Origin of the sequence: Novosphingobium silvae (assembly GCF_009856825.1) — a bacterium.
GTDB lineage: Bacteria > Pseudomonadota > Alphaproteobacteria > Sphingomonadales > Sphingomonadaceae > Novosphingobium > Novosphingobium silvae.
Map to the genome: position 1 here is coordinate 1 of NZ_WVTD01000023.1, position 40,669 is coordinate 40,669.

Consider the following 40,669-nt stretch of genomic DNA (forward strand, 5'->3'; position numbering starts at 1 on the left):
ACTCCTCAGCTGGTCCAGAGACCGCCGAGGTTCGCAATCAAAATAATGCGCAGCAACTTCGTGCCGCACCCCTGGAATCCCGCGCCTACGCCGCGTTCCTTCGCATTACCGCTTCCTCGCGATAAGCGATCATCCATCAGAACATGGAGGAAGCGCTGGAGCTCACCGGCGTGGTCGATGAAATCGGCGGCGCAACGCTCAACAGCGGCGCAAAAGCTGCGGCACGCAGCCGGTTTGAAAGCACCAAGCAGCGGTTCTTCAACCAGCTGCTGCTGTCGATGAAGCTGCCAACGCTGATCGCTGCCATCAATCATCATCTGGACCGGGACGAGGTGGTGGTGGTTCAGCTGGTCTCGACTGCCGAAAGCATCCTCGATCGCCGTCTCGACAGCCTTTCGCCAGAAGAGCGCGCGGAGCTCGACCTCGACCTCAGCCCGCTCGACGCTGTGATCGAGTACCTCGAACGCGCCTTCCCCACGCAACAGATGCAGGTATTCGTCGATGATACCGGCACCCAGCGCTCTGCACCGATGTTCGACGAGGAAGGCCGTCCCGTCCACAACCAGACTGCGATCGCCCGCCGCGGCGAGATGATCGAGCACCTGTGCGCCATGCCGCCGATCAAGCCAGCGCTGGACGGGATCATCGAGCACTATGGCCCGGAGAAAGTCGCCGAGGTGACCGGGCGCAGCAAGCGGCTCATAACCCAGAGCGACGGGCAGCAGCGGCTCGAGACCCGCTCGCCGCGGACGAACCAGTCCGAGACCGACCAGTTCATGGATGGCAGGAAGCCGATCCTGGTCTTCAGTGATGCGGGCGGCACCGGGCGGTCCTATCACGCCAGCCTCGATGCAACTTGCCAGAAGCGGCGCATCCACTTCCTGCTGGAGCCTGGATGGCGAGCCGACCGGGCCATCCAGGGGCTGGGCCGAACGCACCGGACGCATCAAGCCAACACGCCGCTGTTCCGGCCTGTGACCACGAACTGCAAGGGGGAACTGCGGTTCACCAGCACCATTGCGCGCAGGCTCGATAGCCTCGGCGCGCTTACTCGGGGCCAACGCCAGACGGGCGGGCAGAACCTGTTTGACCCTGCCGACAATCTCGAGAGCGAATATGCCAAGGCGGCCCTCTCGACATGGTTTGCCTTGCTGGCGGACGGCAAGCTCAAGAGCGCTACGCTGATCGATTTTCAGCGCCGCAGTGGGCTCAAGATCGTCTCCGACGATGGCGTGCTCGAAGAGGACCTTCCGCCGATCCAGCGCTGGCTCAATCGCATCCTCGCGCTGCCGATCGGGATGCAGAATGCGATCTTCGAGGAGTTTCTGGGGTTGGTCGAAGCGCGGGTGTCAGCAGCGCGCGAGGCCGGATCGCTCGATGTTGGCGTCGAAACCCTGCGGGTTGAACAGGCCGATATTGTCGAGGACATAGTCCTTCGGACCGATGAGCGAACCGGCGCCACGTCGCATTTGCTGCAGCTAGCCCTCAAGACCAGAGCACGGCCGATCTCGCTTGAGCGTGTCCTTGAGCGCCGCGACTATGCCGACGGCTGCATTCTGCTCCACAATATCAAGAGCGGGAAGGCGGCCTTGGCCGAACCTTCGCGGCACTTCATGACAGAACAGGGGGATTTGATCCGGCGGGTTATCCTCCACCGTCCGCTTCGCCGCGAATACCACCACTTCGATGACCTCGCCGAATCCGCATGGGAGGAAGTCCCGCGCAGGACCTTCGAGAAGCTGTGGCAAAGCGAGGTTGCGGAGCTTGCCGAACGGCTAACGACGGAGACCGTGTACCTTGCGACCGGACTTCTCCTGCCGATCTGGTCGAGCCTGCCTATCGACTATCTGGAGGTCCGGCGGATCGTGGACGAAGAGGGCAGAAGCTGGCTCGGCCGTATGGTCCACGAACTCGACGTGGCGAAGCTGCTCGAGAAATTCGACATTGCCTCCACCGTTGAACTCAGCCCGGAAATGATCATCAGGTCGCTCGGCGAAGGCCGGACAGTCCCGATCAATCAGCCCTTCGAGGCGACCTTGAAATGCTCCCGCGTGGCAGGCGAGCAGCGCTATGAAATCGTGGGGGTCCCGCCTGAACAGCTGCCTTGGCTCAAGAGCATCGGCTGCTTTACGGAAATCATTGCGTTTCGCACACGGGTGTTCATCCCGACAAAGGCAGCGCTGTCGGTCATAGGCGCGATGTTTCGAGCATGATGAAAAGCAATGCTGGGAACATCGATGCCGGAGCCCTGACGTCCCACGGTTTTCCTCTTGGTCTGCACTATCTGTGCAGCATGGAAGGCCACGAAGTGGGGCATTCCTGTCAGTGTCGGTGGCGTTTGCTAGCAACGGCTCGCGCCAGAATCAGATGTTTCCTGCTTGTTCGCAACGACGAGTGAGGCTGGCCGGTTGGGGAGGGCGACAGTGCTCGTAGCACCCTCGGCGCAGCCGAAGCCGATCAGCTTCGACAGTTCGGGTCAGTCGAGTGGATGGAGTCAGCGACGTGACCGCATCACCGACACCGCTGCCTACTTCTTTCTCAGCGTCAGGGTGTTCGGCCCCAAAGCCTTTGCAGGTACGGCAGGCGGTACCTGAACTGGCGTGGCCCCCGCCGCTACAGCGGTCTGCGCAGGTCCGAACGCAGCGCCCAGAACCTTTTGCACTACCGCGAAGATCGCGGTCAGATCGTGCGGCTCTACCTTGGGAAAGACAGCCTTCCCATTGTGGACCAATGGGCGGAGGCGGTTGATGTTGACCGTGTAGAGATGGTCGCAGACGACATAGGCGATCCGCCCTGCAGCCTGCCCTTTGGGATTGGGATTCCTGGAGAGCTGATGAAAGTTCGTCCCCGCTTTCTGCTGCGCGCTCGTAACGGGCAGGATAATGCAGGTGTCGTGTAGCGAATTGGCCGCGCGAATAACAATGCCAGGGTGCTCTTTCACGAACTCGGGCGCATAAGCGTCGTGCGGAAAATCGATCCAATACATTTGGCCCATGCGCGGTCGGCTTACGATACGCCGTTCGCGGCGGCTGATTGGCACATAGCCCGCTTTGATGATCTCATGATGCAACGGAAAAGGATGCCCGGCTTCCGTCAGTAAATGGGCCACGTCCGGCATGTTTGTGAAATCGATCGGCACATAGCCCTGTGCCAGCAACTCTTCGTCTGTCGGGATTGGCACATAGCCCGCTGCAAGCAGTTCGGCCTCGGTCGGGAACGGCACTTCCATAGTCGGCTGATCATCTGAATTGTCGTCATTCGGCATGGAGAGGCTGCTTTTTCCCGGCGGTTGGTTGTCTCATTGCGGCGTGCTGGTATTCATTGGTCGACTATATTCACCCCGTAGCGCATCGAGTGCTATTTGGGTGTAGCCAGCTTCGTAGATTTCGATCTGGGTTCGGCGCTTGTAATAGGAAAGCCGACGACCCGGCGTATCCGCCTCGATCCGCATACGCGCCACGCCCCGGATACCTGGCGCGCGACGATGCTGCGCGAGGGTCACTAACATGTCGATGCCATAGCGTTCGAGCAGGTTGCTGCGCTCTTCAGAAAGATTGGCCGCAGCGTCGAGCATCGTGCGGGTGAGCTGATAGACATCGTCACCCTCACCCTGATGATACAGGGCGCCGGGATCGACTGGAAACAGCGGCTCGGCATCCGATTCCTCGCTGTCGAAGATCCATGCTTCATACCAGACGGCCCCGATCTTCTCGAGCATCGCCACCCGCGCCCAGAAATCCCCCCAGGCTCCATCCTTGTTGCGGCTTTTCGAGCGATGATAACTCGCCCAATCACCTTTCGCAGACTTCGACCCACCGACGAGGCGAAGTGCCCAAACGGAATGGATGCCGATCTCAAAAACCTTTCGAGCAGGATAATCGTCGGGCGGGGTCTGGCTCAACGCGCCGATTGGCACACCGAATGTCGCATCGAGCTGGACCAAACCATAGAGGTCCACCAGCATTCGCAGTAAGAGCGCGTCGCCGGTCTCGCGGACACGGCGAAGCATTGAAGCCTCAGTTTCAATTCCCGTTACCAACGCGACCGGCAGAAAGATGGGGTCGCTGTCGAGAGGGATCGGCTGCAGGCGATATTGCGGATAGAGCTTCGTCGAGCGGTCGGTGTGCGCAACGAACCCATGCTGGATCAGCTCGTCGATCGCGACCTTGGCCCGTGGCTTGCCCATTCCTGCATGCTGTTCGCAAGCCTTGGTCGACCATTTGCTGAGCTGATGGTCGCTGCCGGTCCCGGCAAGCAGCACAATATATGCGGTGACGAGGTTCAGCCTGTTGTTAGTCTCAACCTCCCATAGGCGTTCCCATGCTGCGCGATCAATGGCAAGAAAGTTGCCGCCTCGCCCCTTCCCCCGAATGCGATCGGCACCGACTGATTCGGCTTCACGGGACGCCGAATCGTCCAAAGGCGCATTTTTCGATCGTTCCACGAGGGCGTGGTAACACGTCTTTCTGTCCCCATCAAGGTATTCAATGCAATCAAGGGTATCAAGGCAATCAAGAACAATGGAACATATCAAGGGAATCAAGGAAAATGGATCATGCCGTATAACGGCCTGGCTCGCAAGGAATGTCTGAAATCAGGGACTTAGGATTCAAACGCGAGTTGAATTTTAACGCCTTTGGCCTATATAGAACTCACAGCTCAGGCTGCTCGGCTTAACGGCCTTTTGGAATTACACCGCAAGGTGCTCGGGGAGAGCTTCGCAAGAGGCTCTCCCCTTTCCTCATCCAGATTCCTTTAGCATCAAGCGCTTTCCGATCACCGATCGCGCATTGTGCGTTCAGCTCTCGCCTTCAGGCAGGTGCTGTCGAGAAGCGATGAAAACTGCCTTTCAAAGCTCGACTAGCTAACGTCGCATTCTGGCTCAAAGCCGGTCTGGTTACGCCGCGAATGGTGGCCATCCCAGAATCGCGAGCTCCAACCCTTTCGGCATTTTGTTCTTTTATGAGTCGCTCCGTCCAGCTCAAGACCATGTTATGCTGTTCACCCTCAGGGGAGAAGATGGTCAACTCTTAGTCCTGCGTGAAACGCAGATCGGAAGGGGAGGGGGAGGGGATGTGTGCCCGGGTGATTGCCGGGTGCACATCAGGAGCGACCACGATGCTTATTCCCTTTTCCCGGCTCTATCTGAGCGATGCCAATGTGCGCAAAACGCGCAGCGAAGAAGACGATATCCAGCTTTCCGCCGACATCGAAGCGCGCGGCCTTTTGCAGAACCTGCTGGTCACCAGGAGCAAGAAGCGCGGCAAGTTTGCCGTGATCGCCGGTGGCCGGCGATTGCGGGCCATCGAGATGATCGTCACGCGCGGTGCCTGGGCCCCCGATACCGAGATCGAATGCAAGCTGCTCGAAGGCAGCGAAGAGGAAGCAGGCGAGGCCTCGCTTGCCGAGAACTTCCAGCGCGTCGGGATGTCACCGGCTGAGGAATGCCGGGCCTTCCAGCACTTTATCAAGGAAGGCAGCGACGTTGCCGCGGTCGCCAAACGCTTCGGCCTCACCCTGCGCTTCGTGGAAGGCCGCTTGCGGCTAGCGAACCTTGCCGAGCCGATTTTCGAGGCACTCGCCAAGCCGATGAGACGGCGCCAGTTCCGGCTTTTGCTTGAACTGCGCCACTACCGGCGCGAGGGCACGCGGGCGCTGCGCCAGATCGCAGCAGGGATCGGGCTCGAGCACGCCGATTATCGCATCAGCTATTACACCTCACAGGAACAGCTCGCGGGCGAGCATGTGCTGGAAGCCGACGGGATCTACGTCCGGATCAGCCCGGAAAGGTTCGGCGAGCCGGGTCTCGCCTGGCGCAACCCGTTCTGGAAACCGCCTGGCGCGGTGATGCGCAAAGCGCCGATCACCGCCCTTGCAGACATTCCCGCACTCACGGCGCGGATCGCGCGCGAATTGAAGATCGCACCTCCGGCGCAGCCGGGGCTCATCTGAAGGAGAACACGCATGGGCTGGCTTTACATGCACCGTGCCGGAATGGGGGGCTTCGACACTCCCAAGGCCTATCTTGACAATCAGCTCACATGGGAGCGCGAGAATGAAGAAACCGGCACCTTCGAAGGATGCCGGGTCATCAGAAGCGTGTCCACAACCGGTGCCTACTACGCGGCTGTCCAGCGCTATGGACCGAACAACCAGACCCACGCCATCTCCGCGGTGATCTGTCTGGTCCGCTGGAACCCCAAGGCAGCCGACGGCCTCCTGTTCGGCTACAAGGACATGGATGAAAATTCAGGACCGGTGGAGGCCGGGTGCCCCAGAAGTGTCCTGGAGGAGTTGGGGCCAACCAGTCATCCTTATGCCCTCGACTGGCGCAACCGGTGCTACCGCCAGCTCCGGCTCAAGGAACGCAAGATCGCCGATGGCGACATGATCCGGCTGCCTGAACCGATGAAGTTCACCGACGGCACCGAACACGCTGAATTCAGGGTGACAAAGCGCGGCGCGAAAATTGAACTCAGCACGCCCGATGGCCGAGGCCGGTTTCGCATCAGCAGATTGATGGAGCGCCGATTTGAAGTCGTGCCCCCAAAGCGCGCGGTGCGCACATTCTTCCCGGCGACGCCGTAACGCTCGGGAGGTGATCATGCTGCCTCAGAGCCTGGACCCCAGAAGGGCGATCCTGTGCGGGCGCGCCAATGCCGAGCGTGTCGCCATTCGGATGACCGCAAATTCCGGGCAGAGCCATGCCGTGGTGAGGACGGACAGCAAGCTCCAGCCCTTTTGCGTTCTGCCTGCAGAAGAGGGCCTTGCCGGCGCGATCGAATTGCAGGTCGTGGTTTTGTAAGAGCGGGTAACCTCTTCGGCAAAACGGGAACACCTGCTGGGTTTGACACCCAAACCTTGATTACCGCAGATATTGACGCTATATCGCGTCAGAATTCATGGGAAAGTGCAATGGCGATTCAAAACTACGCTGACAACGGCGCGTTTGCTCCGCGCAAGATCGTCGACGCGCTGCGGACGACCAGCGACGAACTCGCACGCTCGCTGGGCCTCGGCAAGGATGCGATCCAGCGCAAGGACCGGATCGCGTCCGACCGGACGCAGCGCCGCCTTCGCCAGATGGTCGAGGTGCTCAACAAGGTCGAGCCGCGCTTTGGTTCGGCGTTGTTGGCCTATGCCTGGTACCGCTCGGAACCACTGCCGGGTTTCTCGGGCCAGACTGCCATGCAGCTCGTGCAGAGCAACCGGGCCGATGACGTGCTGACCTATATCGACGCGGTCGACGCCGGCGTCCACGCCTAGTCCAATGCACTTTACCGGGCTGCTCTACCGCGCCCACAATCCGGTCTGGTCCCGTGAACCCCTCTCAGGGGAGGGGGCCGCCCGATTTGGCGGACGGTTCAATCGCATGGGGCGCACGGCGCTCTATACTTCCCTCGCCCCTGAGACCGCGCTGCGCGAGGCCAATCAGGCTGGCACGCTGCAGCCCACCACGCTGGTGGCCTATCAGGCCGACATCGGGCCGCTGCTCGATGGCCGGGACACGGCTGCATTGCATCCCTTCGGCATCACACCGGCTGAACTCGCCGACCCGTCATGGCGTGATCGGATGCTCTCCGGCAAGCCGGTCCCGACGCAGGACCTGGCGGAGGCCGCGATCGCGCAAGGCTATGCTGGCATCGTTGTCCCGAGCTACGCCCGCGGCGCCCCCGCAGACGCGCTCAATCTTGTCCTATGGGACTGGGACGGGCGCATCACGCTTGTTGATGACGACGACCGACTTGGCCTTCGCAATAACTGATGGCCTCTTATTCCTCGATCATCCCTCCGAGGCCGGGATCGAGATACCACGATGGGCCTTCGGTAAAGTCGGCGTTGCGGGCAGGAACAGGGCCATCAGGCTCTGACGAGACGTAAGGGTTGACCATCGGTGCCGGGTGCTGGCCCGAGCGCAGAATGTGGCCCGACATCTGGCACCGCGGCCCGAGGAGCTCGAAGAGCCATTCGAGATCGTCGAGCATCTGGACAACCCCGCGCCCTGCCAGTGCATAGTAGAGGCAGCGCTGATAGTCATCGCAATGGCAGGACAGGATCTGCGTCAGCCGAGCCTTGGCATTGGGCAGGCCCTGAAACACGCCCTGCAAGGTCTCATAGAGCTCGCGCGCTGAGTAATAGGCATCGAACGGCTCCACTCCGATCGAGGCATTGGCGAGCATACGCTTGGTTGGACGGCAATTGGGATCAAGTGCCGCGTCGCGCAGCGTGACATCGAGGTCGAACTTGCCGATATCAAAGACCTTGTTCATTATTCATGGGCTCCTGCAGATTATGAACATAACGTGAACAAACGACAGGGTCAAGGCGTCATCATGCATGTGGCTGGTAGGTAAGGACACCACAGGAAAGACCGGCAGGGTCGCCATCAGCGACGAGCTGAAGGCTGCGCTGGTGCGCTGGTATACAGGCCGGGGCAGCGAGGCCGACCACCGCGCTTGCGTCTCACTGGTCTCGACCGCGCGAGAGAACCACAAGTGGATCGCCTGCGATTGCCTTGGGGCAGAGCGGCCGCCGCCGCTGATGAGCGCGGCCTATCTCAGTTTTCAGGAAACCTATTACCTCCGGCGTCTTACCTCGCGGCCAGGCCACGAGCCGGGCTGCCCGTTTCATCTGCCGCAGGCGCCACCGCGCATCCGCGAGACCGTGAAGGATTCGCTCTATGCCATCGGCCTTCCAAAAGGCCTGTTCAGCGCACACCAGAAGGCGCCGGAGAAGCTTGCACAGAGGCCAGAGGACATAGAGCCCGACGACCGCTCACGCGGCGTCGCGATCCCGCGCCTCGGCAAGCTGCTCTGGTTGCTGCTCGAACGCGCAGGCTCGAATATCCTGCGCGAATTACCGCCCAGCGGCAGGCGCGCAGGCTCGATCAGCGAAGAAATGCGTCACCTCAAGCGCGCCGCTCAGGGCCTCGAAATCGCGCCGGGCATCCGGCTGTCGGATCATCTCTACACCAACGCGATCGATTACGAGAAACGGCGGGTCCATGCCCGATTGCGGGCTGCGGCCGAGACCTGGCCGCCCGAGTTTGCACCGCAAGCCTTTCTGCTTCTCGAAGCGAGCGAGGTCACATCGAGCGAGGTGGTGACGGGGCTCGGAACTGTCGAAATCCGCAACCGCATCCAGCACACCGGGATCATCCGCGCCGAGGTCGAGCCCCCATTTCTGGTGCTTGCTGTCGTCGGCGAGCACAGCCGGCGCGAAGGATACCTGGCGCTGCGGGCATATGCCCAGCCTGTGTTCAGCGGAAACCAGTTCGTGCCCGCCGAGCGCGACCACGATCGCGATGTGCTGCGCGCGCTCCAACAGGCCCAGTATGAACTGCGTCGCCTCGGCGTCAGGATGGCGGTCAAGAAGGTCCTTTTTGACATCACGCTGGGTGCTGGCTCGGCGAGGCCGGATTTCCTGGTGGCGCTGCTCGATGAGCATAGCGGGGAGGAATGCAAATTCGCGCTCCAGATCCTGCAGTCGGATGATGCCGACTATCTTGAGCTGTGCAGCATCGAGCGCGAGCGTCTCGCTCAGGCAGGGCATGTCGTATGCCTGTCGGTCAGCAGCGTGACGCCTCAGAAAATTATCAGCGAAGCCCGCCGCATTCTCGCGTGAAGGGGAGGGGGAGGATTTGAGCGAACCTGAAGAAGGAGAGTTCGCTCATGACATGCTTTGCTCCGTCGCCGCGCCCATCGACATCGATCTGGGGTGCTGTCCAACAGGCCGATCAGCTTGGCCCCGGGATTTGGTCGGTGATGACCGCCAGCCACGGCGGCATCATTCTGTCCGATCAGAGACAGGCCGCCATGCCGTCAGCGCTACAGATCGACGGAGGGTCCTACGAAGAAGACTGCGATTGGGCGCTCCCGATCCTTGCCTTTTCCAGCGAGCTTGATGGGCAGGGCTCCTGCTCTGCAGGCTTTCTGCAGCTTGCCCGCGATACCGCCAAATGTTGGCATCCGGACCGCTTCAGTGCCTTTACCGGCGAGGCTGTCGAGGAGAATGCCTCCACGATCCTGCGGACGCGTAAGGCCTACATCGCCGCCATCGGCGAGTTCTGCGTCACCAGCGCCTGGGGCGATTGGGCCGAATGGGTGCCGGAAGGCAAGGTTGGCGTGATTGCCCGGCAAGTCGAGCGCGTCGATCACATTGGCCGGCCAACCTATGGCGAGGCTGAGGTCTGCGCGCTGATCGCGAAGGACCTCTACGCCGCGCGCGGCGAGGTCACAGCGCTGCGGGATACGGCGCACGAGATCATTCCGATGCCCGAGGCCCTGCGACCGAAACGAGTGGGCTGAAGAGCAGGCCGAGGACCGCCCGGCTCTGGCCAGGCATCGATCCGCCGATCTGGAGGGAAGGGGGAGGGGAAGGGCGAACCAGTGCGATGAAGGACCCTTTGCCATGAACCCGACAGTCATCCGACCCAGCGTGAGCCCGAAGACTATCACCAAAGTCACGCGCCTCTTTAACGGCACCATCGGCGATATCCTCGGCGAGCTCCTCCAGAACAGTCGCCGCGCTGGCGCATCCCGGATCGATATCGCCTGCTGCGCCGATCAGGACGGAGCGCGATTGACCCTTGTCGATGATGGAACCGGGGTCGCCGATCCCCAGACCATGATTGCGCTGGGGGATTCGGGCTGGAGCCAGCACATCCATGAGGCCGAAGACCCGGCAGGCATGGGTGTCTTCAGCCTGGCGGGCAAGGACACCCGGATCAGCTCACGTCATGGCGGTGCCGACACCGGATGGTCGGTGCATGTCCCCGCGGATGGCTGGACCGGCGCGAAGGACATTGCCGTGGTGCCCCTTGCTCGCCCGGTTGGCACGACCATCACCTTCCTGATGCCCGGAGTGAGTGAGCAGACGACCGAGCGGATTCTGCGCGAGGTCGCGAAGTTCTATCCGCTGCCGGTCTTCTTCAATGGCGCGCAAGTGCCGCGCGAGGACTTTCTCGCCAAGGCGATCTACATCGCCGAATGGAACGGCAGCCAGATCGGGGTGTTCGAGGGGCGCGAATACAACCAGGATCCCACCACGAACTTCCATGGCATGGTGCTCACCCGCAAGCTTGCCAGCGTCTCGGAAAGCCTTGGCGGCAAGACCTACCATGCCCGGCTCGATATCGGGGCCACCCCGGGCCTTGCCCTTGTGCTGCCGGCGCGCAAGGAATTCGTCGAGAACGCCGCATTTGCGGCGCTGCAGACAGCGTGCAAGCGCACGATCTATGCCGCGCTGGCGCACAGAGGCCAGCACCGGCTTTCCTTCGAGAACTGGAAGGAAGCGCGCGATCTGGGGGTCGCCCTGCCGGAGGCCGACCCCTGCCTGCCCCGCTGGCATGCGGCCATCGCGGAGAGCGACAACGTCAATGTCGAGTATGAGGAAGTCGCAGCAGGTGCGGACACGATCCTTGTCGCGGATCTTGAGCCCGATATTGCACAGGGACTGGAGCGCGCGCTGCGCGAGCACCCCTTGCGAGCGCACCTCGTCGAGAACCATCCTGCCTACGCTGGCTATGGCTGGTATGACGCGCTGCATCAGCTCGGAAACGTGCGCTTCTATGTTGCTGCCGGGGAGCAGGGCCACGTCATCGCCGAGAACGGCAGCTTCCCGCCGCTCAATGACCATGTGCGTGCAGAGACGATCGAACTGAGGTTCTGTGTCTCCCACCGCGCCAGCGAAACGCAGCGCGAGGAACGGATCCCGGCAGATGTGGCCTTTGTCGTGGGCGAGGATGGCTGGTACAGCGGTGTCGATCAGATCCGCATCGCTTATGTGCTGGGTCCGGCGCTGACCCCCGAAACGCTGGTCGATCTGATCGAGAACGTCTGTTTCTGCGCGAGCGACGACAGCGAGGCCGACTCCTGGGACACCCAGCACGAGCACTTCTTGCGCGATGCGCGCGAACTCGCGGCCCGGGTGCTGCTCGGCGAGGACGAGGCCATCGCGGCGCGCATCCGCGACACGCTCGCCGGCATCCTGTGGGTCATTCCCAAGGATCGGCAGGTCGCCATTACCGTCGCCCCGGGGACCGCGATCGATGTTCAGCTATCCGCTTGTTGCCTCCTGGATCGGGACGAGACCTCCAATGCATGACACATCCGACATCTCTTGCGCACGGCAACGCACCGAGCACATCGCGCAGCTCAATGATGCAGCGCGTCAGGGCCGTGACCGCACGGCCCGCATCGTCATGACATCCGGGCTGCTTGCAGAACTCGGCGGCGACACCGCGGCAGACAGCATGATGGCCCAGGCTCGGTTGATGGCCGCTCTGCGCCATTGCACCTTCGCCCCGGATTCGCCCGAGCGAGACTTTGCAAGCATGGATGTCGATGGCATCAAGGTGCTGATGAAAGTCGATTATTACGACACCGAACTGGCGTTCGGGTCAGAGGATCCGGCCAATCCAGCGATGACACGGCGCGTCGTCACGCTGATGCGGCCTGCGGACTACTGATCATTGTGAGGGACAGGCATATCGCTGCGTCACCCGGCAGCCGCCCAAAACCTGATGGGGAGGTAAAAAGCGCATGAGCAGACACAAAGTACCGCTTCGTGACGGGGTTGCGGCGGCAAGTGCCTATGTTGGCTGGGACCGCCCCTTGCAGACATACTTTGCGCAGGTTCTGAGCGCGCCTGACGAGGACGGGGAGGAGACCGAACTCGTGTGGGTCGGCACTGCCTTCGGCGAGCTGCCCCGCGCGGTTGACGCAATCCGCGTACTCGAACCCTACTGCCAGATCGAGGCAAGTCTTGCCGCACAGCTAGAGATCGACAGGATGGCATGCCTCGCCACGCGCGACGGACCCAATCAGCTCGAAGCCAAGGCTTTCATGGCGCGTGTCAGCCAGATCAAGGACACCGAGCCGGAAGCTTAGGTCGGCACGGACCGCGCATGGCTCGAAGCAGGGCCGGTTCATCTCCAAACCACACATCGAGGCTCCTCAGCCCTCTGGGCTGGACAGGATGACGCGCGCCTGCGGTGGCTGGCGCACGGGCCGGGCCACGGGCCCGGAGGAGAGGGGGGATGGGAGAAGGTGTTCCGGACAAGGGGTTCGGACAGCATCAGGAGAATGTGACATGAACATCGGCACCCTCAAGGCCAACGCAGAAGGCGTTCACATCGGCCGCATCACCACCCTGACCTTCAGCGCAACGGTTGCTCTGCGGGCCTTCGAATCCAGCAATGAGCGCGCACCCAAGTTCGACCTTATGGCGCTCTCGGCGGACCGCCGCAGCTGGGTCAAGATCGGCGCGCTGTGGGAATACTCGTCGAACGAGACCGGTGAATGCTTCCTGTCGGGCCAGATCGACGATCCCAGCCTCTCGGCGCCGATCCCGGTCGCCATGTTCCAGCAGAACGACGGCAGCTTCAATGTCGCCTGGCGGCGTTCGAAGCCCAAGGCGTCGCTCGACGGCTTCGGCAGCGAGAGCGAAGGCGCCCTGCCGCCGCTCACCGCCACCGGCGACGAACCGGCCAGCGACCGCAGCGTTGACAGCGCCGCTGCCACCGGCGACGGTCTGGGCGAAAGCACCGCTCCGGCACCCAAGGGCAAGACGCGCGTGAGCGTCGACGCCTGACCGGGACAAGCCCCCCGTGACCGGTGCCGCGACCCGCGCCGGTCACATCGGGAAGGCCCGTCCGCGCATTTGTCGCGGGCGGGCCTTTTCTTTTGCCCGCTGCTGTCGGGCTTGGCAGAACTGCTGAAGGAACTCGGCCCACAAGAGGGAAGGGGGAGGTGCCGTTCGAGCAAAGGAGGCTTGAATGGCACAGACAAACTGGACTCTCGATCTTGGCGGGGCTCCGTGGAACGAAGACTGCGCGCAGATCGGCCACACCCTAAACTTCGACCTCGTGAATACTGCCGAAGCCATGCTCTACAGGGCTGCGCTGATCGCGGTAGCTGGCTTCCCGCCTGCCGGCATCACCTTGCGGATCAAGGCCAACGCCCATGACTTCGGAACCTACCGGACGGTCGAGGCGCGCATCGACGACGACCAGGACGATGGCAGCCATGCCAGCTATCTCGAGACCCTCGAGATCGGCATCGCCTTCTGGCATCAGGCCGGGTTCGCACCGCCTGAATTTAGCAAGCTGACGGCCAGCGATCAGCTTGTGAGTTTCGTCGTGGATGCCGTCGCAAGCGCGCTGCGGATCACACGGCCGAGCACCACCGGGGCATTCTTTCCAGAATCCTCCGGGCCGATCCATCGCAACCTCACCGCAGCCTTTCCGGAAGCGGCACAGCGCGCCTTTTCCGAAGGGGCCGTGCCATGCTGACCGACAGCGAGCGCTTCGCCTTCAGCGCCTGGCGAATCCATGCCTTCGCCTCGACGGGCAATGCCTACGACGCCGTGCAGACCGACGAGACTATTGCTGCTGGGGATACGCTGCTCATCCTCGATGAGAGGGTTGTCGGTGTCGCGATGACCTGGCCGTTTGCTATCACCGCAGAGCCGGGCAAGCTTCACGCGGTCTGTGAGCCATGCGCTGGTGAAACCCTTGGGCACATTGAAACGGCGCTAGATGTTCCAGACGGGTCAATCGCGCGAGCCTGCCGCCTCGCACGGACACTGGGCTTTGCGATTGATGCGGGCCTCGTCCCCTTGTTGCCTGAGCTGCTGGCGGCAGAGGTGGACGGCTAGCGCGGCAAGCGTCGCCACAGAAATCTTGCTATTTTGGCAATAATTGCTATTTTGGTGCCAAGAGGAGATACCACCATGCCAGCGACGGCGAATGAGCACCCCAGGATTCCCCTGACCCGGTTTCACAACAACACCGGCGAGTTCCTTGATCTCGCAACCAAACAGCCGGTCGTCCTCACCAGCCATGGGCGCGAGCGACATGTCATCGCAGATAGCGAATATTTCCGCCATCTTGAACAGGCAGCACGCGGTGTGATCGCCGGCCACATGAATATCGAAGCTGTCGCTTCGTCCGACATGACCGAAGCCGATCGCAAGGCTTTCGCTAATGCACGGCCTTCGGCCAGTGAACTCGCCAATGACCGCTGGGAAGACTGACCGCCCCGCCGCAGGCCATATCCTCCGATACGTCTATCTCTTCGAGGAAGAGCAGAGACGGGGCCGCGACGAAGGCGTCAAGGAACGCTTTGTCGTCGTCGTTGGTGTGGAAGGGTCACGCTACCTGGTCGCGGCGATCACGACCAAGGGCGAGGGGCGCAAGAACGCTGTCGCAATCCCCGATGAGATCGCACGCGCAGCCGGGCTCGCTCCGGGCAGCGCCATTGTCGTTTCGGAATTCAACCGGTTCACCTGGCCCGGGTTCGACATCAGACCCCTGATGAAGCAGCCCGGGTACATTGCCGGACGACTCCCACCGCGGTTCACGGCAAAGACCATCGATGCCATCGCAGCCTGGGGCGCCGCTGCCGTCGATCGCGATTGATTGCCGCAACGCAGAGACAGGCAGCCCCCTTGGAGCCATGTCTGACCCCGCATCAAGGCCAGTATGGCGGCAACTTCGGGGATCGGCACCCCAGGTAGCCAAAATCGGGTCTTCCGGACGACAGCCACAAAGAGTCTATTCGCTCCCTAAAATCGGTGAGGACGGGCGATCGATCCTGCGATCATCACCGTCGACAGCAAGCTCCTGCGAGCCGAGACGCGGCGAGGTCGATGTCCAGGCGTGCGATAAGCTCCTGTGCCAACAGCACGTCCGCCGCCCAGTGCCCCTGCCTCTCTGGTCGAGCTTAGGGCCAACCTGCAGAAATGCGAGCCGTGTTGCCCGGCAAGCCGGGCTGCCCGCACCATCTCGCTTTCTGAGGTTTCCCGCGCGCCGCAGCGCGCGGTGTCCCAGCTCTCTCGCCGAGGCTCGATAAGGGCACCGGCGGACGAGCCGTCGGCACCAAGGAGGCTCATGCAATGAACATCGTCAACCTCGTCGGCCGTCTCGCCAAGGATCCCGTTGCCCGCGACCGCAGCGACACCCGCATCACCGAACTGATCCTCGTGACCGAGCGTCCGGTCATCCGCGACGGCAAGGTCCAGAAGGATCCGGGAACCGGCTACCCGGTCAAGGATGCAGAATTCCACAAGGTCACCGTCTTCAATGGCCTCGGGCTCCCGCTGCGCCAGCACAAGGCCAAGGGTGACCAACTCGCCGTGACGGGCCGCATCCACTACTCGCGCTGGCAGGACGCCGAAGGCAATGACCGCTATGGCTGCGAGATCATCGCCGAGAACGTCGAGTTTCTCTGACCGGGAGGGGCGGCGCGCAGGCGTCGCCCGAGCCCTTTCAGGGGGGCGACAGCTGGACACCGGTGGCGTCCAGCTTGGTTCCCCGGTGACCGCAGCTGCAGCGCAAGTGCCGCGCGACGATCTCCAGCTTCATCGGGATGGATTTGGCAAAGCATCGGTCTCGCAGTTTGGCCGCCGGAACGATCACAACGCGGCGGCATGCGAGACATTCAACCTGTGCGTTGAGGCCATGGCGAACCAGATCGGCCACCGTATCGAGACGCTTGCTGCCCATAGCCACGGCAGAACATCATAAGAACATTAGTTGTCAAGCGTGCTGCGGGGTTGCGCAATCGGCCTGATCAGAAAGACCCGCAAACCGAATAACAAGACACTTTGCGCCGAAGCAAAAAAGCGCAATAATCCCGCACATTGCAGCTGAGGAGTATGACATCATGGCACTCTTTAGGGTAAATCTCGACGAACAGCTCGAGGAGCATCTGGATAACGCAGCCCAGTACCAGCGGCACGATCGATCCGAAATCGTCCGACAAGCGCTGACCGAGTATTTCAGTTCAGCTCAGAACCACGTCCACGACGACGAAGCCATCTGGGACGAATGGCGCGACTTCTCCCGAACCGTGCTCGACGCACAACAAAAGGCGATCATAGCCGCCATCCGAACCCTTCCCGATGAGGCATGGGCCTCGCGGAGCGAAACGCTCGATCGCCTAACCAAGGCCATCGAAGACGTCGAATGGGACCAGGGCATTGAGCCGATCTATGAAATCTTGAGAGAAAAGGTGATCGAAAAATCGCTCGCCTTCGCCACTAACCCCGAGATCGAACCCACCAACCGAAGCTACCCGTTCGCGCCCATCATCCGCTTCGACATTGGCTTTGCAACCGATGACCTCTACTCGGTCCGGCTGCCGCTGATCCAGGCATTCTTCCAATACTACTGGGAAGCAGGCGAAGCGGCTTTCGATGAAATACCAGCCATCTGGGAAGCTGCCAAAGCGCGCATAGATGCTGGCGAAAGGCGCCCCTCAAATGAGGAAGCTGCAGCGGCGCGACGGACCTCTGGCTAGGAAATGGTGCTCTGGCAAGCGGAGTGGTTGATGTATCATCTTCCGTACGCGCGCCTTGCATGAGGCTACCGTCATGCAAGCGGCCTTGCTTCAAACTTGGTTGCCCCCTCGCAGGATAAACAGTGGGTGGCGTCTCCCGACCTCTGGCCGGGATCGCGCTCTATTCCGCCCCGTGCGCTGCGGCCCCGTCTTCACGAAGGCTTCGCGCACCCAAGGCTTCACCGAGCCCCTGAAAGGTCTCGGTCCTTCAGGTGACGATCGCTGACGCATTTGGCCGCTGGCCACGCTTGCGCGCTGCCGCCTGATGAGCGGCGCTCTCAAGCGGCTCGGGCTGCGCCGGGGCATTGCGTTTCTGATGGCCCGCCGGCTCTCGGTTCCGCCGCTCGCGGCCGAGTTGCCGCGCGCGATTTCACGTTTCAAACTTCTTCGTTTATCAGACCTTTGAAAGGAGATGAGATATGGCCAACGTCAGTGGGTCGGAGCGCAAACGGCGCAAGAAAACGCGCGAAGAGAATTCCGTTTGCGCACGCTGCAGCATAACGCTTAGCGACGGATGTGCGGACACTCATCATGATTTTGAGCGTGGCGATAAGCGATACACGGATGAAGCTCATCGACATGCTGTGTGCAAGCCGTGCCATCGAGGCATTCATCAAGTCTTTCCGCAACAAGCCGTCCCTCTTTCCGAGGTGTTGGCCAAGGAGGCATCAGGTGAGATCAAGATTGCCAGAATCTGCTGTGCGAACTGTGCATAGACACCGCCGCCGCAGCCATCTCGGCTATTGTCGTTTCCGCGGCAAACTGCACGAAGCTGCCGGTCTGCTTCAAGTACGGCTCCTGCTCGTCACTTAATGTGGCCCGCCACTGGTATGGACCCTATCGGTCCTCCTGATCCAGACGGACCGCCTTTTCGATGAAGCCCTGTGGCTCTCTCACGAAATGCGCTGCGTCTGATTGCAGAACCGTCCTGACGACAGCTTCCCTGCTTGGCTGAATGATCGCACCCTCCGGCGTTGCAAAGACGCAGTCGAGTTGCCGCGCGACGTCGCAGACCCCGCCGACCAAAGGCAAAGAGAGATCTGCCGCGTCGAAGCGGACCTGGATTTCTTCGATGAATTCGTCATCGAAGCTCACCTGAATGTCGTCCGCAGGTTCGTCACCCCACACCCGGAGACCGGTGTACGATCGCGGCTTCTCGGGCAGCAGCATGTCGAGTTTTGCGAACAGCGCATCCGCCTTTGCGATGGGCAGTGCCAGAACAACTTCCTCGAGCTGCCCGCGGCTCATCCGTGCTGCGTGGACCCCTGCGATACGCGCCGCAGAGGCAGGGATGAGGTTGATGACGAACTGCCAGACGGCCATGGCCCGAACATAGCGTCAATGCGGGCTCCGACAATGGGCTCGTTCGCTAAGTGCCGCCCATGCGGGCAGGGCAGCGCCCCTTACCCGCGAACGCGCCTTTCCTTGCCAGGAAGGCGTTCGCGCTCGGAGCTTTCCGACCGTAATGCGTGCTGCTGCGAGCAGGCGGGTCATTCGGTATCCTCCGTCCGGTCAAGGATCGGCTCAGGCTGTCGCTGCGCTTGCCTTCACCGCCCGCGTGGCGGTGATGCCCGCTTTGCGGCATCATCCCTGACAGTCCGTCGTCTTGCGACCAGCCCCGCCAAACGGTCTCTCAAGATGGGGGGAGTTCCCGCTGTAACCCCTTCGCAGGGCCGAAGGGGCGGCCCGGTGTGGCGCTGAAGCGCCTGACCGGCCCTGCCTTCGTCTCACCTGCTCGAGGGCGGGAACGTCTCTTCCACACACACAGGAACACCTGCCGAAACCTATCGGCGGCCGCCCCTTGGTCAAGGATCGCGGTCCCCCCAATTTTCAGCAATCGCGGCTGTCTCGCTGCGCTCGCGCCACGCTTGGCAGAAAATCGGTTCCCCCACGCCCGCCATGGCGGCGGCGAGACGAGCTCGCCGTCCCTGACACGGTTCGTCCGGCCCGATGGGTTTTTGGCTGTTCCCAATGTGGGGACGATTTCAAAAATCGGAGGCTTTTATGACTTTTTTCAATTCGTTCGCAGATCTGGCTCAGGCACGGATCAATCTCGCCGATGCTCGTGAAGGGATCACGGAATCCTATGACGGAGCGTTTCTTGAACACAGCGATCTGGCAAAGCTCAACATCATCGAGGCTCCAATCGCCGCAGAGATGCCGGATCCCGACATGGCGCGCCGCGCCGTGGAGATGGCAATCGGAACGATCTTCGATGTCCTCAAGGACACGCGCATGGAGGAATTTGCGCAGCAACTCGCCTGGGGCATGGTCAACTCCTTCCACATGACCGCACGCCTGGCTGAAGGTCGCGAGGACGATGCTGCAAAGAAGCTGGGCGAAATGGCCCGCCACTTCGACCCTTCGGAGATTTACGCTGTCGAGCTCGAGGAAACACAACAGCTCTGCCAGACACTGCAAGGATGCCGCGAAGCGCTCGAGGCGATGCGCGATCATGCAGCGGACGTCTACCGGGTCGAAACCGGTCGCCCCTTCACGGCCGCACGGGGATCGCAAGTCAGCAAGAACGGGGTTACCGCAAGCCAGGTGCAGGCACGCGATTTCCTCGCCGCACGCGCCAAGGATCGCAGGGCACAATTCCAGCCCGATGGCCCGCTGGTGATCGTGTCAGGTGGCCAGAAGGATTGGCACGATTTTGCGATGATCTGGGCTATCCTCGACGACATCAAGTCGCGGATCCCGAACATGGTCCTGGGCACGACCGGCATGCGCAAGGGCGTCGACGCCATGGCCGGTGCATGGGCGCAGCAGAACGGGGTCAACACGATCCTGTTCGTCCCCGATCAGCGCCACGGCAACCGGGCTCCGTTCCTGCGCAACGAGAGCATCGTTAAGCTGAACCCTGTTGAAGCGATCATCGGTGAAGGGTCGGGCATCCAGTCCAACCTTGCACAGCGCCTCCGTCAGGCAGGCGTGCCGCTGCACATCCGCCGGATCAGTGATCAGGCGCAGGTTCGGTCGCGCAACTTTGCGTGAGCGCTCTTCGGAAGGCTCCGGCTTATCCCGGGGCCTTCCGCTCTTCTTTTGCGCAAGGGGCGGGCTCTGGGGGCATCGAACCCCCTTCGCCCGCTGACGCGAGCATCGCGATCCCCTGAGTTTATCAGGCGCGCTTGTGCCTTGGCTCGGCGCGCCTTGCCCATGCTCGATGCTTTGCATCTTGCGGGCATCGCTGCCGCACTAACTGCCACACCCGGACAATGGGTCGACCAGCCATCCTTGGGGTGAACCAGAACCACCTGGCGGCATTCTGCCACCAGCTCAGGTAGTGAGAAAGAAGAGGGGGATGGAGGAGACGAGCAGCGACAGGAGGCAAAGATGCTCGTCACATTCCGCGTCAAGGATATCGAGACAAGGCTCAATTCGAAACCGGCTCAGATATGCCCGCCAGAGCTCGCAGCACTGATGCGCAGACTGCACACCGCCAACAGCACGATCGATGCAGACCCAGGCGAATTCCTGGCCGCGCCCCTGAACTTCGAGATCAATGCCAACGCGCTTGCGATCGCCGAGTTCGCATCCTGTTTCGACCATCGCCCGGAAATGATCGCGATCGTCGAGGAAGCACAGTTTCTTGGACGAATGCTGCGGATCGAGCACCACCAATACGACGCACCGATCACGATGCGGGTGAGTGAGCACATTGCACTGGTAGGCGACATCACAATGAGCAGCGACCTTGCTGCAAAGGTGCTCACCTCGCTTGGCTACCACCGCCAAGAATCTGGCCAACTGTCCCTGCAAAAGCTTGGGACAGCGCTCGAGGATCACCGGACTTATGCGGCTTTCGCCAAGGCAGGAATCACTCCGCTCTTCGAAAGCCTCGCGTTCATCGCCGCCACCGATTGTGGAGAGCAACATCCGCTGCTCGAATGGACCTCATGACTATCCGGACAGCAGTTCACGAGCAGCCACGAACCGACTGAACTCGTCGCCATGTTTAACGCTCGATCTGCAAATTGCCTCCTGCAGGATCGAGGTGGAAAAGGGTGCCCGGCACGTTGCCGCGGTGCCCTTTTTTCATGCCCCCTGGGTCACGGCACTGCCGAACAACCACATTCCGGCACATAGCTTTCGCGAAGTCGCTGGTAACGCATGCCTCCCGCCGCAGGCACGTCCACCACCATCGCCATGAGCACCCCGCCAGCATACTGGTCAACCACTAATTTCCCGACCGAGAAGCCGTGCTGCGCCGGCTTCCGCACCATCGAAAAATTAGCGGTCAAGCCTCCGCTTCGCTCCGGTGACCAGCACACTGACGGGGCGCTGTTTCATGGCATGGCGGACGAGCCGCCGAGCGCCAGGAGGCAAGGTCATGTGCTACACAACAGAAAGCTACGAAGACGACATTTCAGTGCTTCGCCAGATCAATCCCAACATCATCGCCCTTGATGAAAAAACGCTCGAAGCTGAGCGGCGCTCCTACCACACATTCTTCGACGTCCATGTCGTCGAGACCCGGGACGGGTACATCCTCATTGAGGAGGGAGACTATGGCGAGCTGCCGATGCACCTGATCGATCAGATCGTCTACACCGCTACAGGCAAAATGGCCGATGAATTCTGACGAGACAGGGCGGTGGTCACCGCCGCCCAACTCGGCAAAAATCAGGCCTCACCCGCCGAGCTTTTCGAGAGCAGAAATCGCTACCTTTGGCTTCACTTTGACGGCTAGCTCCAGAAGGGCAATCGCCGTATCCTGACCGACCTTTTTGATGAGCCGATTCAGCTCTCGTTCTGCTTCCTCACGCTCAAGCTCTGCAAGCTTCTGCCGGCGCTCCTCCAGCTCCTTTTCCGCTGCTGCCAGGGCAGATCGTTCGCGTTCAAGTTTCGACACCATTGCGCATTCCTCCAAGCCTTGAAAGACCATGCGAAGATGCACCAATCGCAGGGTCTGTTCGAGGCATTTTTTTGCTTGCTGCTCTCGCGATACTTCATCTCGAAGCATGCCCAAATTGGACGCCCACCTTGATCGAACGTGGTGCCAATGACGTGACACAGCGGTCCACAGAGGCAGGCCAAACGTCTGTGGTCAGTTCGCGAGTCCGGCTCGCCGGCACATTCCCCCCGGAAGACCAGCTGGGCCAGTGATCCCCCTATGGCACTGAACCTAGCACAGGGCCTAAGTCCCTAATTTTATGCACACCCTATGCGGCTGCGCCGCGGTCCATTTCGGGTCAATACGCGCTGTTAATCAGTGCTTTAATAAAAAACCCTCCCCTCCGAAATATATTTCGGTTCGCAAGGGATCGGCTTATAGCTCGAAAGAACCGCGCTATTTCAGTCCGTTAGCGCCGAAATATATTTCGGCTCTGTTGAGGCTTTCCTCCGCGTTTCGGCTGCGCTATAACCGAAGTGCGATAACCGGACCATGCACAACCGTAGGGATGTGCATGAGTACCACCTTCAAAGGCATCGGTGTCGGGTTTGCACCTGACGTTCTCGACGCTCTCGACACATATGCCTCGGCGCAGGGCGTTTCCCGTGCAGAGGCGATCCGCGCTTCCGTCAACATCGGCTTGCCGATGCTCCGTCTGGGCATCGCGCTCAACGGACAGCGCGCGCTTACGATCCTCGAGCACACGCAGCTCGCGCTCTCTCTTCTGGTCGAACGCCAGTATCCCGAAGACAGCGATGAACTGATCCGCGCCGCCATGCGCAACGTGCGAGAGCACCATGCGTGAGGACATCCGCTTCAGCAAAAATGCTGCCACGCTGACGCACGATTCCGCGCGCGGAAAAGTGAAGCGGAACGCAGGCAATTTCACGCGCGGATCGCAGCTGTTCCACCACGAGGTTTTGATGACCTGGGCGGGCATCAAGCTACCGCTCTATACGTGGATCGCAACCACCGCCGTCCTGCTCTTCGCGCTGGGCGCATTCACCTTCAAGAACCACGAGATTCATCTCGTCATCATGCGCGGTCTCGCGACCGTCTGGAACTGGGTCGGACTGAACCCCGACAAGGCGGTCAATTTGACCCTCCCTAGCGGTCAGGTCGTGCAGGGCCACATGCCGATGGTGCCCTACCATCCTGCCGTCCAGGCGGCATGGGCAACCGCCATTCGGATTACCGTTTCATCGATGCTCGGCGCAGCTTTCATCTGCGTGCCGCTGACCGTCTGGTTCGTCGATTTTTCCCGGCGCCGGGGATCGGCAATCCTGACCGAGAGACACGAACGCGGCGCGATCATGGTGAGCCGCCAAATACTCGGCGATGCGATCCGCGCCCACAATTGGCGAGAGCACTCGAAAGAATGCCTCGATCGGGACCCCCCGGACGATCCCAAGGCAGTACTCCAAGAGGATCTGAAAACGCGAATCCGGCGCGGCATTCACAGCCCTTATCGACTTGCCGGATTGCCGGTTCCGTGGCGTCTTGAACAAAGCCACGCGATGTTCATTGGCACAACCGGCGCGGGCAAGACGACCGAGCTCAAGAAGCTCGTAACGCAGGCTCGCGCGCGCGGCCACCGCTGCGTCATTTTCGATCTGACCGGAACCTTCGTCGAAAGTTTCTACGACGCCGAAACCGACGTCATTCTGAACCCGATGGATCGGCGCTGCGAGCCCTGGTCGATATTCAACGATTGCGACAACTACGCCGAGTTCATGAGCGCCGCGACGGCGCTCGTTCCGAGCGGCCAGAATGTCGAGGACGATTTCTGGCAGAAGTCGGCGCGAACCCTCATGGTCGAAATGTGCGTCAAGCTCGTCAAGATGGGCGTGCGTACCAACGGCGGGCTCGCCTATTATCTCATGCAGTCCGACCTCAAGACGATCCACGCGCAGCTCGAGGGAACCGTTGCCGGACCGATGATGTCGCCATCGGCCGCGAAGATGGCCGAAAGCATACGCACAACCTTCATCGCCAATGCCAACGCCTTCCGCTTCCTCCCCGATCCGGCGCCGGGAGACGAAGGGTTCTCCATCAAGCACTGGATGACCAGGGACGTACAGGAAGGCTCGATCCTCTTCATCACCTCCACACACCCCGATCTGACGCTCAATCGGCCTTTGCTGACGCTGTGGATGGACCTTGCGGTTAACTCGCTTTTCCAGATGGGCCGCAGCCGCAATCTGCGCACCTGGTTCCTGATCGACGAAGTCCACGCACTGCACCGGTTGCCCGCGATCGATCACGGCCTCCAGACCGCCCGTGCTTTCGGCGGGGCGTTCGTCCTCGGAATGCATTCCTTCGACAAACTCGAAGAAACCTATGGCGAGCACGGTGCCACCAACCTCGCATCGCTCGCGGGCACCAAGCTCATCCTCAAGACCGCCGACCCCGAGACCTCGCGGCGCTGCTCGGAATTCATCGGCAACCGGCAGGTCCGGCAAATGGATGAGGCGTATTCCTACGGGTACAACAACAGCCGCGATGCGTCGACGATCACGCCCCGCACCGACGTGCAGGAACTCGTCATGCCGGACGACATCAGCAACCTGCCGAGTATGCACGGCTTCGTGAAGTTCCCGGACGGTTTCCCTGCCGCGCGGATCAAGCTCACATGGAAGGACTATCCGCAGCAAGCCGAAGGCTTCGAACGCGTGACCGACATGCGCGCTGCCGAATACATCCCCTCCAGCGAGGAAGCCGCGGAAATGGGGGTCGATGGGCGCGAGGGGGAGGGGCCGGTCTACCAGCCCACTGAAACGCGCGAGGAAGCGAATGTCGAGCTTAGCCAGGCAGAGCGGGAAGCGGAAAGGTTGCGAGAGCAGGTCGAGGGAAAGCTGACGAGGGAAGCGGAGGATCTGGTCGACCGGGCGAACGAGACCCCCGTCATCAGGAACGGCGATGCCACCGATCCCCGGCAGCAAGCCGAAGAAGATGGCTTCAAGTTCAGGCGATCGGGCCAAGCGGACCAACGCGAGCGGCAGCGCCACGCGCAGCGCGACGTCGAGGAGCGGAACGGACAAAGCAGGTCGCACACCGAGGCGCTCCGCACCATGCGCTCTCGCGAGGATGGTCAGGAGAGCGAACTGGCGCGCGAGAACATGCGCGGCTTCGGTGCCGAAAAGATCCATCATCACGAGCCGGCGATCGACGACGACCAGGAGCTGGGCCGGTGAACCTTTCCGCGCCCACCCTCTCGCACTCCTGCCACTTCAGGATCGCTATCGGCCGCAGGCTTCGCGGCGCACGCGCCGCACTTGGATTTTCGCAGCAGGAGATGGCAACCAAGCTCGGAATCGCCCGGCAAACCCTGGCTGGATACGAGAACGGCCATTGCGAGCCGCTGAGCAGCTTGCTTGCGCTCCTGTGCGAAGATTTCGGCCTCAATCCATCATGGTTGCTGATCGGTGACAACAACACGCCCATGTTCGTCCCGGGCACCGAGACGGCGACCTTCCGGCGCGCGGCTTCCTGATGCTCTCGGTTGCATCCGTATCCTCCGCGGGAGGCGCTGCGAACTACTTCGCAAAGGACGACTATTACGTCGGCGATGGCCCCGCGGAACTCAGTGAGTGGGGCGGGAAGGGCGCCGAAGCGCTGGGGCTGACAGGCCCGGTTTCGAAGGACGACTTCGAGAAGGTTCTCGACGGCAAGCTGCCCGACGGGACGATCATCAACGCCCACGAGAAACGGCAAAGCGGAACGGATCTGACGTTTTCGATGCCGAAGTCGGCGAGCCTGCTTGCCCAGCTTGGCGGCGATGAACGCATCCTCTTGGCGCAGGCGGCCGCCGTGAAGGCAACGATGGCCTATCTCGAGAAGCATTTTGCCGAAACGCGCGACTATTCGCGCAACTCGAAGGGCGAGCCGACCCAGACGGGGAACCTTGTCTATGCGCTGTTCCAGCACGATACGAGCCGCAAGCTCGACCCGCAGAATCACACCCACGCCGTGATCGCCGCCCTTACCCAGACAAAGGACGGTAAATGGCAGGCGCTGCATAACGTGGAGGTCTGGAAGAACAATTCCGTTCTCGGATCGATCTACAATGCAGCCCTCCGGTCCGGACTCGAACGCATCGGCTAAGACGACACTGATCTCCGCGATCGCGAGCGCCGCACATAACGAGGGCAGGGAGGTTATCGGCCTCGCCTTCGCGAACAAGATGGTGAACGACCTTCGCAACGACACCGAGCTGCGCAAGCCAGGCGGCGAACTGGTGCAGGGCGGCATCGAGGCGAAAACCGTCTCCTCGTTCGTCAATGAGCATCTTCGTGGCGCGCTATACGGCAAGGGACCGACCTACGAGGCGTCGCGCACAGCCCTGGAGGGGAAAGTGCTTGTCCTCGACGAGGCATCGCTCGTGGCCAACAAGCCGATGAACGACCTCCTCACCATCGCCAACCGGCTAGGCGTCGAAAAACTGGTGATGATCGGCGACCGCGCGCAGCTTCAGCCGATCGAGGCGGGCAAAAGCTTCTCCCTCATCCAGTCCGACGCTCCGGCGATGGCAAGGCTTGAGACGAGCCTGCGGCAACGCACACAGCACATGAAGGAGGCGGCCGGCCTCGCGCGCGCAGGCAAATTCCGCGAGAGCTTCGCATCGCTGGGCGAGCGCGTCGTCGAAGCCGGAAAGGATCATCTCAGGACGACCGCCGATACCTGGCTAGCCTTGTCGCCAGAGGACCGCGAACGCACTGCCATCTACTCGTCGGGCCGCGACGCCCGGAGCAGCCTCAACCGGATGGTCCAGGACGGGCTGCGCGGCGAGGGTGCGATCAAGGGGGAGGGGCTCGAAATCACAACCCTGCGCCCGGCCCACGCGACGCGCGAGGAGCTTCGCTACGCGCCGACCTATGCCAAGGGCCAGCTGCTGGAAGTAACGCGCCACAACGCCCCTGGAGGGCTCCAGAAAGGCCGCTACGATGTCGAGGGACTGGACGAGCGCGGGCGCGTCCTTCTCCGCGATGAGAACGGCAAGCGTGTCCGCTTCGACCCGGCCCGCATCGATCCCAAGGACAGACGCGACGCCCTGCGATTGTCCGAGAAGTCGAAGGAGACGATCCATGAAGGCGACAAGGTGCGCTGGACCGAGAAGGACGATGCCCGCAAGCTGATGAAATCCGAGGAGGCTCGAATCCTCGGGATCAAAGACGGGACGGTCACGGTCGAAAACCGCCACGGCGAGACGATCGAGCTCAAGCAGAACGACAAGATGCTGGAGCGAATGGGCCTCGCTTACGCAATCAACATGCATCAGGCGCAGGGCGATACGCGCGACATGGCGATCGGCGAGATGCATTCATCCGCCCGGCACCTGTCGAACCAGCGCCTCGCGCTCGTCATGATGACCCGCGTCCGCGACGACATCACGATCGTCACCAACGACAAAGACAGGCTTCTCGCCCAGATCGGCCGCAACCCCGGGGACAAGACCAGCGCGCTGGAGACGCTCGGCGAAAAGCAGGTCGACGCAAACCGCGGGCCGGACACCCGCCCGGATTTCAACCCCAAGATCCCCGAACACCTGCTTCCGCCCGACGCAAAGGGAGAAACCCTGCCCTCGGTCGACAAGGACAGTCTGCGCGCCGTTCCGCAGATCGACCTTCCAGAACGAACCATCGAACGCACCCGCTAGGAGAAGCGCAATGCCCGTAGCCCTGTCCCAGACTGCAGATCAGACGCCGTCCGAAAGCCTTGCTCAGGTCCTCGCCCACAAACCCACCATGCACAATTTCTCGACCGCTACGGGCCTGGAGAACGTGGCCCGAAAGCTGGAGGGGGACTCGTATTTTGTGTGCGACCTGCAGGTTCACGGCGTCCAGGGCTGCGCTGACTTGCGAAACGATATCGCACGGCAACATTTCGCCGCCGAGCTGATCGCCCTCGGGCTCGCGCTGTTCGTCGCGGTGATCGTCGGTTCGATCGCCGTCGCCTTCGTCAATCTGGTGACAAAACTCGCCGCGCCGATCGGAGAGCACCGCGTCTACGCGCTGTTTCCGCGCCGCCTGAGCGAATTCTGGAAAGGACACCCAACGTGACGCACGCCTTCGCCGGTCTGTCGGACCTCTTCGGGACGACGCCGCCGTCTCTGATCGAGCTCGGGTTAATGGTTGGTGTGGCCGCCGCTTTGACGGTCCTGATCCACTCGATCGTCCCGCATTGGACGGGAGAGGACTGACCATGAACGGCCAGACCATCCTGATCCTCCTCGTCGCAGGCGCGGTAATCGCGGCATTCGCAATCCTGAACGCTCTCCCGCGGCGCCAGCTGGCGCGCCTGAAGGTCAGGCCCAAGCCCCTCATGACGCCGGCAGAGCGCCGAGTCTGCCTCATGATCGAGCGCGCAATGCCTGGAGCCAGGGTACACTCGCAGGTCTCGATGGGGGCGATCATGAACCCGGCGAAGGGTCTTTCCAGATCCGAATGGTGGACCACCTTCAACAAGTTCAGCTCGAAACGCGTCGATTTCGTGGTCGAGGACCCGCACTCCGGTCAGGTCATCCTGCTGGTCGAACTCGACGACCGCAGCCACGACCGCCGCAACGATACCGACCGCGACGCCCTTACGCGCCATGCCGGATACACGACCGTCCGCCTCCCCGCAGGCGAACGCCCCACACAGACGAGTGTCGAGAGACACATCGAAGCCGCGCTCGGGCCGGCCTTGCCGCGCGCGGACCGCTCACCCTGGCAAGCCACCCAGGCCTGAAGGAGGACCACAATGGCATTCGATTACGAAGACGTAGGAACATTCGGCAGCAAGCGCGCAGCCGAGGATTGGGCTCACCGCAACAAGGTCGACCTGCGCGACCTCCATATCCGGAACCTCGGAGGTGACCGGGTCGAGGTCGGCATTCGCAAGAGCGGATACGACAGCCGCGAGAACTACGACAACCGACATGGCGAGAGGCGCGACGGCTTCTGGCGATAAGCGAATTTCCGCAACCTGCGGAAATGGGGCGCGCCCGCGCGCTCTTCACCCCGCCGGACTGTCCGGCACAACAGAAGGACTGACTACGATGAAATTTCTGATCTCCGCACTGGCGCTGGGTTGCGCCATGACGGCCGCCCCCGCGATGGCGCAGGATGCGGACGCTTCCGCAGCTGCAACGACGGAGACGCCTGCCGCCGTCCCGGCGATCGTTTCCGCAATCAAGAAGATCAACGCCACGACGTCTCCGGCCGGCGACCAGCGCGCGGCGAAGATGAAGCTGCTAGCCTATCTCGACGAGCACAAGATCCAACGCGATCGCATCGATCACAAGCCGCACAAGACAGAATGCGTCGAATGCGCCAAGGCGGACTGCGCGGACAAGGACTGCGACCATGCCAAGCCCAAGCCAAAGTGCGAAAAAGGGCAGAAGTGCTGACTGGGCCAGGTCCGGCACGCTTCCCCGCCACACGGCGAGCAAAGCGAGGAGGGGGCGAAGTGCTCCACGACCAGTCACAATGTCCGTTCTGCAGGCGTTTCATGCCGGATTGGGGGACACCCCTTCCGGTCAAAGCCTGCAACGTGTGCGATCGTCCCCTCTTCCTCATCCCATCGCTACGCGGACCCGGGCGCCTCCACATCCTTTCGGCTATCGACGTCACGAAGATCGTCATGCTGCCGATCGTCGGTGGTGGGACAATCTCTTTCGGGATGCGCGGACTTTCGACCGACCATTTCGCAGCGACGGTCGCAGGTGCCCTGCTGTTCTGGGGCGTCATCGACGTTTGGGATGGAACGGCAGGCCTTAAAACCGATATCGACCGGGTCAAGAAGCAGGTCCGGCAGGGCGCGGCCGTACGAAAGATGTCCATCGCCAAGAGCATTTTCGGGCTTTCGTCGATCGTTCTTGGCGCGCTCGGACTGCTGATGCTGGCCTGACCATGGATATGGATGACCGCGAATACATGCATCAGCGTTACCGCGAACGCGGCGGCGCTCGATCCCTGCCGATCTGGCGAGAACGGCATGGGCGAATGGAACTCGGCGAAGCTGACCTCGTCGCATCCTCCTATGGCCGCCACAGCCAGAACTATCCCGATCACCCTACCGCCCGTCCGCCGAGCCGGGCGCGGCGCAAGAACCTCATTGCGGCAGCCTTGCTGGCCGCGATCGGTGCCATCTATCTGGTGTTCACCGGCACATCCGGCTCGCTCTTTAGCAGGCAGCCCGAGAATGGCGAATTCCGGGTCAGGACCGAACTTCAGGCCGAACCGACCGCTACGCTGATTTTCACGGCGAGCGACAAGCCGGTCGCCATGCACCTCCTGGACAGCGAAGACCGGGAGATTTTCGTCGCTTATATCCGCGCCAAGAGAACGGCGAAGCTGCAGGTCCCGCCGGATCGAAAGTCTCACTCAAACCATCGAATATCGTGTCGCAGAAAGGATATTAGGAACGGTCCATCATACACGCGCGATTGGCACAGCGCTAATATCGGCGCTCGCTGTCAAAAGCCTTGGAAAACGAGACCCTGCGTCAAATAGCGCGAGATTCTTAATTTCTATAGCTAGCGAAGCGCGAAAAAGACATCCCATACCACTCACATTCGTTTCAATCGACATTTTTATCGATAAAGAGACGCGCGATTTCTGGACAACGACAGTGGACTACCATCAACGGAGAAAACAGTACAACTACTAGCTCGGCTGCCTTGGTCCTACCGGTGCTCCTGAATGAGCTTGTGCAACTTTTGGTTCACCTCGCAACCTAGCGGCAGTCACCTCGGGTACAGGTGGTTCTCGGCTAGGTTCCAGTCAGATCTCTACCGCATTGAATTCCGGCCAACCTGCTCAACTCAGTTCCCAAGTCGTTCCTTGTCGGATGTTCTGAACAAGTGTTGTGCGAAAGGCTGCCAAGTAGCTACCGCCGACTCGTCCCGGCGGGTAATAGACGACACCGCCGAGATCGGCTCTTCGAAATCCCAGCGCCAGTCTTTGTCCCGCCGGATGGCCATTTTCCTCGATAGGACCGAGATAGTCCGCTCGAGGCGGCCGCGTCCGATCCCGCAATCTACGACATAATAGGCGACGATCAAGACGGGGCTCAGCATTGACCAGCATGGCACGATCCCGGACACCCGCGCGATCAGGGACGGGTGGCGGATCGCCTATGAGCGCGCACGACAGCAGCTGAGCGAGCTTGGCGGGCAGCCGTTGTCCGCGCGGCAGATGCTCGTCATTCTCGCTAACAGCGCCGCCCGAACGGCCCCCCGCATTTAGTCGGCAGGCATCGACTTCATCGTCACCGGGCATTTCCGCGCGGTTCCGATCATCGCCATACAGGTCTCATCCCAACCAGGAGACTTCGTATGTACACCAAACATCAGCCGCTGAGCACGCTGCACATTGCGCTTCCGCTCGCCGGTCCGCTGTCGGCCTTCGTCATGATGCTGACCGTGATTGCCGCCGTCGCACCCGCGATGATGGCCTGACTCCCGTTCAAGAGTTCCGGACCGGTCGCGCCGCGACCGCCCGGACCTTCAGTCTGTCGAGGTGAGAGCATGTCCTCGCGCGCCATTTCATTTGAGGGCCGACATGGCCATCCGCTTGCGGCCCGCCTCGAGCTGCCCGATGGGCCGGTCCGCGCGGTCGCGCTGTTCGCGCATTGCTTCACCTGCACGATGCGCAGCCACGCTGCGAGGCGCGTCACCGCAGCGCTCGCCGCGCGGGGCATCGCCACGCTGCGGTTCGACTTTACCGGGCTCGGCGGCAGCGGCGGCGATTTCGCGACCGCCGGTTTTGCCGCCGACGTCGCCGATATCGTCACTGCAGCCAACTATCTCCGCACTCATATCGGTGCGCCGACCATTCTCATTGGACACAGCCTGGGCGGCGCCGCGGTGCTCGCGGCCGCCACGCAGATTGACGACGCGCGCGCAGTGGTGACGATCGGCGCGCCCTTCGATGTCGGTCATGTCGTGCACCGCATCGAAGGCGACCTTGCGGCGATCCGGCAAGCGGGTCGCGGCCAAGTCCGCATCGGTGGGCGACCGTTTGCGCTATCCGCGGATTTCCTGCGCGCGCTCGACGAGCCGCGCAACGCCGCCGCACACATTATGGCGCTCGGTAAAGCGCTGCTCGTCCTTCATGCGCCGCTCGACGGGACGGTTTCGATCGATAATGCCCGCCAGATTTACGACGCGGCGCGCCATCCCAAGAGTTTCGTGACGCTCGAGAACGCCGACCACCTGCTTACCGCCCCCGAGGACGCACAATATGTCGCTGGGCTGATCGCGGCATGGGTGGAGCGCTATCTGCCCCCAATGGTTCGCGCGGTTAACTCGAAGACCCCACCAGCACACGGTGAGGTCCGCGTCGTCAATGGCAACGGCAAGTTCGAGACGCGCATCATAACCGCGACCCACCAGTTCACCGCAGACGAGCCAGTCAGCTTTGGCGGGCTCGACGCGGGGCCCGGGCCCTATGAGCTGCTGTTGTCAGCGCTTGGCGCGTGCACCTCGATGACGCTGCGCATGGTCGCCGCGCGCGAGCAGATCCCGCTCGACGATGTGGTCGTGCGCCTCCGGCATGATCGCGACCATGGCGCGGATTGCGACCATTGCCAGGACAGCGAAGGGCGCGTGGAGGCTATCGAAGTCACGATCGAGCTGCTCGGCGCTCTCACAGATGCGCAACGCGCCCGTCTGCTGGCCGTGGCGGGCAAATGCCCGGTCCATCGCACGCTGGCCGGTCAGGTCCATGTGCACGTCGCCGACCATGCGCCTGAGGCCACCGAGCCGGTGGCGGCCTGACGCGGCGCGTATCGACTTCATCGACAGCGGGCATTTCCGCCGCGCCGCCGGGCCTGCGAGACGTGGCTCGTCAAAGGAGACGATCATGACCCGCATCGCACGGCGATACGCGACGCCTGGACCACGGCACGTAGTGAATAATCGCTCGGTTGACTCGCCCTTTCGTTCGCCCGGCGCCGCGCTAACCGCCCGGGTTGCGGGCCGCGTCGCCTAAAATGGCAAGCCCTGAGCGCCCCCCTCGTGTGGTCATTCTCGGCGCGGGTTTTGCCGGTCTCGCAGCCGCACGCGAACTCTGCGGGAAAGGTGTCGATGTAACGATCGTCGACCGCCAGAACCATCATGTCTTTCAGCCGCTGCTCTACCAAGTCGCGACCGCCGGCCTGTCGCCCGCCGACATTGCCGCGCCGATCCGCTCGATCGTCAAGAAGCATGAGCGCACCCATGTCCGGCTCGGCGAGGTGGTCGCGGTCAACAGCCATGCGCGGCTCGTCGAACTCGCGGAAGGCGATTTCCTGCCCTATGATTATCTCATCGTCGCGACCGGAGCGAGGCACGGCTATTTCGGCCGCGAGGAATGGGCCGAGCACGCGCCCGGGCTCAAGACCATCGATGATGCGACATTGCTCCGGCGCAAAATCCTGCTTGCGCTCGAGCACGCCGAAACGCTGCCGCCCGGACCAGAGCGCGATCGTCAGCTGACCTTCGTGTTGGTGGGCGGCGGTCCGACCGGGGTCGAGATGGCGGGCGCCATCGCCGAGCTGACTCGCCATTCGGTCAGCATGGAATTCCGGACGATCATGTCCAAGTTGTCGCGGGTGGTCCTGATCGAGGCGGGTCCGCGGCTGCTGGCGAGCTTCCCCGAGCGCCTGTCCGAATGCGCGCGCCGGTCGCTCGACAAGCTTGGGGTCGAAGTCCGGCTGAGCGAGCGCGTCGTCGATGTCGACGCGCGCGGCGTCGGGCTGGAGAACGAACGGATCGATGCCGGAACCGTGATCTGGTCGGCGGGCGTGATGGCGTCTCCCGCCGCGCGCTGGCTGGGCGTCGAAGGCGACCGAGCCGGGCGCGTCGCGGTCGAAGCCGATCTCAGCCTGCCCGGCCGCCCCGATGTGTTCGTGGTCGGCGATGTCGCGTCGCGTTCCCGTGCCGATGGCCGGCCGGTTCCCGGCATCGCTCCTGCCGCGAAGCAGATGGGCGTCCATGCCGCGCGGGTGATCGCCGCTCGGGTCACAGGGCGGCAGACACCGCCGCCGTTCCGCTACCGCGACTATGGCAATCTGGCGACGATCGGGCGCAAGCGCGCGGTTGCCGACTTCGGCCATGCGCAAGTCCGTGGCACTCTCGCATGGCTGCTGTGGTGCGTGGCGCACGTCTATTTCCTGGTCGGCTTCCGCAATCGCCTTATCGTCGGCGCAAACTGGCTCTGGCACTATTTCACTTTCGATCGCGGCGCGCGGCTGATCACCGCGCTCGACGGCGGCGCGGTTTTCGGTGGTCGGCACGACCCACATGGAGCCGAACAATTTCGCAACATTGTAACAGACGCGCCGCAACGGGCGGCACATGTTTGACATGATGACTCGGAGATCCCGTATGGAACCGGCGCGACCCTTCCTCGGCGCAGACGAGGCGACCTGCCGGACAGGCGACCTCGAGGTGCGGCTAGCGCAAGCGCATGAAGTCGATGAAGCGCTGGCGCTCCGCTTCAGGGTGTTTTGTGAAGAGCGCGGCGCACGCAGCAGTAAGGCGGCGTCGGGTCTCGAGGAAGACGCCTTCGACCGCGACTGCGACCATTTGATCGTCATCGATCATGCCTGCGCGGGCCGCCCGGTGGTCGGCACCTATCGATTGCTGCGGGAGGAAACCGCGCTCAGGATCGGCGGCTTTTACTCGGCGGGCGAATATGATCTCGCGCCGTTGATCGCGCAGGGCCGCGCGCACGCCGGTGCCCCGCAATTGCTTGAGCTCGGCCGCTCCTGCGTTGACCCTCGCTACCGGACCAACGCCACGATTACACTGCTCTGGCGCGCGATCGCCTTCTATCTCGAGCGTCACCGTGTCGGCTTCATGTTCGGCTGCGCTTCGTTTCCAGGCACCGACCCGGCCCTGTTTCGCGATGAACTCGCCTACCTCCACCGCTTTCACCTAGCGCCGCCACCCATCCGCGTCCGAGCTTGGGCCAAACACCATGTCGAGATGGCGCGAGCCGTTGATAAGGTCGACATGAGCGGGCGCGGCCTGCCGCCGCTCATCAAGGCCTATTTGCGCGTCGGCGCGCAGGTTGGCGATGGCGCTTTTATTGATCACGACTTCAATACCGTCGATGTTTTCATGGTAATGCCCGTCGAGCGGATCGTCGGGCGTTACGGCCGTAAATTCGGGCTCGTCACATGAGGCCATTCCTTGATCCCATCCCCGGACCGGCGCACCCGCACCGGTTTACGAGAGGCTTAGTTCAATGCCGATGACCGTCTCGCTCCGCGCGGTACTCACTGTATCCGGTGTGCTGCTGCTGGCCGCCTGCGGCACCGGCGCTCCCTCCGATCCGGATTCAACCGCGCGTTCCACCGAGGGCTCCGCGGCGGCGGATATCGCCACGGCAAGCGCGTCGGCCCCGGTCGTCGTCGAGCTGTTCCAGAGCCAGGGCTGTTCGTCCTGCCCGCCGGCAAATGCCAACGTCAATGCGATCGCCGCGCAACCGGAGGTGCTCGCGCTCTCATTCGGCGTGACTTATTGGGATAAGCTGGGTTGGGCGGACAGCTTTGCCAAACCCGAATATACCGCGCGACAGTGGGAATACGCCCGGGCAGCTGGGCGTCCGAATGTTGCCACGCCGCAGGTGATCGTCAATGGCAACCGCGCGATCGTTGGCAGCAACGCGGCGGAACTGAAGCGCGAACTCGCCGCCGCCGGGTCGCCCAAGGGCGGTCCGGCGCTCACCATCGAAGGTTCGTCAGTTAAGGTAGGGGCCGGCCATGGACCCGCTTCGCTGGTCTGGCTGGTTCGCTACGATCCTGAGGAAAATCAGGTCGCGATCCGCGCCGGCGAGAATGGCGGACGCACGTTGCCTCACCGCAATATCGTCCGCCAGCTTGTGCGACTTGGCAACTGGACGGGCACGGAGGCGAGTTTTGCGCTGCCAGAGCCCGCCGAGCCTGGCCTGCGCACGGCGGTGTTGGTTCAGCGCGGCCTTGGTGGCCCGATCACGGCAGCAGTGAAAGGATAGGGGATGGCGACAGCCGCCGAGCACGCAATCAACGCGCCCCTAGCGCCCGGTAGCGGGTCGCCCGGCATCTATCGTCATCGGCTGGCGACGCGTCTATGGCATTGGTCGAATGTCGTGGTGCTGATCATCATGCTGATGAGCGGACTGATGATTTTCAACGCGCATCCGCGCCTCTACTGGGGCGAATATGGCGCGAACTCGGATTATGCCTGGCTTGAGATCGGCCCGACCGCGACAGGAGGTCATTTGGTCGTTGCCGGGCTCGACATCCCGACCACCGGAATTCTCGGCCAATGGACGGACGCAAACGGCAACCAGCAGACCCGTGCCTTTCCGTACTGGGCAACCATTCCCTCGGGCTATAACCTCGCCGGTGCGCGCCGCTGGCATCTGTCGTTCGCATGGGCGTTTGCGATACTGACGATCGGCTATCTCATCATAAGCGCCGCCAACCGTCATATCCGGCGAGACCTCCTTCCGAAAAAGTCGGAGCTCGCGCCCGCGCATCTCTGGCAGGACGTCAAGGACCATCTCCGGTTGCGGTTTCATCCGACCGACGGGACGGCTCACTACAATATCCTGCAGAAGCTGACCTACGGGTTGGTCCTGTTCGTTCTGTTGCCAGGCGTGCTGCTGACCGGCTTGACCATGTCGCCTGCGTTCAACGCCGCCTGGCCATGGATGCTCGACCTGTTCGGCGGCCGCCAATCAGCACGGTCATTGCATTTCATCTGCGCGGCGGGGCTGGTCGGGTTCATTCTGGTTCACTTGCTGTTGGTCATGCTCGCGGGCCCGATCAACGAAATCCGCTCGATGATCACCGGCTGGCTTCATGTCCGCAAGGTCGAGGAGGGAAGCGCATGATGATCGCGCGCAGAAAACTGGTCGGATCGCTAGGCGTTGCCGCTGGAGGACTGCTGTTGAGCGGCTGCGACCGCGTCGCCGGAACTCCGGCGTTTCGGAGCTTCGTCGAGGGCACAGACGGGCTGACCATCGATTTCACTCGATTAGTTTCCAAACGCGACGCGCTCGCACGCGAATACACCTTGACCGATCTGTCACCAGTGTTCCGCGCGAACGGTACGCGGGTTCCAGCCGCGCCCGAATATCAGTCCCTGATGGCTAACAAATTCGCGGACTTTCGCTTGCGCATCGACGGACTGGTGCGCCAGCCTTTGTCCTTGTCGCTGGCGCAACTCCGCTCACTGCCCGTGCGGACCCAGATTACGCGGCATGATTGTGTCGAGGGTTGGAGCGCGATCGGGCAATGGACCGGTACCCCTCTTAGCGGTCTGATGAAACAGGCCGGGCTGATGCCGTCGGCAAGGTTCATCGTGTTTCACTGCGCCGACGATTATGGCGCGTCGAAATATTATGAGAGCATCGACCTGATCGACGCCTTTCATCCGCAGACGATACTTGCTTGGGGGCTGAACGGGCAAAGGCTGCCGATTCAGAACGGCGCGCCGCTGCGGTTACGCGTCGAACGGCAACTCGGCTACAAGCACGCCAAATATGTCATGCGCATTGAGGCGGTCGCAAGCCTCGCCCAGATCGGGGCCGGCAAGGGCGGCTATTGGGAGGATTCAAATGATTATGCCTGGTATGCGGGCATCTAGCCTTTTCCTTGCCGCATTGCTGCAAACGCTTGCGGCTTGCGGGCCTGAGACTGGCGGACCCGCCGACGAAGCCGTTCCAGCGGCCGCTTCCTCTGCATCGACGCCGGCGCCCCTCGAGCTCGAGGCAACCGACGGCGGGACGGTGCATGCTATGCTCTACCCGGCCGAGCGAGCCCGCGCGGCCATCCTTCTGTTTCACCAGGCGAACGGCAGCGCGGCGGAGTATAAAACCATTGCGCCTCGCCTCGCTGCTCTCGGTTACGAGATTTTGACGATAGACCAGCGTTCGGGCGGCGACGTGTTCGGCCCCAACCTCACCGTCAACGCGAACGGCCGCTCGTCTGATTTTCTGAGTGCCGAACCCGACCTTGAGGCCGCGCTTTCTTGGGCGCGCACGCGTAAACTTCCGGTAATCGTCTGGGGCAGCAGCTATTCTGCCGCGCTTGTATTCAGGCTGGCGGCACGGCACCCGGGCGACATCGCGGCAGTGATCGCCTTCTCGCCGGGCGAATATCTCGGTCGCCCCGATGCTGTCCGCTCCGCCGCGCGCCAGATTGCTTCACCGATCTTTGCCGCAGCAGCGAGCGATTGGGAAGAGCAGGCGGCCGTACGTGCTATCATCGACGCTGCGCCGTCGCAAAGTGAAACGGCTTATCTCCCGTCGACCGGCGGCATCCACGGCTCCTCGACATTGGACGCGACGCGCAATCCCACCGGCGCTGACGCCGCCTGGGCCGCTGTGGCTAAGTTCCTCGAGCAACTGCCGCTTAACGCGGCCACATCCGCGTCTTGATCGAAACTCCAATGATGTCGTTTCAGGCCGCCTTCATACCGGCATCGCCACAAGAAGCGTCAGAGTCAGTGCTCTTGTGTTTTCTCCGGGACGGGGAATACTGATTAAATTGAGCTGCCTTGATGCCGACTACACGCTCTGGGACAACAGGCGCCACTTCAACTCGACAGAGCAGGATCTCTTCGCAATTCTCAAGCCGTTCGCAGACAATGACGAAAGACGCGAAGCGCTGAGTGCCTGCAAGCTTTACGCTTTCGCTGATTGAGCCAGCGGTAGAGCTGGCGGGAGAACACCCCACCTCTTCACTGATCGCAAACATTCTGGCTGCCGGGCGCGAACTGCTCAGGCATCCGGTCGAGCTGCTCGATGGCGTCGGCGCCACGCTGATCGAGCTCGCGGCTCGAGGGTGACTACTCCTTGTCACCGAGGGTGATTTGCCTCGTCAGAAAGTCACGCTTGCGGACTCAGGGCTGAGCGAGCGGTCCAGCGGGATCGAGATAGCGAGCGACAAGAGCGCCGAAACGGTAACGCGTCTTTTCGAGCGTTTAGGCGTCCAGCCCGAACAGGCGGTCATGGCGGGAGTATCGTTGCGCTCGGACGTCAAGCAGTCGCTTGATGTGGTCGCGTGGGGGGCCGTCATCCCTCAGGAGGAGCTTGGTCGCCCTAAACTGAGTAATTACCCAACTCCAACACACATCACCGATAATTGGCGGCAAATGGCGGATTGCCAGCAGGGAGCCGATCCATGTCCTGAAGACCTTGTCGCGCAATCAGTCGATCGCGTCACATTACATCGGCGCGTTCTCGGCCTGACGCAGCCGGTCGGCTCGCAAGGTGGCCAATGGGCTTTCGAGGGCATCGAGCGCGCGCTGCATGGCCTCTTCACCGACGGCGATGGCGCGATCATAGGCGCGCCAGTTGCGGATCTCGATGTCGCCCACGTCGGGCATCACATACAGGTCGGCAGCTTCTTTCGCCGCGCGAAGCTCGGGCTCGGCGGCGATCGTCGCCGAGCGCATCAAGATCGAGACAATCGGCGGTCCTCGACGCCAAGCGCCCGACCAGAACCATCGCAAGAGAGGCCTTGGGCGCAGCACATCGTCGGGCATAAGGCCGAACGAGCGCGATACGTCGAGCGCGACGATGGTGCCCTCATGTTCGCCGCGCATGAGAGTGCTCGGTAAATTGAGCAGGGTCCCACCGTCAACAAGCACCTGGTCGCCGAGCGTGACCGGAGGAAGCACGCCAGGAAGCGAAATCGAGGCGCGTAGCGCCAGCGGCAAGAAGCCCCTGCGATGCGCAACATGAGTGCCGGTGGCGAGATCGGCCGACACGCAGAAATACGGCAGGGGCAGGTCCGCTATATCCCATCCCCCGAAATGCTCTTCGAGGCGACGGTCGACCTTGCAACCGCGTGTCATCGCCACGAAAGGCAGCGAAACATCGTCGAGCGGATTGGTGGTTACGAACGCCGCACGCATCCGCTCGTCCATTTCAGCATCGCTCCACCCGGCCGCAAGCCCCGCTGCGACGATCGCGCCCATCGATGTGCCGGCGACTGCGTCGATCGGCACCTTTGCACGGCGCAGCGCCCGGATTGCGCCGATATGCGCGAAAGCGCGCGCGCCGCCGCCCGAAAAGACGAGCGCCACCCCGCCGCCAGTGAGATTTCGCACCAGACGGGACATGTCGTCACCGGGAAATATGTGATGGTGCCGACCTGGCATGATCGCATCAAGCCAGGTGGACGTGTTTCTAGGCCGTTCGGCGCTATGGATCAGAACAAGGTCGACAAGCGCGTTGGCGCGCAGCGGCTCGCTCACGCACATCGGACATTCGGCGGGAGGCGGATCGTCGCTATGGCCGGCAATCAGCATGCGATCGGCTTGCCGCTTGCAGGTATCCGCCCGATTCTGTTGAAAAACTCGGCCTTGCAATGGCGCTAAAGTATTGATTCTATCTCTCCGCAGGTAGGCGGAGATGTCGGGATGATGGGCGAGCGGACGGTGGCGCAGGAGGCGCTGTTTTACAGC

At 62.2% G+C, this 40,669-nt stretch carries 50 protein-coding genes and 2 pseudogenes; 43 read left to right on the forward strand and 9 right to left on the reverse strand.

Annotation, left to right across the window (positions count from 1 at the left end):
- Positions 1-128: 128 nt before the first annotated feature.
- Positions 129-2,213 (forward strand): annotated as a pseudogene (locus tag GR702_RS19245) (strawberry notch C-terminal domain-containing protein); the annotation flags it as partial.
- A 314-nt stretch (positions 2,214-2,527) separates the two neighbouring features.
- Here the strand turns inward: GR702_RS19245 and GR702_RS19250 are convergent.
- The 3 genes from GR702_RS19250 to GR702_RS19260 form a co-directional block, all read right to left on the reverse strand.
- A complete protein-coding gene (locus GR702_RS19250) occupies positions 2,528-3,265 on the reverse strand; it encodes a type II toxin-antitoxin system PemK/MazF family toxin (protein ID WP_062344765.1) in 738 nt (245 codons plus the stop codon).
- Positions 3,266-3,298: 33 nt separating this feature from the next.
- Positions 3,299-4,543, reverse strand: a complete 1,245-nt coding sequence (locus GR702_RS19255) for a hypothetical protein (RefSeq protein WP_160987273.1) — start codon at positions 4,541-4,543, stop codon at positions 3,299-3,301.
- Between the two features lie 268 nt (positions 4,544-4,811).
- Positions 4,812-5,027, reverse strand: a complete 216-nt coding sequence (locus GR702_RS19260) for a hypothetical protein (protein ID WP_160987274.1) — start codon at positions 5,025-5,027, stop codon at positions 4,812-4,814.
- Between the two features lie 91 nt (positions 5,028-5,118).
- Here GR702_RS19260 and GR702_RS19265 point away from each other — a divergent pair, with 91 nt between their 5' ends.
- The 5 genes from GR702_RS19265 to GR702_RS19285 all read left to right on the forward strand — a co-directional run bounded on the left by GR702_RS19265 (position 5,119) and on the right by GR702_RS19285 (position 7,765).
- Positions 5,119-5,952, forward strand: a complete 834-nt coding sequence (locus tag GR702_RS19265; RefSeq protein WP_160987275.1) for a ParB/RepB/Spo0J family partition protein — start codon at positions 5,119-5,121, stop codon at positions 5,950-5,952.
- 12 nt (positions 5,953-5,964) lie between these two features.
- Positions 5,965-6,588, forward strand: a complete 624-nt coding sequence (locus GR702_RS19270; RefSeq protein ID WP_058803379.1) for a DUF6927 domain-containing protein — start codon at positions 5,965-5,967, stop codon at positions 6,586-6,588.
- Positions 6,589-6,604: 16 nt separating this feature from the next.
- Positions 6,605-6,805, forward strand: coding sequence for a hypothetical protein (locus tag GR702_RS19275; protein WP_058456862.1), 201 nt, complete (start codon positions 6,605-6,607; stop codon positions 6,803-6,805).
- A 110-nt stretch (positions 6,806-6,915) separates the two neighbouring features.
- Complete coding sequence (locus tag GR702_RS19280) at positions 6,916-7,266, forward strand: antitoxin Xre/MbcA/ParS toxin-binding domain-containing protein (RefSeq protein WP_054590611.1); 351 nt, start codon at positions 6,916-6,918, stop codon at positions 7,264-7,266.
- Between the two features lie 4 nt (positions 7,267-7,270).
- The gene (locus GR702_RS19285; RefSeq protein WP_058456863.1) at positions 7,271-7,765 is read left to right on the forward strand and encodes an RES family NAD+ phosphorylase; all 495 of its coding nucleotides are present in this window, start codon (positions 7,271-7,273) and stop codon (positions 7,763-7,765) included.
- Between the two features lie 7 nt (positions 7,766-7,772).
- Here the strand turns inward: GR702_RS19285 and GR702_RS19290 are convergent, their stop codons facing one another.
- Positions 7,773-8,270 carry a hypothetical protein gene (locus tag GR702_RS19290; protein WP_058803380.1) on the reverse strand — a complete coding sequence of 166 codons (498 nt, stop codon included), beginning with the start codon at positions 8,268-8,270 and terminating at the stop codon, positions 7,773-7,775.
- A gap of 67 nt (positions 8,271-8,337) precedes the next feature.
- Between GR702_RS19290 and GR702_RS19295 the strand changes: the two genes are divergently transcribed.
- The 11 genes from GR702_RS19295 (at position 8,338) to GR702_RS19345 (ending at position 16,233) form a co-directional block, all read left to right on the forward strand.
- Entirely contained in the window at positions 8,338-9,624 is a 1,287-nt protein-coding gene (locus GR702_RS19295; RefSeq protein ID WP_058803381.1) for a hypothetical protein, read from the forward strand.
- Positions 9,625-9,671: 47 nt separating this feature from the next.
- A complete protein-coding gene (locus GR702_RS19300) occupies positions 9,672-10,307 on the forward strand; it encodes a DUF7007 domain-containing protein (RefSeq protein ID WP_062344724.1) in 636 nt (211 codons plus the stop codon).
- A 103-nt stretch (positions 10,308-10,410) separates the two neighbouring features.
- Positions 10,411-12,105 carry an ATP-binding protein gene (locus GR702_RS19305; RefSeq protein WP_062344726.1) on the forward strand — a complete coding sequence of 565 codons (1,695 nt, stop codon included), beginning with the start codon at positions 10,411-10,413 and terminating at the stop codon, positions 12,103-12,105.
- Positions 12,098-12,469 carry a DUF3768 domain-containing protein gene (locus tag GR702_RS19310; RefSeq protein WP_066646883.1) on the forward strand — a complete coding sequence of 124 codons (372 nt, stop codon included), beginning with the start codon at positions 12,098-12,100 and terminating at the stop codon, positions 12,467-12,469. The genes GR702_RS19305 and GR702_RS19310 overlap by 8 nt, the downstream gene beginning before the upstream one ends.
- A gap of 73 nt (positions 12,470-12,542) precedes the next feature.
- Positions 12,543-12,890, forward strand: a complete 348-nt coding sequence (locus GR702_RS19315; RefSeq protein WP_058456870.1) for a hypothetical protein — start codon at positions 12,543-12,545, stop codon at positions 12,888-12,890.
- Between the two features lie 202 nt (positions 12,891-13,092).
- Entirely contained in the window at positions 13,093-13,593 is a 501-nt protein-coding gene (locus GR702_RS19320) for a DUF736 domain-containing protein (protein ID WP_058456871.1), read from the forward strand.
- 184 nt (positions 13,594-13,777) lie between these two features.
- On the forward strand, positions 13,778-14,293 hold the full coding sequence (locus GR702_RS19325) for a hypothetical protein (protein ID WP_058456872.1): 516 nt from the start codon (positions 13,778-13,780) through the stop codon (positions 14,291-14,293).
- Entirely contained in the window at positions 14,287-14,658 is a 372-nt protein-coding gene (locus GR702_RS19330; protein WP_058456873.1) for a hypothetical protein, read from the forward strand. Before GR702_RS19325 ends, GR702_RS19330 begins: the two co-directional genes overlap by 7 nt.
- Positions 14,659-14,733: 75 nt before the next feature.
- A complete protein-coding gene (locus GR702_RS19335) occupies positions 14,734-15,036 on the forward strand; it encodes a type II toxin-antitoxin system Phd/YefM family antitoxin (protein WP_058456874.1) in 303 nt (100 codons plus the stop codon).
- Positions 15,017-15,421 (forward strand): hypothetical protein, encoded by a 405-nt coding sequence (locus GR702_RS19340; protein WP_058456875.1) that lies wholly within the window; start codon positions 15,017-15,019, stop codon positions 15,419-15,421. Before GR702_RS19335 ends, GR702_RS19340 begins: the two co-directional genes overlap by 20 nt.
- A gap of 476 nt (positions 15,422-15,897) precedes the next feature.
- Positions 15,898-16,233, forward strand: coding sequence for a single-stranded DNA-binding protein (locus GR702_RS19345; protein ID WP_058456876.1), 336 nt, complete (start codon positions 15,898-15,900; stop codon positions 16,231-16,233).
- A 37-nt stretch (positions 16,234-16,270) separates the two neighbouring features.
- Here the strand turns inward: GR702_RS19345 and GR702_RS19350 are convergent, their stop codons facing one another.
- Positions 16,271-16,513, reverse strand: coding sequence for a hypothetical protein (locus tag GR702_RS19350; protein ID WP_156442722.1), 243 nt, complete (start codon positions 16,511-16,513; stop codon positions 16,271-16,273).
- A gap of 154 nt (positions 16,514-16,667) precedes the next feature.
- Here GR702_RS19350 and GR702_RS19355 point away from each other — a divergent pair, with 154 nt between their 5' ends.
- Together GR702_RS19355 and GR702_RS19360 are read left to right on the forward strand one after the other, a co-directional pair.
- Complete coding sequence (locus GR702_RS19355; RefSeq protein WP_058456878.1) at positions 16,668-17,303, forward strand: hypothetical protein; 636 nt, start codon at positions 16,668-16,670, stop codon at positions 17,301-17,303.
- A gap of 304 nt (positions 17,304-17,607) precedes the next feature.
- On the forward strand, positions 17,608-17,748 hold the full coding sequence (locus GR702_RS19360; RefSeq protein ID WP_156416645.1) for a hypothetical protein: 141 nt from the start codon (positions 17,608-17,610) through the stop codon (positions 17,746-17,748).
- A gap of 431 nt (positions 17,749-18,179) precedes the next feature.
- On the opposite strand, the gene GR702_RS19365 is transcribed toward GR702_RS19360, so the two are convergent.
- Positions 18,180-18,590: a hypothetical protein gene (locus tag GR702_RS19365; RefSeq protein ID WP_160987276.1), complete on the reverse strand. Its 411-nt coding sequence runs from the start codon at positions 18,588-18,590 to the stop codon at positions 18,180-18,182.
- A 756-nt stretch (positions 18,591-19,346) separates the two neighbouring features.
- Between GR702_RS19365 and GR702_RS19370 the strand changes: the two genes are divergently transcribed.
- Together GR702_RS19370 and GR702_RS19375 are read left to right on the forward strand one after the other, a co-directional pair.
- Complete coding sequence (locus tag GR702_RS19370) at positions 19,347-20,339, forward strand: DUF2493 domain-containing protein (RefSeq protein ID WP_058803389.1); 993 nt, start codon at positions 19,347-19,349, stop codon at positions 20,337-20,339.
- Positions 20,340-20,678: 339 nt separating this feature from the next.
- The gene (locus GR702_RS19375) at positions 20,679-21,245 is read left to right on the forward strand and encodes a hypothetical protein (protein ID WP_058818295.1); all 567 of its coding nucleotides are present in this window, start codon (positions 20,679-20,681) and stop codon (positions 21,243-21,245) included.
- 149 nt (positions 21,246-21,394) lie between these two features.
- On the opposite strand, the gene GR702_RS19380 is transcribed toward GR702_RS19375, so the two are convergent.
- A complete protein-coding gene (locus tag GR702_RS19380) occupies positions 21,395-21,586 on the reverse strand; it encodes a hypothetical protein (RefSeq protein ID WP_146215413.1) in 192 nt (63 codons plus the stop codon).
- A gap of 89 nt (positions 21,587-21,675) precedes the next feature.
- Here GR702_RS19380 and GR702_RS19385 point away from each other — a divergent pair, with 89 nt between their 5' ends.
- The gene (locus GR702_RS19385) at positions 21,676-21,927 is read left to right on the forward strand and encodes a hypothetical protein (RefSeq protein WP_202408386.1); all 252 of its coding nucleotides are present in this window, start codon (positions 21,676-21,678) and stop codon (positions 21,925-21,927) included.
- Between the two features lie 48 nt (positions 21,928-21,975).
- On the opposite strand, the gene GR702_RS19390 is transcribed toward GR702_RS19385, so the two are convergent.
- The gene (locus GR702_RS19390) at positions 21,976-22,314 is read right to left on the reverse strand and encodes a hypothetical protein (RefSeq protein WP_152998736.1); all 339 of its coding nucleotides are present in this window, start codon (positions 22,312-22,314) and stop codon (positions 21,976-21,978) included.
- Positions 22,315-22,753: 439 nt separating this feature from the next.
- On the opposite strand from GR702_RS19390, the gene GR702_RS19395 reads away from it, so the two are divergent.
- From GR702_RS19395 to GR702_RS19485, 20 genes and pseudogenes are all read left to right on the forward strand, one after another.
- Positions 22,754-23,044 (forward strand): hypothetical protein, encoded by a 291-nt coding sequence (locus GR702_RS19395; RefSeq protein WP_160987277.1) that lies wholly within the window; start codon positions 22,754-22,756, stop codon positions 23,042-23,044.
- Positions 23,037-25,433, forward strand: coding sequence for a type IV secretion system DNA-binding domain-containing protein (locus tag GR702_RS19400; protein ID WP_160987278.1), 2,397 nt, complete (start codon positions 23,037-23,039; stop codon positions 25,431-25,433). Before GR702_RS19395 ends, GR702_RS19400 begins: the two co-directional genes overlap by 8 nt.
- Positions 25,430-25,732 carry a helix-turn-helix domain-containing protein gene (locus tag GR702_RS19405; RefSeq protein ID WP_160987279.1) on the forward strand — a complete coding sequence of 101 codons (303 nt, stop codon included), beginning with the start codon at positions 25,430-25,432 and terminating at the stop codon, positions 25,730-25,732. The genes GR702_RS19400 and GR702_RS19405 overlap by 4 nt, the downstream gene beginning before the upstream one ends.
- Positions 25,732-27,895, forward strand: a pseudogene (gene mobF, locus GR702_RS19410) (MobF family relaxase). The gene GR702_RS19405 and the pseudogene mobF overlap by 1 nt, the downstream one beginning before the upstream one ends.
- Positions 27,896-27,905: 10 nt before the next feature.
- Complete coding sequence (locus GR702_RS19415) at positions 27,906-28,298, forward strand: hypothetical protein (protein ID WP_160987280.1); 393 nt, start codon at positions 27,906-27,908, stop codon at positions 28,296-28,298.
- Positions 28,295-28,438: a hypothetical protein gene (locus GR702_RS19420; RefSeq protein WP_160987281.1), complete on the forward strand. Its 144-nt coding sequence runs from the start codon at positions 28,295-28,297 to the stop codon at positions 28,436-28,438. Before GR702_RS19415 ends, GR702_RS19420 begins: the two co-directional genes overlap by 4 nt.
- Before the next feature lie 2 nt (positions 28,439-28,440).
- Positions 28,441-28,968, forward strand: coding sequence for a DUF2726 domain-containing protein (locus GR702_RS19425; protein ID WP_160987282.1), 528 nt, complete (start codon positions 28,441-28,443; stop codon positions 28,966-28,968).
- Between the two features lie 12 nt (positions 28,969-28,980).
- A complete protein-coding gene (locus GR702_RS19430; protein ID WP_160987283.1) occupies positions 28,981-29,190 on the forward strand; it encodes a hypothetical protein in 210 nt (69 codons plus the stop codon).
- A gap of 88 nt (positions 29,191-29,278) precedes the next feature.
- Entirely contained in the window at positions 29,279-29,629 is a 351-nt protein-coding gene (locus GR702_RS19435) for a hypothetical protein (protein ID WP_160987284.1), read from the forward strand.
- A 233-nt stretch (positions 29,630-29,862) separates the two neighbouring features.
- Positions 29,863-30,129 carry a hypothetical protein gene (locus GR702_RS19440; protein ID WP_160987285.1) on the forward strand — a complete coding sequence of 89 codons (267 nt, stop codon included), beginning with the start codon at positions 29,863-29,865 and terminating at the stop codon, positions 30,127-30,129.
- Between the two features lie 2 nt (positions 30,130-30,131).
- A complete protein-coding gene (locus GR702_RS19445) occupies positions 30,132-30,734 on the forward strand; it encodes a hypothetical protein (RefSeq protein WP_160987286.1) in 603 nt (200 codons plus the stop codon).
- A gap of 824 nt (positions 30,735-31,558) precedes the next feature.
- Positions 31,559-31,681: a hypothetical protein gene (locus GR702_RS22605; protein WP_272916693.1), complete on the forward strand. Its 123-nt coding sequence runs from the start codon at positions 31,559-31,561 to the stop codon at positions 31,679-31,681.
- A gap of 69 nt (positions 31,682-31,750) precedes the next feature.
- Positions 31,751-33,001, forward strand: a complete 1,251-nt coding sequence (locus GR702_RS19450) for a bifunctional alpha/beta hydrolase/OsmC family protein (protein WP_160987287.1) — start codon at positions 31,751-31,753, stop codon at positions 32,999-33,001.
- A gap of 242 nt (positions 33,002-33,243) precedes the next feature.
- Complete coding sequence (locus GR702_RS19455; protein WP_337192649.1) at positions 33,244-34,569, forward strand: NAD(P)/FAD-dependent oxidoreductase; 1,326 nt, start codon at positions 33,244-33,246, stop codon at positions 34,567-34,569.
- A 22-nt stretch (positions 34,570-34,591) separates the two neighbouring features.
- Complete coding sequence (locus GR702_RS19460; protein ID WP_160987289.1) at positions 34,592-35,392, forward strand: GNAT family N-acetyltransferase; 801 nt, start codon at positions 34,592-34,594, stop codon at positions 35,390-35,392.
- Between the two features lie 64 nt (positions 35,393-35,456).
- On the forward strand, positions 35,457-36,224 hold the full coding sequence (locus GR702_RS19465) for a DUF1223 domain-containing protein (RefSeq protein ID WP_237449826.1): 768 nt from the start codon (positions 35,457-35,459) through the stop codon (positions 36,222-36,224).
- 3 nt (positions 36,225-36,227) lie between these two features.
- A complete protein-coding gene (locus GR702_RS19470) occupies positions 36,228-37,088 on the forward strand; it encodes a cytochrome b/b6 domain-containing protein (protein WP_160987290.1) in 861 nt (286 codons plus the stop codon).
- Positions 37,085-37,843 carry a molybdopterin-binding protein gene (locus GR702_RS19475; RefSeq protein ID WP_160987291.1) on the forward strand — a complete coding sequence of 253 codons (759 nt, stop codon included), beginning with the start codon at positions 37,085-37,087 and terminating at the stop codon, positions 37,841-37,843. The genes GR702_RS19470 and GR702_RS19475 overlap by 4 nt, the downstream gene beginning before the upstream one ends.
- A 151-nt stretch (positions 37,844-37,994) precedes the next feature.
- Positions 37,995-38,636: an alpha/beta hydrolase gene (locus GR702_RS19480; RefSeq protein ID WP_160987292.1), complete on the forward strand. Its 642-nt coding sequence runs from the start codon at positions 37,995-37,997 to the stop codon at positions 38,634-38,636.
- A 233-nt stretch (positions 38,637-38,869) separates the two neighbouring features.
- On the forward strand, positions 38,870-39,046 hold the full coding sequence (locus GR702_RS19485) for a hypothetical protein (RefSeq protein WP_160987293.1): 177 nt from the start codon (positions 38,870-38,872) through the stop codon (positions 39,044-39,046).
- A 378-nt stretch (positions 39,047-39,424) separates the two neighbouring features.
- Here the strand turns inward: GR702_RS19485 and GR702_RS19490 are convergent, their stop codons facing one another.
- On the reverse strand, positions 39,425-40,324 hold the full coding sequence (locus GR702_RS19490; protein ID WP_160987294.1) for a patatin-like phospholipase family protein: 900 nt from the start codon (positions 40,322-40,324) through the stop codon (positions 39,425-39,427).
- 21 nt (positions 40,325-40,345) lie between these two features.
- Between GR702_RS19490 and GR702_RS19495 the strand changes: the two genes are divergently transcribed.
- Positions 40,346-40,582, forward strand: a complete 237-nt coding sequence (locus tag GR702_RS19495) for a hypothetical protein (RefSeq protein WP_160987295.1) — start codon at positions 40,346-40,348, stop codon at positions 40,580-40,582.
- Positions 40,583-40,669: the final 87 nt, after the last annotated feature.

Excerpts from the sequence above, each read along its gene's own strand:
- GR702_RS19250 (WP_062344765.1), bottom strand. The coding sequence starts at position 3,265 with ATGCCGAATGACGACAATTCAGATGATCAGCCGACTATGGAAGTGCCG.
- GR702_RS19265 (WP_160987275.1), top strand. The coding sequence starts at position 5,119 with ATGCTTATTCCCTTTTCCCGGCTCTATCTGAGCGATGCCAATGTGCGC.
- GR702_RS19270 (WP_058803379.1), top strand. The coding sequence starts at position 5,965 with ATGGGCTGGCTTTACATGCACCGTGCCGGAATGGGGGGCTTCGACACT.
- GR702_RS19275 (WP_058456862.1), top strand. The coding sequence starts at position 6,605 with ATGCTGCCTCAGAGCCTGGACCCCAGAAGGGCGATCCTGTGCGGGCGC.
- GR702_RS19280 (WP_054590611.1), top strand. The coding sequence starts at position 6,916 with ATGGCGATTCAAAACTACGCTGACAACGGCGCGTTTGCTCCGCGCAAG.
- GR702_RS19285 (WP_058456863.1), top strand. The coding sequence starts at position 7,271 with ATGCACTTTACCGGGCTGCTCTACCGCGCCCACAATCCGGTCTGGTCC.
- GR702_RS19290 (WP_058803380.1), bottom strand. The coding sequence starts at position 8,270 with ATGAACAAGGTCTTTGATATCGGCAAGTTCGACCTCGATGTCACGCTG.
- GR702_RS19295 (WP_058803381.1), top strand. The coding sequence starts at position 8,338 with ATGTGGCTGGTAGGTAAGGACACCACAGGAAAGACCGGCAGGGTCGCC.
- GR702_RS19300 (WP_062344724.1), top strand. The coding sequence starts at position 9,672 with ATGACATGCTTTGCTCCGTCGCCGCGCCCATCGACATCGATCTGGGGT.
- GR702_RS19305 (WP_062344726.1), top strand. The coding sequence starts at position 10,411 with ATGAACCCGACAGTCATCCGACCCAGCGTGAGCCCGAAGACTATCACC.
- GR702_RS19310 (WP_066646883.1), top strand. The coding sequence starts at position 12,098 with ATGCATGACACATCCGACATCTCTTGCGCACGGCAACGCACCGAGCAC.
- GR702_RS19315 (WP_058456870.1), top strand. The coding sequence starts at position 12,543 with ATGAGCAGACACAAAGTACCGCTTCGTGACGGGGTTGCGGCGGCAAGT.
- GR702_RS19320 (WP_058456871.1), top strand. The coding sequence starts at position 13,093 with ATGAACATCGGCACCCTCAAGGCCAACGCAGAAGGCGTTCACATCGGC.
- GR702_RS19325 (WP_058456872.1), top strand. The coding sequence starts at position 13,778 with ATGGCACAGACAAACTGGACTCTCGATCTTGGCGGGGCTCCGTGGAAC.
- GR702_RS19330 (WP_058456873.1), top strand. The coding sequence starts at position 14,287 with ATGCTGACCGACAGCGAGCGCTTCGCCTTCAGCGCCTGGCGAATCCAT.
- GR702_RS19335 (WP_058456874.1), top strand. The coding sequence starts at position 14,734 with ATGCCAGCGACGGCGAATGAGCACCCCAGGATTCCCCTGACCCGGTTT.
- GR702_RS19340 (WP_058456875.1), top strand. The coding sequence starts at position 15,017 with ATGACCGCTGGGAAGACTGACCGCCCCGCCGCAGGCCATATCCTCCGA.
- GR702_RS19345 (WP_058456876.1), top strand. The coding sequence starts at position 15,898 with ATGAACATCGTCAACCTCGTCGGCCGTCTCGCCAAGGATCCCGTTGCC.
- GR702_RS19355 (WP_058456878.1), top strand. The coding sequence starts at position 16,668 with ATGGCACTCTTTAGGGTAAATCTCGACGAACAGCTCGAGGAGCATCTG.
- GR702_RS19360 (WP_156416645.1), top strand. The coding sequence starts at position 17,608 with ATGAGCGGCGCTCTCAAGCGGCTCGGGCTGCGCCGGGGCATTGCGTTT.
- GR702_RS19365 (WP_160987276.1), bottom strand. The coding sequence starts at position 18,590 with ATGAGCCGCGGGCAGCTCGAGGAAGTTGTTCTGGCACTGCCCATCGCA.
- GR702_RS19370 (WP_058803389.1), top strand. The coding sequence starts at position 19,347 with ATGACTTTTTTCAATTCGTTCGCAGATCTGGCTCAGGCACGGATCAAT.
- GR702_RS19375 (WP_058818295.1), top strand. The coding sequence starts at position 20,679 with ATGCTCGTCACATTCCGCGTCAAGGATATCGAGACAAGGCTCAATTCG.
- GR702_RS19385 (WP_202408386.1), top strand. The coding sequence starts at position 21,676 with ATGTGCTACACAACAGAAAGCTACGAAGACGACATTTCAGTGCTTCGC.
- GR702_RS19395 (WP_160987277.1), top strand. The coding sequence starts at position 22,754 with ATGAGTACCACCTTCAAAGGCATCGGTGTCGGGTTTGCACCTGACGTT.
- GR702_RS19400 (WP_160987278.1), top strand. The coding sequence starts at position 23,037 with ATGCGTGAGGACATCCGCTTCAGCAAAAATGCTGCCACGCTGACGCAC.
- GR702_RS19415 (WP_160987280.1), top strand. The coding sequence starts at position 27,906 with ATGCCCGTAGCCCTGTCCCAGACTGCAGATCAGACGCCGTCCGAAAGC.
- GR702_RS19425 (WP_160987282.1), top strand. The coding sequence starts at position 28,441 with ATGAACGGCCAGACCATCCTGATCCTCCTCGTCGCAGGCGCGGTAATC.
- GR702_RS19430 (WP_160987283.1), top strand. The coding sequence starts at position 28,981 with ATGGCATTCGATTACGAAGACGTAGGAACATTCGGCAGCAAGCGCGCA.
- GR702_RS19435 (WP_160987284.1), top strand. The coding sequence starts at position 29,279 with ATGAAATTTCTGATCTCCGCACTGGCGCTGGGTTGCGCCATGACGGCC.
- GR702_RS19440 (WP_160987285.1), top strand. The coding sequence starts at position 29,863 with ATGCTGCCGATCGTCGGTGGTGGGACAATCTCTTTCGGGATGCGCGGA.
- GR702_RS19445 (WP_160987286.1), top strand. The coding sequence starts at position 30,132 with ATGGATATGGATGACCGCGAATACATGCATCAGCGTTACCGCGAACGC.
- GR702_RS22605 (WP_272916693.1), top strand. The coding sequence starts at position 31,559 with ATGTACACCAAACATCAGCCGCTGAGCACGCTGCACATTGCGCTTCCG.
- GR702_RS19450 (WP_160987287.1), top strand. The coding sequence starts at position 31,751 with ATGTCCTCGCGCGCCATTTCATTTGAGGGCCGACATGGCCATCCGCTT.
- GR702_RS19460 (WP_160987289.1), top strand. The coding sequence starts at position 34,592 with ATGGAACCGGCGCGACCCTTCCTCGGCGCAGACGAGGCGACCTGCCGG.
- GR702_RS19465 (WP_237449826.1), top strand. The coding sequence starts at position 35,457 with ATGCCGATGACCGTCTCGCTCCGCGCGGTACTCACTGTATCCGGTGTG.
- GR702_RS19470 (WP_160987290.1), top strand. The coding sequence starts at position 36,228 with ATGGCGACAGCCGCCGAGCACGCAATCAACGCGCCCCTAGCGCCCGGT.
- GR702_RS19475 (WP_160987291.1), top strand. The coding sequence starts at position 37,085 with ATGATGATCGCGCGCAGAAAACTGGTCGGATCGCTAGGCGTTGCCGCT.
- GR702_RS19480 (WP_160987292.1), top strand. The coding sequence starts at position 37,995 with ATGCTCTACCCGGCCGAGCGAGCCCGCGCGGCCATCCTTCTGTTTCAC.
- GR702_RS19490 (WP_160987294.1), bottom strand. The coding sequence starts at position 40,324 with ATGTCCCGTCTGGTGCGAAATCTCACTGGCGGCGGGGTGGCGCTCGTC.
- GR702_RS19495 (WP_160987295.1), top strand. The coding sequence starts at position 40,346 with ATGGTGCCGACCTGGCATGATCGCATCAAGCCAGGTGGACGTGTTTCT.